The following is a 57,671-nucleotide window of genomic DNA, read 5'->3' on the forward strand; positions in this document are numbered from 1 at the left end:
GACTGCATAATCAGTCAGGCCCAGCTGGCGAATTTCCAGGGCAGGCATGGGAGGTGAAGAAGAGACTACAGCACGACCTTGACCATCGGGTGCGAGGTCAGGCTGCGATAGATATCATCCAGTTGCGGTTTAGAGGTGACATAGACCGTGCAAGTCAGGCTCAGGTATTTGCCATTGCTGCTGCCACGGATTTCGATCAGGTGCGTATCAAACTCCGGCCAGTGGGCTTGTATCACACGCGTGACTTCAGCGCTAAAGTCATCATGTGTTTCACCCATCACCTTGATAGGAAAGTCGGTAGGAAACTCAATCAGGGTTTCTTCTGTCGCTGGTGTTTCTTCTACTCCGGCGGCTTGCTCTGGCGGATTCTGATCTTGCTGGCTCATACGGTCACCTGTTTGATACGCTGTTATTGCAAGTACAAACGCACTTGGTCGATCATGCGTGAAAAAATATTACTGGCTTCCACTGCCTGCATGGTCACCAGTGGCACGCTGTGAACAACCTGGTTATTGAGCGTAAACTCAATTTTGCCTACTGTTTGTTGCGCCTTGAGTGGCGCTTCCAGCGGTTTGGCTATGCGTACATTGGCCTTCATATTGGCGTATTCGCCTTGTGGCAAGGTCAGGTATACCGGTCTGGCGACAGTCAGATCGACTTCGCTTTCTGTGCCTTTCCAGACTTTCTGGCGGGTAATCGCTTTAGCGGCCGGATAAATCAGTTTTGATTCAAAGAACTGGAAACCGAAGTTGAGCAGTTTCTGGCTTTCAGCCGCGCGCACATTGTCAGAGGCCGTGCCCAACACTACTGAAATCAAGCGGAAATCATTACGCTTGGCTGAAGAGATCAGGCAATAACCTGCTGATTCAGTGTGCCCGGTTTTCATGCCATCGACGGTAGGGTCGAGGAACAGCAAGCGGTTACGGTTAGGCTGGGTGATCTTGTTATAGGTATAAGACTTTTGCGAATACAGGCGTGCGTAGTCTTGCGGATAATCGCGGATCAGCGCATTGGCCAGGATAGACAAATCACGCGCCGTCGTCGTGTGGGTAGGGTCTGGCAAGCCGGTAGAGTTGATGAAATGGCTGTTTTTCATGCCCAGTGCCACCGCTTTTTTGTTCATCAGCGTGGCAAACAGTTCTTCACTGCCGGCAATGCCTTCTGCCAGTGTAATCGCTGCATCATTGCCAGACTGGATGATCAGCCCATGCAGCAGCTCGTCAACCGTAACTGTCATCGTGGTGTCGATAAACATTTTAGAGCCTTCGACCTTCCAGGCTTTATGGCTCACCGGCAATGTTTGCGTCAAGGATAAACGCTTTTGCTTCACGGCTTCGAAGGCGAGATATGCTGTCATCACCTTGGTCAGGGAAGCGGGTTCCACCGGCATATCCGGATTGCTGGCCGCCAGTAATCCGCCGGTATTGGCATCGCGCAATACAAAGGCTTTAGCGGCCAGTGTCGGTGACGGAACATTCAGGGTGACGGTTTCAGCCGCCAGCGTGATGATAGGTAAAGAGAGTAGAAGTGCAATGCAAGAGCGCCACATGGTTAGTCACTTAACGAGAAAAACAGTCAATGAGAAAAAACCCTAAACGGGAAACAAACTTCACGCAGGAAAATCTAGCGTGAAAAAACAATTACCGGGAAAAAATCAGTGCAGGTAACTGCAGTTGGTCACGCATCTGGCTGGCAGCCTGTGCGGCCAATGCGTGATCTGGATACGGCCCCAGCACAACCTGGAACAGCTTGCCATTATACACTTTGTTGAGCAGGGTTTGTGTCTCGGGGATGCTGTTGGAGATGCGTTTTTGCAAGCGGTCGGCATTTTCTTCCTGCCCGAAGGCGCCTACCTGTATGTAAATGCCATTGGTTTCCAGCCCACTGGCATTCATACTCGCCGGGGAGGGCGGGCTGGCAGGCGAAGGCGTACCTGCTGATACCGGCTGGACGATCTGCCTGGTCACCTGCACGGTTTCACTGGATGCTGGCGGCGTATCTGCTGCTGCTGCGAGCGTAGTGTCTATCAGTGTGATTTCTACCTGGCTGGAACCATGCTGGATAATATCCAGTTGTTTGGCTGCCGCATAAGATAAATCAATAATGCGCGGCCGCCCGAATGGCCCGCGGTCATTGACCCTGACGATCACCGATTTGCGGTTACTGAGGTTGGTCACGCGTGCGTAGCTGGGCAGAGGCAAGGTTTTGTGCGCGGCGGAAAGCTTGAACATGTCATAGACTTCGCCGCTGGCGGTTTTGCGGCCATGGAATTTCTTGCCATACCAGGAGGCATGACCGGTCTGGGTAAATGGGGTGGCAATGCTAGTCATCGGCGAAATCGTCTCGCCATTGACAATGTAAGGTTTGGTGGTGGATTTGACGATAGGGTCCAGCCTGGGTGTGACCGTGGTTTCCAGTGGCGTATTCGGGTCTATGCCATCGGTGGCATTGCCTTCGAATTCAGGTTTCGGGTCAATATTGATCACGCGCGGCCCCATGATAGTCGGTGCCGAGGGCGCTGTTGCCTGTGGTTTTGCGGCTGGCCGCTCAGCCGGCGTACTTTTGCTAGCGGGTTGTGAGGGCGTGGTCTGGCGCGGCGGCATACTGCTGCTACACGCGGCCAGCAGGCTGGTAAGCAATAGTATTCCCAGCAGATTCAAATTAAAAGACATCCTATCCTCACTCAATGACAGCACTAGTCGGTCGCCACTAATCTGTAGCAACCAGGCGTTTATGCGATTGCACACTCATTAACAAGCCCAGGCTCAGGCCCAGTGTTAAAAGTGAGGTGCCGCCATAACTGACCAATGGCAGCGGAATGCCCACCACCGGCAAAATGCCACTGACCATGCCCATGTTCACAAAGCAATAAGTGAAGAAGGTGGCAGCAATACTGCCCGCCAGCAGGCGCGAAAACGTATTTTTGGCTTGCGAGGCAATGATGAAAGCGCGGCCAATGATGATGATAAACAGCAGCAATAACAGGCAGCAGCCCACCATGCCAAATTCTTCGGCAAACACGGCAAAAATAAAGTCGGTGGTGCGTTCAGGCACAAAGTCCAGTTGTGACTGGGTGCCGTTTAACCAGCCTTTGCCTGTCATGCCGCCAGAGCCGATCGCAATCGTTGCCTGGATGATATGGTAACCCGCGCCCAGTGGATCCTGGCTGGGGTCTATCAAGATCTCGACCCGGCGCCGTTGGTAATCATGCAGCATAGACCACAAAATAGGCAGCGCGGCGCCAAACGCAATCGCGCTGCCAAAAATAAATTTCCAGCTCAGCCCGGCCAGGAAAATGACGAAAAAGCCTGAAGCAAAAACCAGTGTGGCGGTGCCCAGATCAGGCTGTTTGGCGATCAGTAACACCGGCACCAGCAAAATCACGCCTGCGACCAGGTAATCGGTGGTGCGCAACATGGTTTCGCGTTTGGAAAAATACCAGGACAGCATGATAGGCACGGCCAGTTTCATCAGCTCGGACGGCTGGATCTTTGTCACGCCCAGGTTTAACCAGCGCCGCGCGCCGTGGCTGATATCGCCTATCAGTGCGACTGCGAGTAAGAGCGTCAAGCCAAAGATATAGACAGGAAAAGCGATACGCTCGATCAATAGCGGCTGGGTATTCGCCACCACCAGCATCACCGCCATCATGATGATGATATTGATGATTTGCGCATTCACTTTGGTCAGTGACTGGCCCGAGGCGCTGTATAACACCATCAGTGCGACCACCAATACCATGAGCACGGTGGCTAGCAGGATGGAGTCTATATGCCTGATAAAGCGGACGATCAATTGTCTAATCATGAGGCTCTTCCTCTTCTGGTGCATTAGGTACAGTGACTTCTGGCACCGCAGCCGCGGCCGGGTCAACCGGCACTTTGCCGAGCAGATAATAATCCATGACCTTGCGCGCAATCGGGCCCGCAGTTGAGCCACCATGGCTACCGTTCTCAACAATCACCGCGACGGCAATTTTTGGGTCATCCGCAGGGGCATAAGAAATAAACCAGGCATGGTCGCGGTGCCGCTCGTTGATCAGTTTTTCGTTATATTTCTCATTTTGCTTGATGCCGACCACTTGCGCCGTGCCGGTTTTCGCAGCGATCAGGTAACCTGCATTGGCGCCAATCGCAGCAGCCGTGCCGCCAGGCTGGGTCACATCCATCATCCCCAGTTTGACGATTTCGAGGTTATTAGCGCCTAGATTCAACTGATCGGCAATGGCATGCGGCAGCAAGCTCACCTGGTTGGTTTTAGAGTTCACAATCGCATTCACCAGGTGCGGGCGTATCGATTTGCCGCTGTTGGCCAGCATGGCAGTGGCATGCGCCAGTTGCATGGGCGTGACCAGGGTGTAACCTTGCCCGATGCCGACAATGACGGTTTCGCCCATATACCAGGGTTGTTTGAAGCGTCTTTTTTTCCAGGCTGGCGTGGGTAGCAGGCCTGATAATTCGCCCTGGATATCGATATTGGTTTTTTCACCAAAACCAAAATGCCGCACAAAATCGGTCAGCCTGTCTATGCCCAGTTCCATTGCCAGGCCGTAGAAGAACGTGTCGCAAGACACGGTAATCGCCCGACGCATATCCACGGCACCATGGCCGGAGGGTTTCCAGTCACGGTAGCGGTGGCGGCTATTCGGCAGCATGAAATAGCCAGGGTCGCTGATAGCGAACGGCGGCTGGCGTTTGCCGGATTCTAATCCTGCCAGTGCCACAAACGGTTTAAAGGTAGAGCCTGGCGGATAAATACCTTTCAGGCTACGGTTGATCAGCGGCTTATCCAGCGAGTTATTCAGCAGGTTCCAGTTATCGTAATCAATGCCATCCACAAACAGGTTGGCATCAAATGAAGGCATGCTGGCCATCGCCAACACTTCGCCGGTTTTGGGCTGGATGGCGACCAGCGCGCCGCGTCGGCCTGCAAATTCATGTTCGGCGATTTCCTGCAATTTGGCGTCCATAGACAGCACGATATTATTGCCGGAAGTTGGTGATGCGCTGGAAAGCACGCGCACCGCGCGGCCATCCGCATCGATTTCTACCTGCTGGAAACCGGTGATGCCATGCAATTGCTCTTCGTAGGCTTGCTCCACCCCGGCTTTGCCAATGTGCTCGGTGCCTTTGTAATTTGAGAGCTGGTTGTTCTCTTTCAGCTGCTTGAGGTCATTCTCATTGATACGGCTGATGTAGCCAATGGCATGGGTCCCCAGCGTGCCATAAGGATAGTGGCGGAATAAGCGCGACTTCAGTTCTACGCCGGGAAAGCGGAAGCGGTTCACAGCAAATTTGGCCGCTTCGTATTCATTCAGGTGGGTGCGGATAGGAATGCTCTCAAACGTGTGGCTTTGCCCGCGCAGTTTTTTAAAGCGCTTTAAGTCGGTAGGCGAGATCTCGACCAGTTGGCCCAGTTCTTCTATCGTATCCTGCAGGTCGTCGGTTTTAGAGGGGGTGATTTCCAGCGTATACACAAAAAAGTTATGCGCCAGGATAATGCCGTTGCGGTCAGAGATCAGGCCGCGGTTGGGCGTGATCGGGACGATCGAGATGCGATTGTTTTCTGCCAGCGTCTGGTAGTAATCGTAGCGGTAGATCTGTAGAAAATAAAAGCGCCCGGCCAGTGCCGAAAACGCGGCAATCACCACTAATACCAGAAAAACCAGGCGAACCCTGAACTTGTGCTGTTCGTTCTGATGGTTCTTGAGTTCGGTGCTATACCCCATGCGCTTACAGCTTTTTCGGGCGCGACAGTTCGCCAAACCACATAATCATGATTTGCCAAAGAATCAGGTCGGAGATAATCGGTAAGCCATAGGTCCAGTCAGGCAATTCGCCGCCTGCAAAAAGCTTTAGCAACATAATCAATACACGTTGCATGCCAAACAGGAAGATCAGGTAAAGATACAGCTGCCAGCGGTTAAACAGCACCAGGCGGCGCTGATAGATCGTACCCAGGAAACCTGTGATCGAAAAAGTCAGTGCGTGCTGGCCCAGCAGGCTGCCGGTGGCCAGGTCTACGAGTAAGCCCGCAAACCAAACCCAGCCAATGTTGCAGTGGTAGGGGGCTTGTAACAGCCAGTACAGCGCAATCACCAGCAGAAAATCTGGCCGGATAATCACGCCGGAGTTAGACCACGGATAGAGCTGGAACACCAGCCCGACCAGCAGGGTAAAAAAGAAAGTGCTAAACTTAACCGGCTTCATGGGTGCCCCGGTATGGTCGTGGTCTGGCCATTATTAGGTGGCGTGCTGCCAGGTGTAGTACCTGCTGGCGGTGCCGTCGGCGAGATAGGTGTGGTTGGCGCAGGTTCACTGTCTGTCGTGTCCAGGCTAGGGATCTCGGTGACGGGATGCGGGTCTACGGCGGCATTATTTTTCTGCAGTACATCGACCACCGATTGGTCCAGGTGTTGTGCGTTATTACGCGGCAGCACCGGTTTATTGTCAGTCACCGGGTTGATGGCCGCAGCTTCCGGGATCTTTAAGATCAATACGTGTTTATGGTTGTTCACCCCGGCGATCGGCCGGCTGACGATTTTGGCAAACGGTGAATCCTGGCTTTGTTTAATCTGCGTCACAATAGCGACAGCCAGCCCGGCAGGGTAAACACCATCAATGCCTGAAGTCACCAGTTTATCGCCGACTTTGATATCGACGCTGGTCGGCAGGTAGGGGATATCCAAAGTGTTGCGTTTGCCTTCACCGAACGCAATCGCCCGTAACTGGTTACGTTCGATCTGGATAGGAATGGATAGTTTCTTGTCGGTGATCAGCGTCACTTCACTGGTGAACGGGTAAACGCGGGTGATCTGGCCAACCACGCCCTGTTCATCGACCACTGCTTGCCCGGGCGTGATGTCGTGGCGGCTGCCACGGTTGAGCGTGATGATATTGCTGAACGGGTCGCGGCCCATATGCATCACTTCACCTAGTGTGGCTTTGGGGATGATAGGCGCATCGCCGGCGAGCAGTGTGCGTAAGTGCACATTTTCGGCATCCACAGTCGCTAGCCGTTGCAACGCGGCATTGTCAATCAGGCCCTGTTGCTTCAGCTTGAAGTTTTCCTGGATCAGCTGATTGTGCGAAGTGAAGTAAGTGTTGATATTGCGCCCCCACTCATTCGGGGCACTGGCGACGATTTCCAGTGGATGCAGCGCAGCGCTGAACCATTGGCGGACCTGGCTCAGGTATTCAAAACGCGCGTCTATAGCCATCATGACCAGCGACACGGTGCAAAAAAACATCAGGCGTGAAAATGGCCGCGGCCCCTGGATAAAAAAGGCCGGGGATTCGTGCGGGTCAAGCTGTTGGTGTATGCCTTTGAGCATGATGAGGGTGTCGCCAGCCAGACCTTGTCTTATTCACTGGCAAATACATTGCCCAGCTTGTCCATTTCTTCCAGCGCCCGGCCACAACCACGGGCCACACAGGTGAGCGGGTCTTCAGCCACAATGACTGGCAATCCGGTTTCTTCAACCAGCAAGCGGTCCAGGTCACGCAGCAATGCGCCGCCGCCAGTCAGCACCATGCCTTTTTCTGCAATATCGGCACCCAGTTCAGGCGGTGTTTGTTCCAGGGCAGATTTCACTGCGCCAACGATAGAGTTCAGGGGCTCAGTCAGTGCTTCCAGGATTTCGTTGCTGGAAATCGTGAATTTACGTGGCAAGCCTTCTGCCAGGTTGCGGCCGGTGACTTCCATCTCCAGCACTTCAGAACCAGGGAAAGCAGAACCGATTCTTTTCTTGATCGCTTCAGCGGTGGGTTCTGAGATCTGCATGCCGTAGTTACGGCGGATGTAGTCAATAATCGCCTGGTCAAATTTGTCGCCACCGACGCGTTCGGATTTAGCGTAAACAATACCGCCCAGTGAAATCACGCCCACCTCAGTGGTACCACCACCGATATCCACCACCATGGAGCCAGTAGCTTCAGCGACCGGCATATCGGCACCGATCGCAGCTGCCATCGGTTCTTCAATCAGGAACACCTGCTTGGCACCTGCGCGCTCGGCAGATTCTTTGATGGCACGGCGTTCAACCTGGGTAGAGCCGACCGGCACACAGATGATGATGCGTGGGCTAGGGGAGAACCAACGTGATTCGTGTACTTTGCGGATGAAAAACTTGAGCATTTGCTCAGTGATGGTGAAGTCGGCAATCACGCCATCCTTCATCGGGCGTATCGCCTGGATGTTCGCTGGTGCGCGGCCCAGCATGCTTTTCGCATCGGAACCTACTGCCAGTAACACCTTTTTACCGTTAGGGCCGCCTTCGGTACGAATGGCCACTACAGACGGCTCGTCCAGCACGACACCCTTGCCGCGCACATAAATCAGCGTGTTGGCTGTGCCAAGGTCGATGGCGAGATCATTGGAGAAGTAGCTGTTGAGTGCACCGAACATGTTTTATCCTGTAAAATTCCGACTTTTGAACTGTCAGCCGAGTGTGGCTTGAAATCAAGGTATAATAGCGCAAAACGCACATGAAATTAAGATGTGATTTCGAATTCTTGAAGACTTAACCTCTATGGCACTCAATCTTGAAGACATCAAACGTATAGCTCATCTGGCTCGCATCGAAGTCAGTGACAGTGAAGCGCAAGAAACTTTAAATAAACTTTCCGGCATTTTAGGGCTCATTGAGCAAATGCAAGCGGTAAATACCACCGGAATCGCCCCCATGTCCCACTCCCAGGATGTGACTCAGCGCCTGCGTGAAGACGTGGTCACGCAAACCAATCAGCGTGAATTATTCCAGTCGATTGCGCCTGCCACGCAAGATGGTTTATATCTTGTGCCCAAGGTCATTGAATAAAAAATCGATTACATGCACTGATCGAATAACCAGTCGCTCCCTCTCATACGGTTTTAATGATGATTAACAGTAGCCTCAAACAGCTGGGTCAACAATTGGCCAGCAAACAAGTTTCCAGTGTCGAGCTCACGCAAGCCTATTTGCAGCGAGTGACGCAACTCAATCCGGCCATCAACGCCTTTATCACTCTTGATGAAGAAAAAACCCTGGCCCAGGCCAAAGCTGCGGATGCGCGCATTGCCACCGGTGATTTTGGCCCGCTGACGGGTATCCCGCTCGCACAAAAAGATATTTTCTGCGCCAAAGGCTGGCGCACCACTTGCAGCTCAAAAATGCTGGAAAAGTTCATTGCGCCGTATGACGCGCATGTCATCAGCCAGTTTGATGCCGCCGGTGCCGTGAATCTGGGCAAAACCAATATGGACGAATTCGCCATGGGCTCTTCCAACGAGACCAGCTATTTTGGTGGCGTGAAAAACCCGTGGGACTTCGACCGCGTGCCTGGTGGCAGCTCAGGCGGTTCCGCCGCCGCGGTGGCAGCGCGCTTGTGTGCCGCCGCCACCGGTACCGATACCGGCGGTTCCATTCGCCAACCGGCCTCGCTGTGTGGCTTTACTGGCCTGAAACCTACTTATGGCCTGGTTTCACGGTACGGCATGATCGCGTTTGCTTCTTCGTTAGACCAGGCAGGCCCGATGGCGAAATCGGCAGAAGACTGTGCGTTGATGCTCAACGTCATGGCCGGTTTTGACGAACGCGACTCCACCAGCGTCAACCGTGAAAAAGAAGATTACACCCGCGGCCTGGCCGCCATGACGGGCGACCAGCCGCTAAAAGGCCTGCGTATCGGCCTGCCTAAAGAGTACTTTGCAGAAGGCCTGAGTGCCGAAGTCGCCAAAGTCATTGAAACCGCGATTGCCGAGTACAAAAAACTGGGCGCAGTTATCGTGGATATCAGCCTGCCAAATAACAACCTGTCTATCCCGGTGTACTACGTGCTGGCGCCGGCCGAAGCCTCCAGTAACTTGTCGCGTTACGATGGTGTGCGCTACGGTCACCGGGCTGCCGAATATAACGATCTGCTTGAGATGTATACCAAATCCCGCGCCGAAGGCTTTGGCGCCGAGGTCAAGCGCCGTATCCTAATCGGTACCTATGTATTAAGCGCTGGTTATTACGATGCTTATTACCTGAAAGCCCAGCAGATCCGCCGCCTGATCGCGCAGGATTTTGTAGAGGCGTTCAAGCACTGTGATGTGATCATGGGCCCGGCTGCCCCTTCGACAGCCTTTAAAGCCGGGGAGAAGACCAGCGACCCGGTCGCCATGTACCTGGAAGATCTCTATACCATTGCCGTTAACCTGGCCGGTTTGCCTGGCATGAGTGTCCCGGCAGGTTTCACCCAGAATGGTGACGGCAAACCATTGCCGGTCGGCTTGCAGATTATCGGTAATTATTTTGATGAGGCGCGCATGCTGGATGTAGGCCACGCTTATCAACAAGTCACAGATTGGCATACACGCATGCCGGAGGGCATCTAACATGCAGTGGGAAGTCGTGATCGGGTTAGAAACCCACGTTCAGTTACAAACCAAGTCCAAACAGTTCAGTGGTGCTTCGACCACCTATGGCGCAGCGCCAAACACACAAGCTTGTGAAGTGAGCATCGCTTTGCCGGGTGTATTGCCGGTCTTGAACAAGCAATCGGTCGAATGTGCCATCAAATTCGGCCTGGCCATCGATGCCGAGATCGCCCCCCGCAGCATCTTCGCCCGCAAGAATTACTTTTACCCGGATCTGCCCAAAGGCTACCAGATCAGCCAGTTTGAATTACCGGTGGTGGGTAAAGGCAAAGTCACCATACAGGTGCCTGCAGGCAAAAATAGCGAAGCCTACGAAAAAGTCATCAATATCACCCGCGCCCATCTGGAAGAAGATGCTGGTAAATCGGTACATGATGCGGTGGAAGGCATGTCCGGCATCGATTTAAACCGAGCCGGGACGCCATTGCTGGAAATCGTGACCGAGCCTGATATGCGCAGTGCAGCAGAAGCCGTCGCCTATGCGAAAAAACTGCATGAACTGGTGCAATGGATAGGTATCTGTGACGGCAATATGCAGGAAGGTTCTTTCCGTTGCGATGTGAACGTCTCGGTACGCCCGAAAGGCACTGAAAAGTTAGGCACCCGCCGCGAAATCAAAAACCTGAATTCTTTCAAATTCATGTTGCAGGCGATTGAGTACGAAACCCAGTGGCAGATTGAAACACTGGAAGATGGCGGCACTATCCAGCAGGCAACGATATTGTTTAACCCGGATACCGGCGAAACCCGCGCCATGCGTTCCAAGGAAGAAGCCAACGATTACCGTTATTTCCCGGACCCGGATCTGCTGCCGCTGGAAGTGACAGAAGCTGACAAGGCACGCGTGCGCGCGGACATGCCGGAGTTGCCGCAGGCATTGCAGGCGCGGTTCACTAATGAGTATCAGCTCTCCAGTTACGATGCCAGCAACTTGACTGGTTCACGTGCAGTGGCAGATTACTTTGTGACTGTGGTGAATGCCGGTGGCGACGCTAAACAGGCTGCTAACTGGGTGATGGGCGCGCTTTCTGCCAAACTGAATGCAGATGAAAAAGCCATTGCCGAGAGCCCGGTTTCTGCCGCACAGCTGGCAGCGTTATTGCAACGTATTGCCGATAACACCATCTCTAACAACGCCGCCAAACAAGTGTTTGAAGGTTTGTGGGCCGGCGAAGGGGAAGTCGACGCAATTATTGAAGCCAAAGGCCTCAAGCAGGTATCCGACACTGGCGCGATTGAAGCCATCATCAATGAAGTATTGGCAGCCAACCAGGCCATGGTAGAGGAATATAAAGCCGGTAAGGAAAAAGCGTTTAATGCGCTGGTAGGTCAGTGTATGAAGGCTTCCAAAGGCAAAGCCAACCCGGCCCAGGTGAATGAGCTGCTGAAAACTAAATTAGGTTGATCGCTGGCTTCAACCTGTTTCCAAGGCTGGTTGAAGCGTTGAGAGGCTAACAAACAATGGCGTGAAGATTACTCTTCGCGCCATTTTTCATTAATGGCAATTAAATCTGGCAAACAGCTGAGCATGGCTTCGACGACCCGCTGGTCAAAGTGGCGGTTGATCTGGGATTTGATTTCTTCCACCGCTTTTTCTACCGGCCAGGGCTCTTTGTAAGGGCGTTTGCTCAACAGGGCATCAAATACATCGGCGACCGCCACAATGCGTGCCTCCAGGGGAATCTCTTCGCCTTTCAGCCCAAACGGATAACCGGTGCCATCCCATTTTTCATGATGATAGAGGGCCACGGTAAAGGCCAGTTTGATTAACGGCGAAGTGGATTTATCCAGGATATCGGCGCCCAGGCGAGGGTGGGTACGCATGACTGCCAGTTCTTCATCATCCAGTTTGTCAGGTTTGAGTAACACGCGGTCAGGAATGCCGATTTTGCCGATATCGTGCATGGGCGCGGCATGCACCAGTTGCTCGGCAAAGCCTATATCCAGGCCCATTTCCAGGGCGATCCTGCCCGAGACATGGCTCATGCGTATCACATGCATGCCGGTTTCATTGTCTTTAAACTCGGCTGCACGCCCGAGCCGCTGTATCAATTCCAGGTGCGTGTTTTTTAATTCGTCGATATGCACCAGTGACAGATGGGTTTTCACACGTGCACGGACTAATGCTGGTGAAATGGGTTTGTTAATATAGTCCACGCCACCCGCGTTGAAGCCTTCTGACTCATCGGCTTCATCCGCCAGCGCGGTGACAAAAATGACTGGAATCGTATGCGTTTCCGGATCATTTTTTAAATGCCTACAGACTTCAAACCCGGTCATGCCCGGCATCATGACATCGAGCAGGATCAGCCCTGGCCTTTCTTTTTTCACCAGGTCCAATGCATCCATGCCATTCTTGGCAAAACTCAGTCTATAGTCATCCTGCAACACTTGCTTGAGGACTTTCAGATTGAGCGGCTCATCGTCGACAATCAGGATCTTGGGTTGTTGGGTGATGTAATCCGTCATGAAGTCGTCCCTTGGGTTTGGGCCTCCAGTAATGTATCGATATGAATCACTGCCTGTTCAAAATCAAAGTCATTCAGGCATTGGGATACCGTATGCAATGCCTGGCGCCAGTCAGCCGGGGCATGTTGAATCAGTTGATTGGCCAGGGCATCATCCAGCTCGGCCATCGCTGCCAGCGTACGCAGTTCTCGTAACCATGCCAGCAGTTGTTCGGCATCAATATCGGATGTGGCCACATCGGTTTGAGCAGATTCAGGTTCAGCGTCGAGTAATGTAGTAATCGTTTGATGCAAGGCTTCAGTGGTGGTTTGCAAGCGCTTGACCAGCGCAGGGCATTCTTGCCAGCGCTCTTCAGTAATATGTTCCAGCGCATCGTATATGGACTGCACTTTAGGCAGTGCCAGATTGGCGCTCACGCCTTTGTTGGCGTGCGCAATCATCCTGAATGCGGCATGATCTTTAGCCTGTATGGCTGCTTGCAATGCTGCTATGTGGCGCGGCGCTTCTTCCAAGTACTGACCGACTTCAATCAGGTAAGTTTGCTGGTCGCCCCATAACTTGACGCCCTTATTCAGGTCGAATTCTTTTTGCGCCAGCGTCTGTTCGGCCACGACATCTTCTTGCGATGCGACTGAGCCAGTCAATACGCGCTGCATCTCGGCCAGTAATAAAGGTAATTCAATCGGCTTAGAGCTAAAACCATCCATATCGGCCTGTTTGGCAGCCAATCTATCCTGCTCAAGCACACTGGCGGTCAATGCAATGATCGGTGTTCTATCCCAACCCGCTTCGCGTTCCATTTCGCGAATACGCAAGCTGGCAGTCAAGCCATCGACCACTGGCATCTGCACATCCATTAAAATGATATCGAAAGAACGGGTTTGCAGGGCGTCGATGACTTCCTGCCCATTCGAGGCCAGTGTCACTCTATGCCCTTGTTTCTCCAGCATAATATTCAGTAGTTTGCGGTTCTGTTCAATGTCGTCTGCTGCTAGGATATTGAGGGATGGCAAGACGATTTGAGTGACATCTACGGCATGCTCTATGCGCATGCCTTCCTGTAACGGCAAGGTCACACTGAAGCAGCTGCCTTGACCAATCTGGCTGGTCGCCGTAATACGGCCACCCATCAGTTCAACCAATTGTTTACTGATGGTGGTGCCCAAACCGGTGCCGCCAAAACGACGGCTCATGGTGGCATCTGCCTGGGTGAACGGGTCGAATATGCTTTCCAGGCGGTCTGCGTCTATGCCTATGCCGCTATCGATCATGTCAAACTTGATCTCGCCAGTTTCGGTTGGGTATACCCTGAGCTCGACATAGCCTGTTTCAGTGAATTTCACTGCGTTGCCCAGTAAATTGGTCAATACCTGGCGGATACGGTGTTCAGCGCCTTTGAAATAACCGGCGGTTTCCGGAGCCAGGGTCAGCTTTAATTCCAGATGCTTTTTGCGCGCTTGCAGCCACAACGAAGAAATCACGCTATCCACCAGTTCACGCATGGAGAAATCCAGTATTTCCAGCTCTAACATGCCTTTTTCCAGCTTGGCACTATCCAGAATGTCATTCAGCAAATGCAATAGCGATTTGGCCGACTGGCTGATGGTGGATAAATAATTACGTTGTTCCTGCTGCATGGCGGTGTCCAGCAGCAACTCGCTAAAGCCGATAATGGAGTTCATCGGTGTGCGGATCTCGTGGCTCATATTGGCCAGGAAGGTACTTTTGGCACTGGCTGCCTGTTCCGCTTTATCCTTGGCCAGCAGCATCTCTTGTTCCATTTGTTTGCGTTCGCTGATGTCTATCATAAACATCAGCACTTTAATGACTTTGCCATCCATGTCGCGGATCGGGCTGTAAGAGGCATGGATCCAGATTTTTTTGCCATTCTTGCCATGGCGCAAAAATTCGCCATGCACAAACTCACCTTTTCTGAGGGATACCCACTTCTGCCGGTAACGATCAGTAGTGATGAATTCAGGTGGGCAAAGGATGGAATGGTGTCGCCCCAGGATGTCTGGCAGTTCATAGCCGAGCAGGTCCAGAAAGCTCTGGTTAGCAGTCAGCACGAAGCCGTCAATGGTAAATTCAGCCATGCAGGTGGAGTTGTTGATGGCATTGGCGATGCCCTCAAACTCGGCATTTTTCTGTTTGGATTCAGTCACGTCCAGCATGACGCCATCCAATGCTTCGGCCTCGCCATCATTGCTGTAAATGGCGGAAGCGAATTCTGAGATCCACTTTTCATTGCCTTTGCGGTCTGTAATCCGGTATTCAATCGCATAGTTGGTGCGGTGGGCGACAGCAGCCTCGACGATCGGTTGTATCCTCAGTCCATCGTCGGCATAAATCAGCTGCGAGAAATGAATGCTGCCGGTCAGGAAGTCTTCTACTGTCCAGCCGGTCAATTCCAGCACCGCATCACTAATCAGGCGCATGCTCCAGTTTTCATCCAGGTTGCAGCGGAAAGTCACGCCCGGAATATTGCTCATCATGGAGCGAATCTGCTGATCTTTTTCGCGGATGGCTTTTTCAATCGCTTTGCGCTGGGAGAGGTCGGTAATAAAGCCGACAAACAGTTTTTCGCCCGGCAGTTTGACCTCGCCAATCGCCAGTCGTATGGGAAACTGCGTGCCATCTTTTTTAACGGCTTCAAGATCGCGGCCTTCGCCAAGAATTTGTGCCTGTCCACCAGCCTGGTAGTTTTTAAGGTAGTAGAGATGGTTGGAGCGGTCCGGTTCCGGCATCAACATTGAAATATTGTTGCCTTCCATCTCGTTTTTGCGCCAGTCGAATAACCGCTCTACGGCTTCGTTGCAGGAGATGATCTGGCCGCTGGCATTGATGGTAACAATGCCATCCACTGCGGTATTTAAAATCGTCGATAAACGGGTTTCGCTGGCCTTGATGTTAGCAAGCGCCTGTCGGTAGCTGATCAGCACATTGATTGCGGCTGCAATGATGCCTATCAGTATCGTCACCAGCGTGATGCCAAGTGCCAGCGAGATGGATTGGTTATCTTCGGGGTTGAAGCCGGATTGCGCCTGCCCGAGAAAGCGTGCCGATGCCATGCCGGTGTAATGCATGGCGGTGATGGCGCTTCCCATCAATATACCGCCCAATGTGATGCTCACTTTGGGCGGTAGCTTGCCTTTCTGGTTAAGGAAAATACCTGTCCATAATGCCAGTGTTGCCAGGCTGACCACGACGACTACAGAAATTAGTACCCAAACAAGGTCAAATTTGAGCACGGGCTCCATGCTCATGGCCAGCATGCCGGTGTAATGCATGGCGCCAATGCCGGTGCCTACCGAAAGGCCACCTTTGATCAGCTTGCCATAATCAAGCTGGTTCTCCGTCATCAGGTTGAGCGCATAAAAAGACGCCAGAATGCCTGGCATCATAGAGATCATGGTGACTTCAGGGTTGTAAGTGACTTTGGTACAGATTTCGTAGGCCAGCATGCCGATGAAGTGCATGGCCCAGATGCCTGCCCCGAGTGAAATGGAGCTGGCGATAATGGAAAACTTTTGCGAAACCAGGGAGGTTTGCTTTTGCGAAAGACGTGTTAATTGCAGCGCGAGCACCGAGGTACCGATGGCCACCAGTGCAGACAGGATGACTAGCCATGGGTTATAAGTACCATAGAGCAGGGCGGTGGGAGTCCCTTCCCTGAAAAAGAATATGCTGTACCAATCCATGCGCTCAGTGCCTTAAAAAGAAAAGTTTGATCATTCTTGCTAACGATATTCTAGCTGTCGTTTGCAATAATTTATATTGAGAACAATGCTGTTTTAAAAGGCTATTTCGGTGTTTAACTGATAGCTTGGCCGGGTAATTTAGTTGGGTCTGGCAAACAAAAAACCCTGCGCATGCAGGGTTTCATTAGACGGTTGCGTGGCAGCTAAGCCGATCAATGACACAGCACGTGGCATATCAGCTGGTAGCAGATCGTCATAAAACCGATAGTGGTCAGCACAAAACTGATGGCGGAAAATACTTTCCATTTCATTTTGCTCCAGAAATCAGTGTCAAACGCAGCAATTGTGAAAATGGTCGGGTTAGTAAAACCGCCAATCGCGACACAGACGCAGGCAAAGTGATGCAGCTCAATGCCAGCTGCTCTGGATGCTGCAAAAAATCCCAGTTGAAACAGTGCCATCAAGGCGTAATCAACGTGGGCACGGATCATGGTTTTGTAATCGATCAGAAATCCGCCATCTATCCCCGGGATGGGAAACCAGCGGGCAAATGTCATCAACCATGCAGATAAAATTAAAGCGGTGGTACAGGCAACTGCGCCTATCAATAAGACTTCCATGTTTTTCTCCTGAGCTCTGATTTGAAGGTAACCCGTATTTTTTATTAGGTGGGTAACGTGATTGTAGACAGATCTGTCTGTCTGTCAATATGCGGCAGATCAAATACCGAGTAACTTGCGTTATCTGTGGTTTTCCCGCACAATCCGTCCCTTGCTAGGGGTCTGTAAACCCTTCATTCAGTGAAGATTTTACAGTGAGAGTTACCCTTCGAACCTGACGCGGTTGATACCGCCGTAGGGAATGCAAAGGTGCGCATCCTTACGTCTTTATATTTTAAGGATGCCTAATGAACGCTATTGATAAAAATATCAAGTTCGTCAACGCGGATGCCAAAGTTGACGAAGCTACTACCAAACCGTTTGCCAAATCGCGCAAAATTTACGTTCAAGGCTCCCGCCCTGATATTCAGGTACCTTTCCGTGAAATTTCCCTGAGTGATACACCTTCCAGCTTTGGCGGTGATATCAACCCGCCAGTGGTGGTGTATGACACTTCCGGCCCCTATACTGACCCAACAATAGATATTGATATCCGTAATGGTTTGCCAGCTTTGCGCGCGACTTGGATCATGGAACGTGGTGATGTAGAGCAGCTGGATGGCCCGACTTCTGAGTTCGGTCACCAGCGATTGGTCGATCCGGCATTATCCGAGATGCGTTTTAACCTGCACCGCAATCCTTTGCGGGCCAAGGCCGGCCAGAACGTGAGCCAGATGCACTATGCGCGCCAGGGTATCATCACCCCGGAGATGGAGTTCATTGCCATCCGTGAAAACCAGCGCCGCGAAAATATGAGCGAGTTGCTGCAAACCCAGCATCCTGGCCAGCATTTTGGCGCCAGCATTCCGCAAGTCATTACGCCAGAGTTTGTGCGTGATGAAGTGGCGCGTGGCCGTGCGATTATTCCTGCCAACATCAACCACCCTGAAATCGAGCCTATGATCATTGGCCGTAATTTCCTGGTCAAGATCAACGCCAACATTGGTAACTCAGCACTGGGTTCTTCTATTTCTGAAGAAGTGGAAAAAATGGTGTGGGGCACACGCTGGGGCGGTGATACTGTGATGGATCTGTCCACCGGTAAAAACATCCACGAAACGCGGGAATGGATCATCCGCAATTCACCGGTGCCTATCGGTACCGTGCCTATCTACCAGGCGCTGGAAAAAGTGAACGGCAAAGCCGAAGACCTGACCTGGGAAATCTTCCGCGACACGCTGATCGAGCAGGCCGAGCAAGGGGTGGATTACTTTACGATACACGCCGGTGTGCGCCTGGCGTATATCCCGATGACGGCCAAACGCATGACCGGCATCGTGTCACGTGGTGGCTCCATCATGGCGAAATGGTGTCTGGCGCATCATAAAGAATCTTTCCTGTATGAGCATTTTGAAGACATTTGCCAGATCATGAAGCAATATGATGTGAGCTTCTCACTCGGTGATGGCCTGCGCCCCGGCTCTATCTACGACGCTAACGATGCAGCACAGTTTGCTGAGCTGAGGACTCTGGGTGAACTGACGCAAATTGCCTGGAAACACGATGTACAGTGCATGATCGAAGGCCCTGGCCACGTACCCATGCACCTGATCAAAGAGAATATGGACTTGCAACTGGAGCACTGTGGTGAAGCGCCTTTCTACACCCTGGGCCCGTTAACAACAGATATCGCTCCTGGTTATGACCATATCACTTCCGGTATTGGCGCCGCCATGATCGGCTGGTATGGCTGTGCGATGTTATGTTATGTGACGCCGAAAGAGCATCTGGGCTTGCCGGACAAGGAAGACGTGCGCGTAGGTATCATCACCTACAAGATCGCAGCCCATGCTGCCGATCTGGCTAAAGGCCATCCTGGCGCGCAGATTCGTGACAATGCTTTATCCAAGGCGCGTTTCGAGTTCCGATGGGAAGACCAGTTCAATCTTGGCCTGGATCCTGAGAAAGCCAAAGAATTCCATGACGAAACCTTGCCACAGGAAGGCGCAAAACAGGCACATTTCTGCTCCATGTGCGGCCCACATTTCTGCTCTATGAAGATCACGCAGGATGTCCGCGATTACGCTGACAAAATGGGCGTAGATGAAAAAGAGGCGCTACAGAAAGGCATGCAGGAAAAAGCGATCGAATTCGTCAAAAAAGGCAGTGAGGTTTATCAAAAAGTGTAGTAAAACTTCTGTGCCTCAATGAGTAGTAGTGCCGATTAAAAGCCAGCAGCAATGCTGGCTTTTTTATTGCGGTTTGCACGCGCTAGCGATGAAAGATGTAAAGAATTGAATTTAAATAAATATATTTTTTCTAAACTTTATCGGATTAAAGTGCTTTATGAGGAGAACGTGATGAGACGCATGCTCTATTTTGTTTTGCCTGATATTAAAAGTGCACGTAAATTGATGGATGAATTGTTGCTGGAAAGCATTGAAGAGGACGATATCCATTTCCATGCTCATCCGCCACAGTCTTTAGGCAATCTACCCAAGGCAGAGGCAATGGAAAAATCTGATGTCGTATACAGCGCCATGGGCGGCTTTTTGTTTGGCGCCATATTCGGGTTGCTGGGTGGTATTTTGGCCTATATGGTGCCCTGGTGGTTTGGCGAAGTGTCGCTGAGCGTGATTCCATACTGCATGGTCCTGGGTGCCATTTTGTGTGCGGTTTGGGCGGCGGCCGTGGCAACCGCAACCCCCAGTTACCGTATTAAATCGTATTCAAACGCGATTGAGCAAGGCAATATCCTGATGATGGTCTCTGTTCCATTACGCAGGCTGAATGAAATCCGCTTAAACCTGGTCACCAAACACCCGGAGGCGACTTACCGCGGTGTCTGGCCTGCCGAACATATGTTGATCCCCTAACTAAAAAAGCCAGCGATTGCTGGCTTTTTTAATGCGTGCTGGTGCAGGCTACTCAATGTCTTTCAATCGGATGGCCTCAATCTCAAAACTGCCACCTTCGTGGCTCACCAGTATCTGCTGATCCTGTATGGTGAAACTGATAGACAAGCCGCGTGCCGCTGCGGCGGCTAGTTGCTCTGTGTCAGGCAGGTTGATGATGGTGACGTTATCCAGCTTGAGCATGGCTTTGCTGTTCTGCGCCCACCACATGTCAGCCGTCCTGCCGCCATACAATACCTGCACCACGTGCTTTGATCTGCCACAGGCTTTGCGGATGTCGCGCTCTTCAGGCAGGCCTACGCATATCCAGCGCTGAATCGCACCGGTTAAATCCTTTTGCCACAGGTCGGGTTCGTCGTCATCGCTCAAACCGTTGCCAAATTGCAGGTTCTCATCAGCGTAAAGCACGAATGCCAGCAAACGGACCATCAGGCGCTCGTCTGTTTCGGAAGGATGTTTGGCCAGCGTCAAGTTGTGCTGCTGGTAATAATGCCTGTCCATATCCGCAATATTGAGGTCGATTTTATAAATGGTGGATTTCAGCGCCATGCGTGAATATCTCTTGTGTATGAAAGTGTGGCGAGTATAGCAAACATGCGCTCCAGGCTGGTAAAACAAGTCAATTGGCGCATGCAAGCTGATATACGCGTATCGGGCTCGATACAAGAAATCACTTGCGTCTTTTGGCTTTAGGCATAAAATGAAAAAGAAACGTTTTATTTTTATTTTATGCAGACTTTGATATCTTCATCGACCATGGAAATTTCTCCCCATAAAGTTAAGGCCGGACGCCCCAGAGCAGGCACTGAGCAGGATAGACATGCGCTGTTGCTGGAACAGGCGCTGGAAATATTCATGCTGGAAGGTGTGGCGCAAACCAGCATAGGCCGCATTGCGGCTGCTTGCGGTGTGTCTACACGGACTATTTATGAGCGATTTGAAAATAAATATGCCTTGCTGATTGCGGCTATCAAACACATGGTCGAAAAAGATGTCTCTGCCATGGTGCAAGTCGATCATTTATCCAACCAGACGCTACACCAGGTACTCACAGAGATAGGTCGCTTTATGCTCAAGCGCGTGCTGGAACCGCGCATGTTGTCATTCTTTAAGATCGGTGTGGCCGAAGCCTCTCATTTGCCTGAGCTATCCCGCGCCATGAAAGCCGTGGGACCGGAGCGTATCCATCAGATGCTGGCGGATATCTTCAGTTTTTATGCGGCAAAAAACCTATTGCCTGCACAGGATTTCAAACGTGCGGCCGAGTCTTATTGCGAGTTGCTGATCGCCGCTCCGCGTCTGAAAGCGTTATTCGGTGTGCTGGAGCCGGACTGGGATGCCGAGGCGCATCTCGCATTTGTGGTGAATTTATTTTTGCACGGATTACAGGGAATGGAGCCAACCAATGCAGTTAAGTAAACATTGGCACTGGCTACTGATACTGCCTCTGACAGGCTGTTCGGTGATAGACGAATATATCCGCCCAACCCCGGTGACGGTTGAACAATGGCAGGCACCGTTACCACACAATGGCAACCTGGGTTCATTGACCAACTGGTGGGCGCAATTCAAAGATTCGGTACTGGACCAGCTATTGGCACAGGCGCAAAAAGAAAGCCCTTCACTGGAAATCGCACTGGCCAATATCCGCACCGCACGCGCGAATGTGCTTTCGGCACGGGCACAGGGTATTCCTGATTTAACCAGCACTGGCAGCATGAACCGCAGCAAAGGTGGCGGTGGCGGCGGCGCGTTTCCGGCCACCACCATTGAAATTGACTCGATATCACTGGATGCGAGCTGGGAAGTCGATTTGTTTGGCAAGATCAAGGCCACCAAACAGGCAGCCAAAGCCCAGCTGGAAGCAAAGAAAATCGCCTGGCATGATGCACGCCTGACGGTGGCGGCGGAAGTCGCCAATAACTATGTGAATTATCGTGCATGCCAGGCTTCAGTCGATGCTTTGCAAGGCGCGTTTAACTCGCGTAAGGAAACCGCACGTTTGACAGGCATTTCAGCCAAAGCTGGCTTCACTGCCCCGTCTGACCTGGCGCTGGCAGAGGCAGCCACTCATGCCAGTGAGTCTACACTGGATGGCCAGCAGGCAGAATGCGATGGTTTGGTGAAAGCCATCGTCGAGCTGACTAACCTGCCGGAAACAGAATTACGCACGTTGCTGGCCAAGCGTAAAGGCGTGCCGCAACCTGCCATGTTTGAAGTGAACGCGCTACCGGCAAACCTGCTCACCCGCAGGCCAGACCTGGCGATTGATGAGCGCAACCTGGCCGAAGCCAGCGCCAATGTCGGCGTAGCCAAGGCCCAGCTTTATCCTAGCCTGACATTGAGTGGCTCAATAGGGTATCGCCGCACCAGTTTTGGTGGCGCAGTCACGCGTACCGATTCATGGTCTTACGGGCCGTCAATAAAATTGCCTATTTTTGATGGTGGTACTTTACGCGCGGATTTAGCTGAATCCCGCGCCAATTTTGACAGCCTGATGGCGACTTACAAACAAGATGTGCGCAAAGCGCTCAAGGAAGTGGAGCAGGCGTTGGTCAATCTGGACAGTGCCAACCGGCGCTCACAATCCGAACAGGCGAGTGCACAACAATATGCGCGCTATTTCCAGGCGGCTGAACTGAACTGGAAATCTGGCGGTATCGATTTGCTGTCACTGGAAGATGCGCGTCGCCAAAAGATCAATGCCGAGTTGAATGTAGTCACCCAGCAAAAGAACCGGGTTTTACAGTGGATCGCACTCTATAAAGCCTTTGGTGGCGATTGGTATGAATTGCAGCAGCAGGCGACTCAAAATAAGCAGGCTGTACAAAGTAATAAAACGATAGAAAAGGGTAAATAAACATGGCGAGAGGACTCTCAAAAAAAGCAAAATTCCTGATCATTGCAGCCGTATTGGTCGGAGTGAGTTTATGGTTTATTCAACACCCGCTGCATAAAGCAGAATTGGCAGAAAAACGCGGCAATCGTCCAACTGCCACTGGTGACGCCGAAGCTAGTAAAGCCACCTTGAGTGTAGAAGCGACCAGCCCGGGCAATGTGCAGTGGCCGATGACGCTGGTAATGAATGGCAGTATTTACCCATGGCAGGAGGCGCTGGTCAGCGCTGAAATCTCCGGTTTGCGTATCCAGCAGGTGCTGGTAGAGGTCGGTGCGCAGGTGAGCAAAGGCCAGCCTTTAGTGTTGCTGGCAGATGAAACGGTAAAAGCAGACTTGCAAAAGCAGCTGGCGACAGTGGAAAAAGACAAGGCAGGCCTGGCTGAAGCCAAAAGCAATGCCGACCGCGCCAATGAGATCAAGGACAGCGGTGCTTTATCCGCGCAGAAAATTAATGAGTATGTGATTGCGCTGCAAACTGCGAGGGCCAATCTTGCCTTGTCTGAAGCGGAGCTGGAAAACCAGAGAATCCGTATTCGCCAGACCAAGGTCGTCGCGCCTGATGACGGTGTGGTTTCTGAACGGTCAGCCAATCTGGGGAATGTCGTGTCATCCGGCACTGAGTTATTCAAACTGATCCGTCAGGGCCGTATCGAGTGGCGGGGTGAAGTCAATTCTGACCAGCAGGCTGCCTTGCACACCGGTCAAACTGTGAGCCTGAATTTGCCTGGTGGTAAAGTCGTGGCCGGTAAAGTGCGCCTGATTTCGCCGGTGGTGGATAGCAACACCCGCAATGCGCTGGTGTATGTGGATATCCCCAAAAATAGTGCGAAACCCGGCATGTATGTGCAGGGCAAGATCGATATTGGGCAACAGCGCGGCCTGGCGATTCCGCTCAGTGCCGTGACTTACAGGGATGGTTTTGCCTATGTGTTTGTGCTGGGCGCAAGCAACGCCGAGGGCATGAGTAAAATTATCCAGCGCAAAGTGCAGACAGGCCGCACGCTGGAGCAGCAGATCGAAGTACTGAGTGGCATAGAAGCCGGCACCCGGCTGGTGCTGAGCGGTGGTGCCTTCCTGAATGATGGCGACACAGTCAAAGTAGTCACCGCGACTAAAGCCGGAGCTTAAGCATTATGAATTTTTCGGCGTGGTCTATCCGTAATCCGGTGCCGGCAATCCTGCTGTTTGTCGTGCTGACGTTTCTGGGTGTCAGATCCCTGAACCAGTTAGGCAAACAAAACTTCCCCGACATCGAACTGCCGGTGATTATGGTCAGCGCGACGCTGGAAGGCGCGGCACCCCCGCAACTGGAAACCGAGGTTGCGCGCAAGCTTGAGGATAAAATTGCCACCATAGGCGGCATTGAGCATATGTCCAGCGTCATCACCGATGGCGGCGTCAGCATCAGCGTGCAATTCACCATTGATACCAACAGTGAAGAAGCACTCAACCTGGTGCGCAATGCGGTAGACAGTGCTCGCTCGGAACTACCGGCTGCGGTCACCACGCCCACCGTCTCCAAGCTAACCACCACTGGTAGCGCTATCCTCACCTATGTGGTGTCGGCAGATAATATGGACGAGGGCGAGCTGTCCTGGTTTGTCGATAACGAGATCAGCAAGGCCATGCTGTCAGTGACTGGCGTGGGTAAGATCACCCGCACCGGTGGCGTAGACCGCGAAGTACAGGTCAATCTGGACCCGACGCTGATGTCAGGGCTGGACGTCAATGTCAGCGATGTCTCGGCACAACTCAAGCGTGTGCAGCAAGATGCTTCAGGCGGACGCGGCGACATTGGCGACAATATCCAGTCAGTACGCACCCTGGGCGCGCTGCATAGTGCCGATGAAGTACGTAACCTCGATATCCCGCTAGGCGACGGGCGCCATATCAAGTTGTCACAAGTGGCTAAGGTGCTGGACACCTATGCCGAGCGCAGTACCTATGCGAGCTATGATGGCAAAGAGGTGATCCGCTTTGAAATCACGCGCAGCAAAGGTACCAGTGAAGTCACTGTCGCCAAGCACGTGCGCGAGGCGTTGGCGAAGTTCGAGCAATTGCACCCGCAGGTCAAAATCGTCGAAGCCTTCAATATGGTCAAGCCGGTGGAGGATAACTACAACGGCTCCATGCAGTTATTGTACGAAGGCGCGTTGCTGGCAGTACTGGTGGTCTGGTGGTTTCTGCGCGACTGGCGGGCGACCATCATCGCTTCGGTGGCGTTGCCGCTGTCTATGATTCCCACCTTTGCCTTTATGCAGTATTTCGGCTTTTCACTCAACCTGCTGACCCTGCTGGCGCTGGCGCTGGTAGTCGGGATACTGGTGGATGATGCCATCGTAGAAATCGAGAATATTGTGCGTCATCTGCGTATGGGCAAAACGCCTTACCAGGCCGCCATGGAAGCCGCTGACGAAATTGGCTTTGCCGTGATCGCCACAACGTTTACGCTGGTGGCGATCTTCCTGCCAACTGCGTTTATGAGCGGTATCCCCGGTAAGTTTTTCAAGCAATTTGGCATCACTGCAGCGATTGCCATTACCTGCTCACTGATCGTGGCGCGTTTGCTAACGCCCATGATGTCAGCCTACCTGCTCAAGCCGCATCCGGTCAAAGAAGAGCAAACCTCAGGCACCATGCGTGCTTATCTGCGCTGGGTGACCTGGTGTCTGGGCCACCGTAAAACCGTAGTGCTAGGTTTTGTGTTGTTTATTGTTGGTTCCATGAGCCTGATGCCATTGCTGCCCAAAGGTTTTGTGCCTTCTTCTGACAGTAGCCAGACCAAAGTCAATATTGAGCTGCAACCCGGCACGCCACTGGCACAAACGCGCCATCTGGTGGAGCAGGCTGAGCATATCGTTAAACAGCACCCTGAGGTAAAAGCCGTGTTTAGTGCCGCCGGCGCAGCCAGCACTGGCGGTGGCGGCCCGCACGCGGCTGAAAGTACCACCGATGTGCGTAAAGGTAGCCTGATCATCAGCCTGACCGAGCGCAGTGACCGCAAACAGAAGCAATCGGAGATCGAAGCGGATTTGCGGGAGCGACTGAAAAGCCTGCCGGGTGCACGCATTTCGGTTGGCTCAGGCGAATCTGGAGAGCGCTTGCAAGTCACGCTGGCCAGTGATGATCCGGTGGCCTTGCTCAGTGCCAGCCAGCAAGTGGGTCAGCAATTAAGAGGCATCAACGGCCTGGGTAACATCACCTCCAGCGCCAGCCTGCAGCGGCCAGAAGTGCAGATTATCCCCGATGTGGATAAAGCGGCCGAACTTGGCGTCACTGTAGAAGCAATTGCGCAGGTGATCCGTGTCGCGACTTCAGGCGACTTCTCTAACAGCATGCCTAAACTCAACTTGCCACAGCGCCAGGTGCCTATCCGTGTGCGGCTGGGGCCTAGTGTACGCAGCAGCCTGCAGGAAATCGCGCAGTTAAGAGTGCCAGCCCGCAACGGCAGTGTGAGCCTGGAAACCGTCGCTACGGTACGCATGGGCAGCGGGCCGCAGCAGATAGACCGCATGGACCGCATGCGCAACGTCACCTTTGATATCGAGTTGAATAAGCGCCAGATCGGTGAAGTCATGCGTGACGTGCAGCAACTTTCCGCCATGCAGAATCTGCCACCAAGCGTGAAACAGCTTGAAGCCGGCGATGCCAAGCGCATGAACGAATTGTTCAGCAGTTTTGGCGGCGCCATGATCATAGGCATCATGTGCATTTATGTGGTGCTGGTGTTGCTGTTCGGCGACTTTCTGCAACCGATTACCATCCTTGGTGCCTTGCCGTTATCGCTGGGCGGCGCATTTTTTGCGCTGCTGGTGACGCATAACAGCTTCTCCATGCCTAGCGTGATTGGCCTGTTGATGCTGATGGGCGTGGTGACGAAAAACTCGATTTTGCTGGTGGAATACACCATCATGGCGCGCAAGCAATCCAAAATCAGCCGCTTTGACGCGATTATTGATGGTTGCCATAAACGGGCAAGGCCAATTGTGATGACGACCATTGCAATGGCGGCAGGCATGATGCCGATTGCGTTGGGCTGGAGTGCAGACCCGAGCTTCCGCGCGCCGATGGCGATTACCGTGATTGGCGGGTTGATTACTTCAACGGTGTTGAGTCTGCTGGTGATCCCGGTGTTGTATACCTATGTGGATGATTTGCTGGGATGGTTGCGGGGCGTGGGCAGGTTGGCTAGGAAGCATTCCTAATGCGTTATTTGATTGGATGTTTCTAGCGGCTTGGTGGAAGTGCAAAGCTTCTATGTGATGTGATCCGTGGTGTTGGGCGTAAGGTTTTATGCAGCTGTTGTGTGCTTACGTAACGGTTGGCTTGCGCAAAAGCTGCCTGAGTACTGCGCAAGCTCGTCATTCTGGCGAAGGGTGTCGCAGGGTTTCAAAGAGCATGCTCTTTGCCTGCGAAACGACTGGCTTATATAGAAGCCAGTGCGCCCTGCAAGGGAGAATCCAGGCAGGGTTCATGCTTAGCTTGATGACAATCAAAGAATAAGCCTCACACTTGCTGGTAGGTGTAATCGGTATTTCTTTGGATGGTTAAGCATTCGATGTTGGTGCTTTATTGCACCATTCTTTTTCGCCCCTAGGCGAGTGACTTTTCTTTGCTTGCCCAAAGAATAAGTCACCAAAAGAAAGGGCACCCTAGCTTCCGCTTTATTCCTGCGTTGCTCGTCAAAATAAGCGGTCACGAAACTCAACCTAGCGGCCTGCACACTACGCAGGCCACCGCGGGATTCGGACAGTCGCTCCCTTCTTCCTTATTTTGCCTGCGCTACTCGGCGCATCAGATAGGGGCCCGTTTAAAACCACCACGATGAAACGTTATTTGAATATATTGCATTAAGGGCGCTAAGGGATTTCTTTAATTTCCAAAGCTAACCCCCACCAAACCAATTCAATTGTTTTGGTGGGTTTTCTTGTTTTTTTTATTGCTGTGTTTTATTTCAATGATGGAGCGGTAATGAATGTGGCGAGTCTTAGCTTAACTGAATGCGTGTGCTTTTCGGGTCCCCTATCTGACGCGCCGAGTAGCGCAGTCAGCGTGGGTGGTGTCGGCCAGCGCCTGTTTGAGCTCCGCGGTGGCTTGCGTCTTTTGCAAGCCGCTAGGGCGAGTTCCGTTGGACGCCCACGTTGATGAGCAACGCAGGGAACAAGCGGAAGCTAGGGTGTCTTGTTCTTTGCCTTCTTTCTTATGGACAAGCATAAGAAAGAGGGTCGCCTAGGGGCGAAAAAGAATCTATCAAATTGAAATTAAGTTTGTAAATAAGCAATCAAGACTCAAGCGCACATTCCACCCGCTCAGCCACCACTTTCTGCAATTGATCCCTCACCGCCTGACTCAGCAGCTGCGCCTCGGAGTCCCTTGTCGCTTCTGCCCAGTGGCTATTCGGAAAGTGCTTGTCACTCTCAAACCGTGGAATCACATGCCAGTGCATATGTGGTGTTTTATTCCCCAAACTGGCCAGGTTGATCTTATCCGGCTGTATCGTTTCCCGCAGTGCTGCTTCCACAGCAAATACGACTTTCATGGTGCGTGAACGGTCAGCGGGAGGCAGGTCTGTCATTTCCTTGATATGTGCCAATAATTCAATCCGGCAATAGGCCGGATAATCAGCATCATTCAGCAGCACTACGCGGCAAAAGTCATCCTGCCATAGGATATCTTGCGATGACAGCTCACACAGCGCACAGCCTGTCATTAAGAGACCGCCAGCATTCTGTCCAGCGTCAATTTGGCTAACTTGGCTTCATGTTCAGGTACTTTGATCTGGTTGACGACATTGCCTTCTGCCAGGTTTTCCAGGCACCAGGCCAGATGCTGCGGATCAATACGTGCCATGGTGGAGCATTCGCACACCACGTGGCTCATAAACTGCACCAGCTTGTTTTGCGGTTTCATTTCTTCGGCCAGGCGGGTGACCAGGTTCAGCTCGGTACCTACCAGCCATTTGGTGCCGGGTTCAGCTTCGCTGACGGTGCGCAGAATGTACTCGGTGGAACCAACGTAATCGGAGTTGATACATACCTCAAACGCGGTTTCCGGGTGGGAGATCACTTTGCCATCCGGGTGCTGGGCGCGGAATTGTTCGATGTTCTGTTTGCGGAACATCTGGTGCACTGAGCAGTGGCCTTTCCATAGCAGGATTTTCGCATCTTTAATCTGCTGTTCAGTCAGTCCGCCCATAGGCAGGTCAGGGTCCCACACCGGCATTTGTTCCAGCGGGATACCCATTTTGTAACCACTCCAGCGGCCCAGATGCTGGTCGGGGAAGAACAGGATTTTTTCGCGTTGGCTAAAACCCCATTCCAAGATTTTTGGCGCATTGGTGCTGGTGCAGACAATGCCACCATGCTCACCGCAGAACGCCTTCAGGTCAGCTGCGGAATTGATGTAGGTGACCGGGGTGATGGTTTCATCAAAGTTGAGTACTTTGCTTAATTCGCGATAGCTACGTTCAACTTTCGCCAGGTTGGCCATGTCTGCCATAGAGCAGCCGGCAGCCAGGTCAGGCAACACTACGATTTGCTCCGGGCGGCTCAAAATGTCAGCCACCTCGGCCATAAAGTGTACGCCTAGGAAAACGATGTATTCGGCATCCAGGCTTTCGCAATACTTGGAAAGCTTGAGTGAGTCACCTGAGAAATCGGCATGGCGGTATACGCTTTCATGCTGGTAGTGGTGGCCCAGAATCACCAGGCGCTTGCCCAGCTTCTTGCGGGCAGCCAGGATGCGCGCCTGACAATCGTCGTCTTGCGCGGTTTGGAATTTCTCAAATTGAATAGTGGCAGTTTGCATGCTTTTCAGATGTCGGGCCAAGCCCGGCTTTCATAAAAATAGTATTTTACAGCCGATCGGGATTTATCCCAATCATATAAGGTGTTGCAAAGGCCAACAAGATGTTTACAAAACCGGGCCTCATCACAATAGATGGTGGCGCTCCCCCAGCTTTTTCAAGGCGTCTACGTTCGTCCAGCTAAATACTTTTTTTGCGGCTTCGCGCCAGTCTACCCATTCGTAGCGTGTATGTTCATCAGGCGCTAGTGTCACCGGCATTGTGGCTGGCAAGCACAGCCCGAATAGATGCTCGGTATTTTCAATGACGCCGGGTGCATAGCGATGGCGCCAGTGCGGGTAAATCTCGTAAATATTACTGGTATGCCAATCCTGGAAATCATAGCTTAGCGCATTGAGTCCTGTTTCTTCCTGCACCTCGCGGATGGCCGCTTGAGCGGGTGTTTCAGTGCCTTCTATACTGCCGGTCACTGATTGCCAGTAACCTGCTTTGTCTGCCCGTTCCAGCAGTAGCACCTGCAGATCAGGCGTGTGAATCAGGACGAGGGCAGAAACCGGGGTTTTGTAAGGCTGTGTCATCCGCACATTGTCCTTGAAATGGGCAGTGACTGTCTATGGTGGCTATCGTCCCCGTTGCCATGGCAAACACCGTTTTTTTGAAAGATTGTCGTAAGCGATACACGGTATTATGATTGCAAAATAACGGCTAGCACATAAAGGGAATCTTCAATGCTGTGGCGTCAATCAAGAGTTGTTTGCTTTGTGCTGTTAGCTGTCTGGATGCTACCCCTTTATGCAGAGAATGCAGCAGTAGCCGATCTGCAAACTATCCCACTTGATCATTTGACGCTCCCGCAGGCCGAGCAGTTATTTGCCGGCTACAGCCGCGAGCTGCTGGCCGCCAAACGCTCGTTGCAATCTGCCGAAGCCGATACCCTGATCGCCGGGCAGCGACCTAACCCGGTCTTGTCTGTAGGTGTTTCCAGTCTGAACCTCAACCGTGGCCAGGGCAATAACAACCAGAATGGCAGCAACGGCTTATGGGACAAAACCTACAACTCGACACTGCAGGTCAGCCAATTATATGAGCGCGGCAATAAACGCGAGTTGCGCACTTCAGTGGCTGAAAGTGCCGTCAAAGCCTCTGAATTCGATTTGAAAGAGACGTATCGTCGGCAGGCGCTGGCAATGGCCACTGCCTATTATGACCTCAAGCTGGCGCAGGAGGCGGTGCAGATTCAGCAGCTGAATGTCGGGCTGTATGACAAAACCTTGCAGGCGGCTGAGTTTCGCCTGAAAGCAGGGGATGTGGCTTCAGCCGATGTGGCGCGGATCCGGGTGGATGCCTTGCGCGGCAAGAATGATTTGCGGCAAGCAGAAGCGACCTTGCAAAAAGCACAGGCACAACTGGCTTATTTGATCGGTAAAGATCAGGATGCTGCGACGCTTTATGTGGCCGACCCATGGCCCACACCGGGAGCGGAATCCGGGGTGCAGGCAGGGGATGCATGGTTGACGGATCGTTCAGATATCAGGGCGGCCGAGGTGCGCATGCAGCAGGCGCAAGAGGCAAGAAAGCTGGCAGAATCCCTCAAAACCAGGGATTTGACCTGGTCATTGGCTTATCAGCATTTCCCCGGGCAAGAGCCTGGGTCCGGGCCGGACACTGTGGGCGCAATGGTCAGTATTCCTTTATTTACTAATTACAATTATGAAGGCGAAGCTGCGCGTGCCGAAGTGGATTACAACGCCGCGACTGATGCAAAAGAGCAGGTGAGGGCAGCTGCGCTGGCTGAAATGCGTAGTGCCAAAGCCGATCTCGAGGCGGCCATCGACAAAAACCATCGCTTTGACCAGAGTATTTTGACCGAGGCGCAAAAGGCATCTGATGCTGCTGAATTCGCCTATCAACATGGCGCCATGAGCGTGATGGACCTGCTGGACGCCAGGCGTATCCTACGCGCGCTGCAGCTCGAATCTGCCAGTGTCAAAGCGGATTATGCCAAATCGCTGTTTGCCTGGCTGGCGGCCACCCATCAAGTGTTTAATACACCTTAATCATGAAAACGACCCTCTACCACATGCGCATATCCTTTATTTTGAATGCTTATCACAGGCAACTGGCTGGCTGGCTGGTACTACTGGCCGGATTGGCGTGTTCTACCCATACGCTACATGCCGCTGAGAAAAATGCAGCCGCACCGCGGTTGGCAAACGAGATTGTGCTCACCGCCGGATCGCCACAGGTCGCCAGTTTGAAAGTAGAGGCAGTGACTGAGATCCCGGTGCCGGTGACCGAGCCGCTCAATGGCAAAATCATTCTGGATGAAAACCGCACTGCACGCGTCTTTTCACCGGTTGCCGGCCGGGCGATGGCGATTAAGGCGCAAGTGGGCGATCAGGTAAAAGCCGGACAGGCCTTGCTGGTGATGGATTCACCGGATGTAGGTGGAGCGGTGGCTGATGCCCGTAAAGCACAAGTCGATTTGCAGCGTAAGCAACAAGTGCTTGAGCGTAACCGCATGTTGATGGAAGGCGGCGTGCTTGCCAAAAAAGAAGTAGAGACATCGCAGGCGGACTTTTCACTGGCACGTGCAGAATCTGACCGTGCTTCGGCGCGCCTCAAAAACTTGGGCGTTTCGACGGCCGCCAATGATAATTATGCCTTGCGCTCGCCTATCAGTGGCACGGTGGTGGACCGCAAAATAAACCCGGGCAGTGAAATCAGGCCTGATGCCGCTGACCCCTTGTTTATTGTGACTGACCCCACCAATTTGTGGGCCAGTATTGATTTGCCGGAGCGGGATTTAAGCCGCATTACGCAAGGGCAAAAAGTCAGTGTGCAGGTCGATGCCTATCCAGACGAAGTGTTTAGCGGTGAGGTGAAAACCATAGGTGTCATGGTGGACACGACCACCAGGCGCATCCCGGTGCGCTGCGTGATCGAGAGCAAAGGCAAGCTCAAGCCTGAGATGTACGCACGCATTACGCCGCTGGATAACAGTCAGCATAAAGTCATACGCTTGCCTAACAGTGCCCTGATTACAGAAGGCTTATACAGCTATGTGTTTGTGGAAGAGCAGCCACTGCATTTCAGAAAGCGCGTGGTGACGCTGGATGTACAGCGCAGGGAATACGCAACGGTGAAGCAAGGCTTGAAGGCCGGTGAGCGCGTAGTCACTGGCGGCGCGATTTTGCTGAATTCTGATCTATCCGTGAATAAATAATGTTGGCGATCAGCCTGCAGTCAATCATTCACCGGTTTGCCATGCGCCGGGTTATCGAAAGCCAAACATGTTAAAAGGGTTAATCACTTTTTCTCTACAACAGCGCGTGTTTCTGCTGATAGGCGCAGTCGTATTGATGATCTTTGGCTGGTTTGCCGTGCAAAACCTGCCGATAGAATCCTTCCCTGATGTGGAAGATGTACACGTCGTGATTGTGACGCAATCACCAGGCATGGCGCCTGAAGAAGTCGAGCGCGTGGTCTCGTTGCCGATTGAACATGGTATGAGCGGCGTGCCGGGATTAACGCAAATCCGGTCCGTGTCTATCACCGGCTTGTCAGTGGTGACACTGACTTTTGCTGAAAACACCGCAGATTATTTCGCCAGGCAACAAGTGTTGGAGCGTTTGCAGGGCGTGAGTCTGCCCAACAGTTTGCAACCCACGTTGGCGCCGTTAACCACCGCGGTAGGTGAGATTTACCGCTATCTGGTAGAAGCGCCAGCAGATATGCCGCAGCGCGAGGTGCGCGCCATCCAGGACTGGAAAATCATTCCCCAGTTACGCATGGTGCCAGGCGTGGCGGACATCACTAGCTTTGGCGGTGCGGTCAAAGAGTATCAGATCAAACTGGACCCGCATTTGCTCAAAAAATTTGCAGTGAGCATAGACCAGGTCAACCAGGCGGTCAGCCATAACAGCAGTAATGCCGGTGGCGGCCTGATGCACAGGGGCGATGAATCGCTGGTGGTGCGCGGCATTGGTTTATATCGCAATGTGGACGACATTGCGCAATCGGTGGTCGATACCCGCGATGGCAAGCCTATCCTGGTCGGTGATTTGGGTGAAGTAAAAATCGGCGACCGGCCTCGCTCTGGCATCGTGTCATTCAACCAGCAGGATGACATTATCGAAGGCATCATCCTCATGACCAAAGGCCAGAATGCGGCCAAGGTGATTGAAGCATTGCGCGAGAAAGTCGTGCAAGTCAACCAGACGCTGCCACCCGGCGTGAAGATTGTACCGTTCTATGACCGTACCGGGCTGGTGGACCATACTGTACACACGGTCTCGGAAAACCTGATCGTGGGCGCCTTGCTGGTGGTGGCCATCCTGATCATCTTTTTGCGCAACTGGCGTGCGGCTTTGATCGTCGCTTCGGTGATCCCCTTGTCGCTGTTGTTTGCATTTATTGTGATGGATTTACGCGGCGTGTCTGCCAACCTGATCTCGCTGGGCGCGGTCGACTTTGGCATCATCATAGATAGTGCCGTGGTGCTGGTTGAAGCGTTGATGGTGCGGCTGGCGGTGGCGCAAACAGATAATAATCCGGCACATTCTGGCCTGGCCTGGCGCATGCAAACGCTGAAAAATACCGCGATTGATATGGGGCACCCGATATTGTTCTCCAAAGCCATCATCATCACCGCTTTCCTACCTATCTTTACCTTCCAGCGTGTGGAAGGCAAGATTTTCTCGCCTATGGCGTTTACCCTGAGTTTTGCCCTGCTAGGTGCAATTTTGCTTACCTTGACGCTGGTGCCAGCCTTGCTCTCATACACCATGAAGCGTGAGGACATGGCGGAAAAACATAGCAGCTGGATGCAGAATATCCAGGATGCCTACCGTAAAGTATTGCTCAAGAGCACCCAGGTCAGAAAGCTGGTGGTCCTCGCGTCGGTGGCGGTGTTAGTGCTGGCGATGCTATGCGCGCCTATGCTGGGTTCTGAGTTTTTACCCAAGCTGGATGAGGGCAATATCTGGCTGACGGTTGATTTACCACCCTCCGCCAGCCTGGAAAAAACCAAGGAAGTTGAACGGCATATCCGAAAAATCCTGAACAGTTACCAGGAGGTCAGGCTGGTAGTGGCGCACGTAGGCCGGCCGGATGATGGCACCGATCCTAAAGGGCCATACCATATGGAGATCCTGGCCGACCTTAAGCCGCATAGCGAATGGCATTTCGCCGATAAAGAAAGCCTGATCAAAGATATTTCGCGGCGTATCCATGAAATTCCCGGCATCCCGACCAATTTTTCACAGGTGATCCAGGACAGTGTGGAAGAAGCCTTGTCCGGCGTGAAGGGCGAGATCGCGGTCAAGATTTTTGGCCGTGACCTGACTATCCTGGAGCAAAAAGCCGCTGAAGTAGTGGATGCCATCAATGGTGTACGCGGGGCGACCGACGTTGCTGCCGTGAGGATCTCGGGTAATTCGGAGCTGGATATCACCTTGAGCCGCGGCCAGCTGGCCCGCTATGGTTTACTGGTCGACGATGTGAACAATACCGTGCAAACGGCACTGGCTGGCGATGCTGCCAATACCTTTTACGATGGCGACCGCCATTTTGATGTCACCTTGCGCCTGGAAAGATCTTATCGCGATTCGGTGGATGACATTGATGAGTTGCCGATTGCGCTGCCGAATGGCGCGGGTAGTATTCCGCTCAGTGAAGTGGCTGAGGTGACTATCAAACAGGGCGCATCACGCGTCAGCCGTGAAGCAGGTTCGCGCATTGTGTCTATCAAGGCCAATATTACCGACAGGGACCAGGGTAGCTTTGTGCAGGAAGCCATGCAAAGGGTGAAAGCGCAAGTCAAGTTGCCGCCTGGTTACACCATGACCTGGGGTGGGCAGTTTGAGAACCAGCAACGGGCGATGAAGCGCCTGATGGTGATTGTGCCGCTCTCTGTGCTGCTGATTTTCATCCTGTTGTTCTGGGCATTCAAGTCAGTGAAAAATGCCTTGCTGGTGTTGCTGATGATTCCATTTGCGCTGGTGGGCGGCTTGGCAGGTCTGGCTGTCGCAGGCTTGCACTTATCTGTGTCTGCGGCGGTGGGCTTTATCGCGCTGGCCGGGATCTCTGTGCAAAACGGGGTGATCATGGTGGAGCAGATCAAGCATTTGATGCGTGAAGGCAAACGAGGCAGTGAAGCGGTGATTGAAGGTGCGGTGGCGCGCTTGCGTCCTATCCTGATGACGGCGTTGATGGCGGGCATAGGCTTGATGCCTGCCGCCTTGTCACACGGAATTGGTTCTGAAACGCAAAGGCCATTTGCAGTCGTGATTGTGGGCGGCTTGATCACAGCCACGCTTTTCACCCTGCTGCTACTGCCATTATTGTTCCCGATGTTTACTGATGAGCGCCGCCAGAGGAGCTGAGTATTCACCGGGGTGGTTTTTTTAAGCCAAACTGGTGGTTTAAATCAACCGGGCATTTGAAGGGTATTTTGTTTTTATAATAATTTAATTATTATAATCAATGACTTATTTGGATTTAAGGTTTGGCATATTAAATGCTATATGATTTATATAGTATTTAATTGCGCGCATATAGTAACTGCCGCAGCTGTCTCCAGAGTATGAGAGTCATTGAATTGTTGCATAACAACAATGAGCAATGTTTTCCCCTATTATCCTTTCCCGAGGATATTGCTTGAGCCCAGGCCTAGCGCTTGGGTTTTTTTTGCCTGAAGATTCCGTGACTGAAATAAACTGAATTGAATGTCAGGCTGGTGTCAGCGGCAGCTGCGTCTTGTTGATTGGCTAGTGATTAAGGAGCTACCTGGTTTTGCGTACGTTTTTCTGCATTCACCAGATTTTTAGGTAGTTGGAAAACCACATTCTCAACCACTCCTTGCAGTTCCTCCACGTGGGAGATGCCCATGGTATGCAAGGCTTGAATGACTTCCTTTACCAAGACTTCCGGCGCGGAAGCACCGGCTGAAATGCCTATTTTTGTTTTACCTTTTAGCCATGCCGGGTCAAGCAGGCTTGCGTTATCCACCATATAGGCTTCAACGCCCTGGTTTTTAGCTACTTCGCGTAAGCGGTTGGAGTTTGAGCTGTTCGGCGAGCCGACAATGATCACCAGGTCGCAATCTTTGGCCATGATTTTGACTGCATCCTGGCGGTTTTGCGTGGCATAGCAAATATCATCGCTTTTAGGCGCTTTGATACTCGGAAAGCGGGTTTTCAATGCGTTGATCACTTGCGTGGCATCGTCCACCGACAGTGTGGTTTGCGTGACATAGGCCAGCTTTTCGGCATCGGATACTTGTAAAGCAGCCACATCTTCCGGCGTTTCAACCAGATACATGCCGCCCGCTTCAGATTGCCCCATGGTGCCCTCGACTTCCGGGTGGCCTTTATGGCCTATCATAATTATTTCCAGGCCTTCTTTACGCATTTTGGCCACTTCGATATGCACCTTGGTGACCAGCGGGCAGGTGGCATCGAAAGCTGTGAGGCCACGTGACTCTGCCTCTGCGCGCACCGCTTTGGAAACGCCATGCGCACTGAAGATGACAATGTTGCCTGCTGGGATCTTTTCCAGCTCATCGACAAAAATGGCGCCTTTTTCGCGTAGTTGGCCCACTACAAATTTGTTATGCACGACTTCGTTGCGCACGTAAATGGGCGCCCCGAATTTTTCCAGTGCCTGTTCGACAATAATAATGGCGCGGTCCACCCCGGCGCAAAATCCGCGTGGGTTAGCCAGCACAATATTCGGTGAGTCATTTGTTTGCATAAATCAATTCCGTGAAGGAGGCTGCTGCATTGCGTCCGCTAATCCTTAAGGTTAAGCACATGGTCAGTCACAAGGTCAGGCATGCATCAGGTATAATCGGCGTTTTGTTGCCAGTTACCCGCCAAATGTTATGAAAAACACTGCTACTTTGCTGATTACCTGCCCGGATACCAAAGGGATTGTGGCGGCGATTGCGCAATTTTTATATGAGCACAATGCCAATATTTTACACGCAGACCAGCATCAGGATGCGGAAAATAATCTGTTTTTAATGCGGGTCGAGTGGGACCTGAGTGATTTCAATGTGGCGGTGGGTGATTTTGAGCAGGCATTCAGCCCTGTCGCCCAGCGCTTTGCCATGACCTGGCAATTGAAACTTTCCGAGCAAAAAACACGCATGGCCATTATGGTCTCGCAGTATGACCATTGCCTGGCAGACTTGTTGCAGCGGCATCATAGCGGCGAACTGGCCTGTGACATTCCGCTGATTATCAGTAATCACCGCGATACGGAAAAACTGGCCGCCTTCTATGGCATCGATTTCCATTATCTGCCCATGACCAAGGAAACCAAGGCCGAGGTTGAAGCGCAACAGTTTGCGCTGTTCGACCAATACCAGATTGATTTGATTGTGCTGGCGCGGTACATGCAGATATTGTCACCAGCGTTTGTGGCCCGTTATCCGCAAAGAATCATTAATATCCACCATTCTTTCCTGCCCGCATTTATTGGTGCGCGCCCGTACCACAGAGCGTTTGAGCGTGGCGTGAAACTGATAGGCGCCACCAGCCATTACGTGACTGAAGTGCTGGACGAAGGGCCTATCATCGAGCAGGACCTGGCGCGTATTTCGCATCGCGACCAGGTGGAAGATCTGATCCAGAAAGGCCGCGACCTGGAGCGTATCGTGCTGTCGAAAGCCGTACGCTGGCATATTGACCACCGTATTTTGCTGTATGCGAACAAGACCGTCATTTTCGATTAAACGCATGCCGTCAGGGGCGGCATGGATGAATTGCCGGCTTGTGCGCTAACACCCAATAAAAAAACCGAAGCTCAATGCTTCGGTTTTTTTACATCGACATTGTCACTTTAGGGCAAGGTGCGTTCCAGTTTAAACAGGTCGGCAATCTGCTCGCGTTCGCGAATCACATGTACCTGGTCGCCATCTACCAGCACTTCTGCTGCCCGCGCCCGCGTGTTGTAGTTGCTGGCCATGCTCATGCCATAAGCACCGGCGGAGTGGATCGCCAGGTAGTCGCCTTCTGCAATCGCCAGGGTACGGTCATGGCCAAGAAAATCACCGCTCTCACACACCGGGCCGACCACTTCATAGAGTTGTGCTTGCGCTGACGAGGCGGCAATGGTGGTGATGTTGTGATAGGCATCGTACAGCGCCGGGCGCATCAGGTCGTTCATGGCGGCATCGACAATCGCAAAGTTTTTGCTCTCACCTGGTTTCAGATATTCAACTTTGGTCAGCAATACACCGGCATTACCTACTAATGCACGTCCAGGTTCAAATAGTACTTTCACGCCACGGCCAGCCAGCTTTTGCATGATGGCTGCGGTGTAGGTCGCAAAATCCGGTGGGGTTTCGTCGCTGTAAGTAATCCCTACGCCACCGCCAACATCGATATGCTGGATATGGATATTTCTTTCTGATAAGGCATCCACCAGGCCCAGTACTTTATCCAGCGCATCGAGAAAAGGCGACAGTTCAGTGATCTGTGAGCCTATGTGGCAATCCACACCATGCACTGCGATATTCGGCATGCTGGCGGCTTGCTGGTACAGATCCAGTGCATCTTCAAATGCCACGCCAAATTTGTTGTTCTTGAGGCCGGTGGAAATGTACGGGTGGGTTTTAGCATCCACATTCGGGTTCACCCGCAATGAAACCGGTGCAATGTTGCCCATGTCGGCAGCGACTTGCTGAATACGGTGTAATTCATTAATGGATTCAACGTTAAAGCACAGAATGCCCGCTTCGAGTGCAGCGCGGATTTCACTATGTGATTTACCCACCCCTGAGAACACCACTTTTTTCGGATCACCGCCTGCGGCAATCACGCGTGCCAGTTCGCCACCGGAGACGATGTCAAACCCGGCGCCCAGGCGGGCAAACAGGTTGAGGATAGCCAGGCTGGGGTTGGCTTTCACCGCAAAACAGATCAGGTGCTCATGTCCTAGCAGGCCAGCCTGAAAGCGTTTGAATGTCTCAGTCAATGCATTACGGGAATACACATAAGTCGGTGTCTGATGTTGTTGGGCAATATCGCGCAAAGCTACATTTTCGGCATGTAGCAGGCCATTTTTAGTATTGAAAGCAGTCACTGGGCAGGCGTTTTTGGTTGAGGTTGAGGATACTGGCGTTCGGGAATATATAAATCACCCTTGAGCCCGCAGGCGCTTAATTGTGCCAATAACAGGCCAAGCGCTAATAGTCGCGTCCAGAAGGAAAGCATAATCTACAGTCCGATTTAAATAGACCTGCATTTTATCACTAAACCGCCAGTGTCTGATGGCGTGCCTGGTTGACCGCTTATCGGCTAAACATTGCCGTTGGTCAGCCCACGCTGGACATCCCCCTGGGCAATTCGCATGATGGGCACATCGTAAAAAAGGTCTCACTATGATGCGTCGCTCCATGCACCACGGGTTTAGTTTGATTGAAATCATGATTGTCGTTGCCATCATGGGCATCTTGGCCAGTATCGCCGTGCCTGGTTACCAGGATTACATCAAAAGCGGTAACTCGGTAGAGGCGCCTGCTAACCTGGCTAATTGCCGGGTGCAGGCAGAGCAGTTTTACCAGGATAACTATACTTACGTCGGCTTTACTTGTAATCCGACGGATGCCAAATTCTTTGATTATTCAGTAGATAGTCTAACGGCCACCACTTACACCTTGAAGGCGGCAGGAAAATCGACCCGAAACATGGGTAATTTCGAATTCACAGTGAACCAGGACAACGTCAAGACTTCAAAATATGACGGCACCACTGGCAGCTCATGCTGGTTAACGACTTCATCAGGCACTTGCTAGCCATGCAGCAACAGGGATTCACGCTGGTTGAACTGGTGGTCACTGTCGTGGTGCTGATGGCAGTTTCTATGCTGGCTATCCCAGCCTTCCAGTCTTCCATTGGTAACTCGCAGATCAGGACCGTGGCGGAATCTATCAAAAACGGCTTGCAACAGGCGAGGGCGGAGGCGATCAAACGCAATGCCAATATCAAGTTCACGTTAAAAAGTAATTCAAGCTGGCAATTAGGCTGTCAAACAGTGACTGCCAATTGCCCGGCTAACATTAGTTCTAAAAGCGCCGCAGAAGGATCATCAACCAATATTCAGGTGACTACAGATAACAACACGGCGGTTTTCACCAGTTTTGGCACCAGGGATCCGGCGATACCGGCTGCGCTGTCACGCGTGGATATCACTAATCTACAGGTCAACAGTAGCGAGCGCAGGGCCTTACGTATTTTATTGGCCGCCGGTGGCTACACTAAATTATGTGATCCATCTGTGACCACCACAGGAGACGCGAGAAAATGCTAAAACCTGTGCCTAAACAACTAGCGGCCTCTCGCTTGCCAGCGCAGCGTGGATCGGTGCTCATTGAAGCCATGGTGGCGGTGGTGATTTTCAGCATGGGCGTGCTGGCGCTGGTGGGTTTGCAAACAGCCATGCTGAAAAACAGCAATGACAATCGCTACCGTGCCGAAGCACAGTTGATTGCCCAGACGCATCTGGCAAATATGATGGCTTATGGTGGAGGGGCTTCAGGCTATGTCAGCAAAATAGATGGCGAGAAAATCAAAGCGCAACTCCCCAATGGTACGCTGAGCTTTTCTGCCCTGACCAATAGCATGGTGACTGTGACAGTGGGGTGGCAAGTACCAGGTGGCAGCCAGCATCATGTCAATGCTTCAAGTTATTTGTTTGACGTGCTGCCATGAAACCGCAAGCTTTTGACATGCCAGCTAAGCGAGTGCCGTTTTTGCGCCATCAGGCAGGCATGAGCCTGATCGAGTTGTTAATTGGCCTGTTAATCGGCCTGGTGGCTACATTGGCGATCACTAATCTGTTTAGCGGTTTTGAAGCACGGAAACGCATGATTTCCGGTGGCTCGGATGCGCAATCCAGCGGTGTACTTGCACTTTATTATATACAGCGCGATGCACAGAATGCGGGCTATGGTTTACCGCTTTATAACAGTTCAGACCCTTCGCCATTGTTGTGCCCGATTGATACCTCGATAAATCAGGCCGGCGTGGTGATCAATTTGTCGCCTGTGGTGATTGTGGATGGTGGCACTGGCAATGACATCGTGCGCATCCGATACGGGAATCCTGCCAGTGGTGGCGCTTCTCTGCGCTCGACCGGCCTCATGTCCGGACCCTCCCTGGATGGCCGCCTGATTGGCTGCCAGGAAAATGACATTGTGCTTTTTCATCAAACACCCGCCACGCCTAACTGCACTTTAGCGCGCATTCAAAAGCTGAATGCAGACCGCACGATCAATACCTTAACCGAGCTCAATACCGCGCCGACCGCCAGCCCGGTCACCAATCTGAACGGGTCTGACTGGGTGCGTTTCTCTTGCCTGGGCGCATGGAACCAGTACGAATTCACCGTCAATGACAAGCAGGAGTTGACGCGCACTGGCGGCACGCCTAGCTCCACACCGTTCCCCAATAGCATTGCCGTGCCAGTTGCCAGCGATATTGTTGCCTTGCAAGCGCAATATGGGATTGCAAGCACTGAGGACTCAGCTTCTACTTCAGTCACGGCGGCAAAGTATTTGAATCGCGTGGATACGTGGGCGAATGCAACCGGCACTTATGGCACAAGTATTAGCTTGCTGGACAGAAATCGTATTCGCGCCATCAGGATCGCTGTGGTTGCCAGAGATGGCAATTTACAAAAAAACATCGTCAGCCAGGAATGCAATGGCACAGCGGCAGGGGTCAACAAGGTGTGTATCTGGAAAAGTGACGCGACACCCGCCAATGTCAATTTAAGCGCGAATGCTGACTGGCAGCGCTATCGTTACCGGACGTTTGAAGTCACCATCCCGCTCAGAAATGTGATCTGGAACCGCGATGCTTTATAGCCGATTATCATCAAACACCCAATGCCATCACCCTGCCCATCAGGCGGGGCTGGTACTGTTTTTTGCGTTATTAGCCCTGGCAGTCATGTCGATTGCTGCGGTTTCACTGATTCGCAGTGTCGATACCAACGCCCTGTTATCCGGCAATATGGTGTTTCGTCAGTCCGCCAGCGCGACCTCAAATGTGGCGCTCGAAGGCGTGGCCGAGAATATCACCAAGAAAGTGTTATTGATTGATAGCGTGAAACATAATGCGCAACTTGGCTATTACGCGAACTGCAGCCAGTTTGATGCGCAGCCAAGCGCCTTGATCTGCGATGCGAAATTGTTAACCACCATGGCCTGGAACAATGCAAACAGCAGTCTAGTGCCAAGCCAAACCGATGGTAATGATGAGATCCGTGATGGCATAGACCGTCAGGGTAACGAGATCCGCTATGTGATCGAACGGATGTGCAATTACAGCGATGCAGAAATCAATGCAGGCACCGCAAAAAGTGAAGCGGCGCGTTGCATGATGGCCAGTTCGCCCAGCAACGGGGAAAACTGCTCGCACAATGTGACCAATATCGAATTATTCAAACAATGTATTGCCAGTTCGGATTCGCCTTTATACCGGGTGACGCTGCGCATTGCGGGGCCCAAAAATACATTAACTTTTATGCAATCCTTTATTTCCAACTAAACGGGTGGAATCATGAAAAACACACTCTGGGCACGCCTATTTATTTGTTTGGGATTATTGCTGCCAGCGATGTCACAGGCTGAATTCCTGGATCTGGCAACCATGCCATTGCAAACTTCCGGCACCTCAGATGTGAAGCCTAATCTGATGTTTATTCTGGATAACTCCGGGAGTATGGGCTGGGAATATACCCCGGACTGGGCGGATAGTGGTTCCGCCTGGTTATACGATAACGCCTCCTACAACACTCAGTATTACAACCCGGGGTTCACCTATATTCCTGCTGTCACTTCACAGAATGTGTCTATGGGTAGCCAGACGAATTTTCGTGCTGTCAAAAATGATGTGACCGCAAGTGGGGCTGCCAAAGGGGGCACCGTTAATATTTCTAACAGTGCCGAATATTTTGCATTTGTCGCAGGAGAGTATTGCACAACGGCCGCGCTCACTAGTTGTATCCGGAGTACGCAGCAAACCACCACTAACCAGTTCCCTGCAGATATCCGCTGGTGTAATTCGGATGCCGCCTCAAAAGCAGCCACCTTGACTGGTAACAATGTGTGCCAGGGAGTCAATGATCAGGGCACTTTTACTTTTCTGAGGCAACCCAGGGCGACTTACAGGCTCAGAATCACCGTATTGAGTGGAACGCCTTCGATTACCAGCATTAAAGTAAACAATATTGAACTGCTTGCAGGGACAGTTTCTGACAATACCAGCAATAACCTGGCAGCAAGAGTACGCACGTCCGCAACAAACTTTACGAATGGCATTTGTACCACAACCCTTTATAGAAACTGTCAGGTGACTGGAAATACGATTTTAAGTACCACTGGTAATGTGGTGGAATTTAGAACGATTGCGGGAGACCCGATCAATACGGCCAGCCCTGTGCAGGTGACCTCTACCGGGAATGTCAGTATTGCGGTAGAAAAACTGACATCCACAAACGCTGATATCCCCGGTAGCCTGGTGTATGTGAAGCTCGTGGATGGTTCTGCACGGTATGCATTGCCTGGTAGTACGGAAAAAGGCCCGGAACGTACTGATTGCCTCGAGACAACGTGTACCTATACCGAAGAAATGACCAATTATGCGAATTGGTATACCTATTACCGAAGCAGGATGCAGGCCATGAAAACGGCTGCCAGTCTGGCATTCAGTAATATGGATTCAAGATACCGGGTGGGCTTCGTCACCATTAATAATTCTACTTCTAACTATTTAGCCATCGCGCCTTTTGATAAGGCGCAAAAAAACAGTTGGTATGACAAGCTGTTTGCGACATCAGGTGATGGGTCTACGCCGCTGCGTAAAACACTCTCTATGGTGGGGCGGCATTTCGGCGGTAAACAAACGCTAGGTAAAGATGATCCCATGCAATATGCCTGCCAGCAAAACTTTGCTTTGCTGACAACTGATGGTTACTGGAATGAGGATGCCAGTGATGCCAATAACATTGTTGATTTAAAGGGAAAGGCGATTGGCAACCTTGATGGTGACGGGACTTTGCCGCCGCAGTTTGATAGTGCAAATGCCTTTAAAACGTTAGCAGATGTAGCCAAGTATTTTTATGATACGGATATGCGGGATAGTTCACTATCGAATTGCAATGGCGCGCGCTCATCGTCGGTATGCGGTACGGCAAATGATTATCTCACGCAAAATATGGTCACACTCACGTTGGGTTTGGGCATAGATGGTACCTTGGTTTATACCGATGGCTATGAAAAGCAAGATATTGGCGATTTCAGAGATATTAAAAATGGAAATAAGAATTGGCCAGACCCCACCAAAGCGGCCAATGGCACCCGTATCGATGATCTTTGGCACGCTGCAGTGAATGCGGGTGGCACTTATTACAGCGCAAAAAACCCTAAACTGTTACGAGAGTCATTAGCAAAAGGGCTGTCTGAGATTAAGTCGATACAGGGCGCAAGTGCGGCAGCTGCAGCGAGCAGCCTTGCGCCTACCAATGGCGATAATTCTCAATATGTGGCCAGTTACCAAACTGTGAAGTGGACTGGTAATCTTGAGGCGCGCAAGGTCAATGTAGACACATTGGTGACTTCAGAAACGGCCGTTTGGTGCGTGGAGAGTATTGCAGCAGAGAAGTGCCCAAGCACCGCGACACAATATACTGGGCCAGATGGGAGACTCTATTGTAAAACAACCAGCGCAAACCAATCGGACTGCGCTAATGCTAACTTAGGCTCTACATTGGGGTTTAGCGAATCTGCCTCTTGTTATGTTGAAATTTCGAAAAGCTGCACAGGACGTTTGCAGGCGCAAGTGACCTCATCTAAAGGTCGCACAATCTACTTCAATTCAAATAATAATTTGACGCCATTTCTTGCGGGCAATTTGCCACTGACACATAGAGATGCACTCACCCAGGGATATAAAGACCTCAGCCAAATGCGAGGGCTACTGGACACTGATCCGAAAATGAAGGAAACCGATAAAGCTGGCAAGTTGGTAGATTACTTACGCGGTAATAAAACTTATGAAGACATTAGCTCTAATACCAAAGCAGAAAACAGGCTATTCCGTGAGCGGCAGGCCACGTTAGGTGATATCTCACAATCACGCCCTGCCTACTTTAAGGTCTCAAATGCAGGCTATCTGGACCAAGGTTATAAAAAATATAAAACCGATATGGCCGGCCGCACACCAGCTGTTTATGTCGGCGCAAACGACGGCATGTTGCATGCGTTTAATGCTGACACCGGAGATGAGTTATGGGCATTTATCCCAACACCGGCCATCGCTAATCTGGCGAATCTGGCAGATAAGGAATATGGTGCGAATTTTCACACCAATTATGTGAATGGCAGCCCGGTTGTAGCCGATATTTGTATTTCCGCCTGCAGTGGAGCGAATCCTGTCTGGCGCACTATTTTAGTCTCTGGTTTGAATGGCGGTGGTCGTGGCTACTTTGCGATTGATGTGACAAAACCTGAATTGCCGGTATTGCTATGGGAATTTGGCACACAATCTTCTATAGATAGCATAAACTTAGGCTATAGCTTCGGTAATCCCGTTGTCACTAAAATGAAAGACGGCCGCTGGGTGGTTTTAGTCACTTCGGGATATAACAACGGCAATGATGCAAGAAAGCTAAACAGTACCACTTTTGCAAAAAATAGCCCGGCAGGGGATGGCGCAGGCCATTTGTATGTACTGGACGCGAATACAGGTGCGCAAGTGAAGCATATCTCCACTGGCAGTGGCAGCGGGGCTGAACCTAGCGGACTGGCTAAAATCTCTGCTTATGCGGATCAGATGTTTGAAAACAATTCGGCCTTAAAGGTCTATGGCGGCGACCTCAATGGCAACATCTGGCGCTTTGATATTAATACTGGTTCTGTCAACAGCATTGCTATCTTGAAAGGTAGTGACAACAGTATACAAAAAATCACTACTCAGCCTGAATTAGGCAAGGTGGATAAAAATTTGGTGGTGATGGTGGGGACTGGCAAGTTTCTGGAGCCGGCTGATTTGACTAACACCCCATTGAATTCGGTCTACGCATTTAAAGACAACGGCCAGACTTCGCCGATAGATGCTCGCAAATTAGAACCCCGGAAACTGGAAGATGATCGTAGGATTTCCTCCACCGTAGACGTGAGTTTTGACAATACTTATGGTTGGCTTCTGGATTTCCCGCCTGGCGAGCGTGTGAATCTGGATCCTTTGCTATTGAACGGCGTGTTGTTAATGCCAACCATGGTGCCTACCAGCCAGGCATGCAGTGGTGCTGGTTTTGGGTGGTTTAATTACTTTGACTATAAAAAAGGGCGCTCAATACTGCCTAGTGGCCTCGTTTCAGAGCGTATGACTTCACCTGCCGTAGGTTTTAATATCGTCTATGATGGCAAGGGCGTACCTCATGTGGTGGTGACGGGTAGTAACGATCCGACGCCACAGCAACTCAGTCTGGATGACCAGGTATTCGGTATCTCCGGCACGGGTAAGACCGGTAACATATTCAAGCAAAAAACCAACGGTAGTTATGGCACCAAGCAAAGCTGGCGTGAGTTGATCCAATAGGCAATAAAAAGCCCCTGGTTGAAATGCCCGAAATATCAGACGTCATGTCTGGGAGCGGGCAGTTCATTGAGGGGCTTTTTACAGGGCTGTGTTATTTCACTATTTTTGCAAGCGCATACAAGATCACACAAATCACTACAACAATACCAATCAGCGCATAGATTCCAATCGCTCCTTGAAACATACCTGCCTCCTGTCGTATAGGTGAGGGAAGGTTTATTCTAGGGAAACATCTGGAGACTGTCTAGGCGTATATCGCCTACAAAAAGAGGGGTGTGAGGGAGGAGTGGATATGCCACTACCACAGGCAAAGCATGCATGGCTGCATCTTTGCGCTTTTAAAACCTTAAACGACTTCGAGTGACAGTTCAGCAGGTTTGTAGATTGCCAGTATATTGTTGTCAGCCACGATATCTTCCGCCAGGTACATAATGTCCTGCGCCGTCATCAGTTCAGGCATGCTAGCGGTGTAGGTCAGGGGTTCTTCCAGCCAGTTGTTCATGATTTTTCCTTTATATGTGATCTGTATAAATCTATAACGTCATAGCGGATGAATTCTTGATGGCAGGCACCGCATCATTCACGGTTATTTACATCTGCTATTCATCCTGTTAATCAATAGCTTACAGTCCATGTATGAAGATTTAATGAAGTAAATGTGGAAAGCATGTGTCACAGGCTTGCCTGCTGGTACAAAGAGAAAAATACGCGCAAAATGACTTGAAGCTTATGGCGCTACTAACTCTATGAAAGCGGCTTACGATGAAAACTTTTCAGGTGGTCGGCATCCTAGCCGTGGCATTCATCACAGGTGTAGGTGTACTCTACTGGCAGAATCTGGCGGATGACCCATTAGACCAGCCGCTCAGTGAGTTGGCGCAGACGATGAATCAATGTGACCTGATTGCCAGCAAGGCGGCTGCAGAGTTGCCTGAAGCGCTGCCTTTCCAGAAGCTGGAAAAAATGGCCAGGCAGTCGCGGGTGCTGGATAGGTGTATGCAGGATCGTGGCTATCAGCAAAATCCGGCTTGGGTGGCCAAAGCGAATGCACGCGCGAGTGAAATCGCCCAGGCACAAAGTATCTCGCAGGACGAGGCCTACGAAACCCTGCGCAGGCAGGCGATGTTAAAGGATGATGTGGCGGGCACCAATTACTGGCGCGCGCGTAAGTAAACGATTAGCGCTTTTGCCCCAGGTAATCGGTTTTGCCTAAAGGCACGCCAATGTGGCGCAGGATGTTGTACGCGGTGGTGCTGTGAAAGTAGACATTTGGCATTACCCATTTTTCCAGGTAATCAATGCCGCTAAACGTCAAGTCGGCTTTGCGTATGGTGAGCACCACTTCTTTGTGCTCAGCGCCTTCTAATTGCGCGGGCTGGATCTGTGATAAAAAATCCAGGGTCTTGGCTATACGCGCATACAGCATCTCAAAACTGGTTTCATCATCTGCATATTGCGGGATCTCCAGCCCGGCCAGCCTGGCACCAGCACCTTTGCTCATGTCGCTCACTAGTTGTACCTGGCGGGTCAATGGATACATATCGATAGACAGCCGGCTATTGAGTATCGCCGCTGGCTCGACTTTTTTCTGCTCGGCATATAGTTCGCCTTGTTGCAGGATATGTTTCAGGTTGTGAAGGTTGCGCACCAGTGGCGCGATACTGACATCATATAAATGCATGGCTGACACTCTCAATATTCATAACGACGATATTGTAACGCCTCCGCGATATGCGCATCATTAATCGTTTGGCTCCCCGCTAAATCTGCAATCGTCCGTGCCAGTTTCAGGATGCGGTGATAGCTGCGCGCAGAGAGCGAGAATTTTTTCATGGCCGCCTGTAGCAGCGCATTGCTTTTGTCATCCAGCTGGCAGTGTGCTTCAATTTCTAGCGGTCCCAGTGCGGCATTCGGTTTGTTCTGGCGCTGCATCTGCCGCTGCCTGGCCATCATCACACGCTCGCGGATAGTGGCACTGGCTTCGCCAACCTGGCTATGGCTTAACTCTTCCGGTTTGAGCGCAGGTACTTCAATATTCATATCAATGCGATCCAGCAACGGGCCGGAAAGCTTGTTTTTGTAACGCGCAATCTGCTCCGGCGTACAGCGACAGCGCTGGTTATAGTGGCCGTAATAGCCGCATGGGCAGGGGTTCATGGCCGCAAGCAGCTGGAATTGTGCCGGGAAAGTCGCTTGCCTGGCCGCGCGGGAAATGGTGATCATGCCGCTTTCCAGCGGCTCACGCAGGACTTCCAATACTTTTCTGTCAAACTCAGGCAATTCATCAAGAAATAGCACACCATGATGCGCAAGGCTGATTTCACCCGGGCGTGGCACGCTGCCACCGCCCACCAGTGCCACGGCTGACGCTGTGTGGTGCGGCGAGCGAAACGAGCGCTGTTTCCAGCTAGCTGCGGGAAACTGGCTATTGAGCGACAAAATCGCTGCGCTTTCTAGCGCTTTCTGTGTCGTCATGGCGGGCAAGATGCTCATAAACCGATGCGCCAGCATGCTTTTCCCTGTGCCTGGTGGACCGCTCATCAGCACGCTGTGTTGCCCGGCGGCGGCTAGCTCCAGCGCACGCTTGGCGCGCAATTGCCCTTTCACTTCACGGTAATCCGACAGCACTGGCGGCTCACTATGCGTCATGGCCGGCTGCTGCGGTAAAACCTGTTTCTCCGATAAATGTGCGCACACTGCCAGCAGGCTGTCAGCGGCATAAATCGTTGAACCTTCAACCAGGCTGGCTTCGTATGCACTCTCTTGGGGCAGAATTGCCGCCCGCATATTTTCGGTATCCTGACGGAGCTGATAAGTCATCGCCAGTGCGCCGCGTATAGGACGCAGTCCACCCGTGAGGGCCAGTTCGCCGGCAATCACATAATTGGCCAGATGCTTTTTAGGAAGTTGGCCAGAGGCGGCCAGAATGCCAAGGGCGATGGGTAAATCATAGCGACCCCCTTCTTTGGGTAAATCCGCAGGTGCGAGGTTGACGGTGATCCGTCTGGCCGGGAACTCGAATTGCGCAGTCTGAATCGCGGCGCGAACGCGGTCCTTGCTCTCTTTGACCTCGGTTTCAGGCAATCCGACAATGGTAAAGCTAGGCAAGCCATTTGCTAAATGTACTTCTACAACTACTTCCGGTGCTTCCATACCGCTTAACGCGCGGCTATACAAAACTGCCAGACTCATGCTGCACCCCTGCTTAACGGAATGCTAACAATTGTAAATTAATTTTTACTTTCTGTTGTGTGAGCCTGTTCCAACGCAGTGATTTTTTCTTCCAGCGCACGCAATTGTTGCTGGGTGCGGGCTAGTAAAGCCGATTGAATATCAAATTCCTCACGCGAAACAAGTTCCATTTTGGTGAGCACGCCCTGAATTAGTGCATGAATATTTGATTCAAGCTCTGAAATTGGGCTTGAATCAATTAATTGTTTGATTTTAAAAGATAATTCTTTAATTCTCTCGTTTGAAAATAGCATGATTGAGTGCTCCTTTTTCTCGAATTTTAACATGCAAAGCGGTTGGGGATATAGGTTTATAGCGCTGTTTATTTATATAAATCAATAAAAATCAATTACTTATAAAAGTATTTTTATTATTAATTTATATTAAATTCCATAAGATATTGATTATAAACGATTATATATATTGGCACATGCTTTGCTTAGTCGTCAATGTTGTTTCATTATCGTTTACAACAATTCGATCAAGACTTTTATAGAGAGAGGACTCATAAATGCGTCAATCTATTTTGATTACAGCAGTGTTAGGCACCTTGTCATTGGCACAAGTTTCTTATGCAGCTGAAGAAGCAAAAGAGGAAGCGAAATCTCCTTGGGCAGCGACAGCCAACATTGGCTTCGTGTCTGATTACTACGCGCGCGGTATTTCACAAAACTGGCACAAACCTTCTGTGCAAGGTGGCCTGGATATTACGCATGACAGCGGCTTTTACGTCGGTGCCTGGGGTTCTAACGTCACGCCAAACACATTTCCTGATGCTACGGCTGAAGTAGATGTTTACGGTGGTTATAATGGTGCCGTACCTGGCATTGAAGGTTTAGGTTACAGTGTCGGCTTGATCGGTTACTTGTATCCAGGTGGTTCATGGAAAAAATACAGAGGTTCTGCTTCTGTTGGACCAGATGGTGCAAATACAGTATTGACGCCACGTGGCGGCCGCTGGGATACCGCTGAAGTTAACTTTGGCCTGGCTTATGGTTGGGTGAGTGCCAAGCTTTCTGTGACATTGACTGACTGGTTTGGCGCTGAACGTGCTACCGGCTGGGATGGCAGCACTAAAGGCAGTACCTATTTTGAAGTGAATGCGAACTATCCATTGCCATGGTGGGATCTGACATTGGTTGGTCACGTGGGCCAATTGAATGTGAATGGTAAACTGGATACAACATTCTCAAGCGATGGCGGCACAAACCTGCCAAGTACAAGCTGGTCAGGTGCTTCCAGCCCTGATTACACTGACTACAAAATCGGTTTGAGCAAAGCGTTCAAGATCGGTGCTTCTGAAGGTTGGAACGGTGGTATCTACTACGTAGGTGCCAGCAACAAGCAGTACTGGGGCGAAAACGGTTACGGCGGCACAAGCTTTAACGGTAAAGGCGACAGTGTGCGTGCACAAAGTAAAGACTTGAACGAAGGTCGTTTGGTATTGACCCTGACTCGTACGTTCTAAGTACAGTCAACACGATTGCTGTAAACACATCTGGCAGGCACGGTGCCTGCCAGAGTTAACAACAGGAGAAGCAAATGAAATTTGTGTCCGCAATAATCAAGCCATTCAAGCTTGATGAAGTGCGTGAAGCTTTGTCCAATATTGGGGTACAAGGCATCACTGTCACTGAAGTTAAGGGGTTTGGACGCCAAAAGGGGCATACCGAGTTGTATCGTGGCGCTGAATACGTCGTAGACTTTTTACCAAAGGTAAAACTCGAAGTCGCCATCAAAGACGACATGCTAGATCAGGTGGTGGATGCCATCGAAAAAGCAGCGGCGACAGGCAAGATTGGCGATGGCAAAGTATTTGTCTTCGATTTGGAACAAGTTTATCGTATCCGCACCGGTGAAACCGGTCCGGATGCGTTATAGGAGAGGGCTTCAGTTATGAAGAAAATTCTTTCTGTATTATCGCTGGTCGCCCTGATGGGTTTGGCAGCAACGCCTGTCGCATACGCTGAAGAAACTGTGACAGAGACTGTGACAGTGACGGAAACAGTCACGCCTGATGCTGCACCTGCCGCGGAAGCGCCAGCAGCAGAAGCTGCGCCCGCTGAAGCCGCTGAAGCACCTGCGACACTGGATGTAGGCAATACCGCATTCATGATCATCGCGACGGTGCTGGTGATCCTGATGACGATTCCTGGTTTGGCGCTTTTCTACGGCGGCCTGGTACGCCAGAAAAATATGCTTTCAGTATTGATGCAGGTTTTCGTGGTGTTCTCGCTGATCTCTGTGTTGTGGGCGGCTTATGGCTACAGCCTGACATTTACTGAAGGCAATATGATTGTCGGTGGCTTAAGCAAGGCGTTCCTGTCTGGCATCACTACTGACAGCCTGACGGGCACGATTCCTGAATACGTGTTCCTGACCTTCCAGATGATTTTTGCTGCGTTAACGCCTGGCCTGATCGTTGGTGGTTTTGCAGAGCGTATCAAGTTCTCTGCAGTGCTGCTGTTTACCGCTTTATGGGTGACATTCGCTTATATCCCGATCGCGCACATGGTGTGGGGTGGTGGTTACCTGGCTGAACTGGGTGCCAAAGACTTTGCTGGTGGTACTGTGGTGCACATCAACGCTGGTGTAGCGGCATTGGTAGGTGCATTGATGTTGGGCAAACGTATCGGTTACGGTAAAGAAGCCATGCCTCCGCATAACCTTGTGATGACGATGATCGGTGCTTCATTACTGTGGGTGGGTTGGTTCGGTTTCAACGTAGGTAGCGAATTGGCTGCAGATGCTACTGCTGGTATGGTGCTGGTGAATACACAATTGGCAACGGCTGCTGCGGTATTGGGCTGGATCCTTGCTGAATGGTTGTTCAGAGGCAAGCCTAGCATGTTGGGTGCGGCTTCAGGTGCGGTTGCTGGCCTGGTAGCGATTACGCCGGCATGTGGTTTCATCGGCCCTATGGGTTCTATCATCCTCGGTTTCACTGCCAGCTTCGTCAGCTTGTGGGGCGTGACCAAACTGAAAGGTGCACTGGGTTACGACGATTCTCTGGATGTGTTCGGCGTGCATGGCCTGGCTGGTATCTGGGGTGCGGTAGGTACTGGCGTGCTGATGGCGCCTGGCTTGGGCGGTGTGGGCTACGCTGAAGGCGTGACCATGGGTGGCCAAGTAACTACGCAGATTATCGCGGTGGTTGTAACGCTGATCTGGACCGGTGTTGTGAGCGTGATCCTGTACAAAATTGTCGATGTCGTGGTTGGTCTGCGTGTCAGCGAAGAGTACGAGCGCGAAGGCCTGGATACGACAGAGCATGGCGAACGTGCCTATAGCTTGTAATGGATAGCACTCTCAAAATGATTAGCAGTCTGTGACCACAGATCTGCTGGGAAAAACGGCTCTTTCAGAGCCGTTTTTTTTGAACTAAATCCAGTGCAGGGTTACCAACGCACTGGGCCTGAATTACAATAACTTCATTATGGCAAATGCACAGTCGGATTTAACGCCTCTTCAACGAGTTTCCCAACTAATCAGTTTTGAAAAGCAGGACATCCTGCTATTGGTTTACCTTACCATGGGCTACGGCCTGTTGGGCATCGCAACGCCTGTTGCCGTGCAAACCATGGTCAATCTCGTCACCATGGGTGGCGTGCTGCAACCTCTTTACGTCGTCGGCTTTATCCTCTTTTGCCTGCTGGCGCTTTCCGGGGCGATCTATGCGATTGAAAGTTTCCTGGTGGAACTGATCCAGCGCCGGATTTTTATACGCAGCAGTTTGCTGATCGCCCAGAACACCCAGCAGATCCATATCTCGGTGTATGACAAAAACAACCCGGTAGAACTGGTGAATCGCTATTTCGATATCCAGACTGTACAGAAATCGGTTGCGACACTGCTGACCATTGGCCTGACGGCTTTGCTACAAGGCCTGATAGGCAGCATTGTGCTGCTGTTTTACAGCCTGTATTTCGGCATCCTGGTCATCATCATGCTGGTGGTGCTGTGGGCAGTCATTTTCTGGCTGGGCAAGCAGGCTGAGCAAACGGCTCTACATGAATCCAAGGCCAAATACACGATGGCGGCCTGGCTGGAAAATATCGCCAGGAACAAATGGCTATCTAAATTCTATGGTGCCAAGCAACGCACGCTGGATAAGACAGAGCACCTGGCACAGTATTATCTGAGCGCCAGGAGTGATCACTTTAAAGTATTAATGACGCAACTTATCAGCGCGGTCAGTATGTATGCGGTGATAGGCACTGGCATGCTGGTGTTGGGCGGTACGCTGGTGATCAAGGGGCAGATCAACCTCGGGCAATTTGTCGCCGCAGAGCTGATTATTTTTGGCGTGTTGTCGGCTTTCGTGCGCTTTATCACCAAGCTGGAGTATTTTTACGACCTGCTGGCCGCGGTGGATAAGTTAGGCGTACTGGAAACATTGCCGGTGGAGGCTTCAGGCCAGCATCAATCGAATGGCGAGGGCTATCACCAGTTGCAGGCCATAGACCTGAGCTTTAACCATCATCATCAAACCGCCTTGGTCAACAAGCTCAACTTTAGCGTACAGCGCGGGCAAAGCCTGGCCATACTCGGCGCCCTGGGCACAGGTAAAAGCACGCTCCTGGAGCTGATTGCCGGTTTGCGGCAGCCGGAGCAAGGGCATTTGACCTATAACGGTATAGATTTGCGGCAACTGAATTTAAACCACCTGCGCGATCGCATCGGTGTGGCGAACAAGGTAGAGTGGCAACAAGGCACGATTCTGGAGAATCTGCGACTGACCAGAAACGGCATTGAGATAGATGTGATTATCGATGTCTTGCAAGCGTTGGGCTTGTGGGAGGACATCAGCAAACTGGAACGCGGCATCGAAACCGAACTGACGGATTACGGTGCGCCCATGTCTTACACCCAGCTGCAACGCCTGATGCTGGCACGAGCCATCATAGGGGCACCGGATTTGATGATTGTCGATGGGTTACTCGATGGCCTGGCCCAGCATGAACTGGAGCAGGTGTTGACCGTGCTCAAGCGCTACGAAGCAAACTGGATGTTGATTGTGACCACGCGCTTCAAGCATATTGCACAACAGTTCCAGCAGGTGATCACGCTGGATAGCACAAACGGTAAGTCAGGGGCTGAACATGCATAATAAAGTGCAAACAAGCCTGATGCGTGGCGTTGAAACTCCGGACCGGCTGCGGATATGGATCAAGCGTATGGCCTGGCTACTGCTGGTGTTGCCGACCATTTTCATGTTTTTACCCTGGCAGCAAAATGTGACCGCCTTGGGCAAAGTCACTGCCTATTCGCCTTCAGAGCGTGTGCAAACTATTGATGCACCAGTGAGTGGCTTGATCAATCGCTGGCATGTACAAGAAGGCACGCAGGTGAAAGAAGGTGATCTGCTGCTGGAAATCAGCGATACCGATCCTAACTTCAAGCAACGGCTGGAAGCGCAGCGCGATAACCTGCAAAGCAAATTCACCGCCAAACAGGATGAATTAAGTGCCTATGAGCTACAAAAGCAAAGCCTGACCGCAGCCAGGGACGCCAAAATTTCGGCTGCCCAATATAAGCTCGATGTGGCCAACCAGAAGATACGCAGCAGCCAGGAAGCTGTGAACTCCGCCCAGGCAACCCTGGATGCAGCCAGCTTGCAGGTGGCACGTCTGCAACGTTTGTTTGGTGATGGCCTGGTTTCCAAACGTGACCTGGAAGTAGCCGAGCGCGACCATATTATCGCCAGCCGTAACCTAAGTGCTGCGCAGGCGCAATGGCAATCCGCCAAGGCGGAAAACAGTTCTGCCGGGGCCGATATCCAGCAGATCCGCTCGGATACACAGGCTTATCTGGATTCTACTTCGGCGACCATCAATAAGATCAAGGGCGAAATGGCTGATAGTGAAAACAGCCTGCATAGCTCCGAAATATCCTTGGCGCGGCAAAACATGCAAAAAATCGTTGCGCCACGTGACGGTACTATTTTCCGCCTGCCGGTGAACTCGCAATCGCAAATCATCAAGCAGGGAGACCCTTTGCTGGTGATCGTGCCGCACACCACGCAACGCGCTGTCGAGTTATGGGTCGATGGCCGTGACGCGCCGCTCATCACCCAGCGCAGTGTGGTACGGCTGGAATTCGAGGGCTGGCCGGCCATCCAGGTGCCAGGCTGGGCACAAGTCGGGGTAGGCACATTTGAAGGCGAGATTTCTTTTGTGGACCCGACTGATAATGGCAGTGGGCATTTCCGTATCATGGTCATACACAAACCCGGTTCGCCAGAATGGCCTTCACCGCGATTCCTGCGGCAGGGCATCAGCGCCAAAGGCTGGGTATTGCTGGAGCGCGTGACCATAGGTTACGAGATATGGCGCTTGCTGAACGGGTTCCCACCGCGTATTCCACACGAGCTGTCACCGTTGAACACTGGCGCGAGCAAACCAGCATGAGGCGGATAAACGGCCTATGGCAGTGTGCCAGCTTATACATGCTGATCTGCCTGGGCAATATGGCGTGCGCTGAAGAAGTCAGTGATACGCGCACCCGGCAGCGATTGGAAAAACCGGAAGGCCGCGCCCTGCAAAACTACAGCCAGCAGCCGGCACAGCCATTGCACGACGCGATCAAACAGCAGCAACGCAAGCCGTCAGTCGCAGTTGATCTCAAGCGCGCGCTGCAGCCGTTTGATAATCCCGAAGACGATAGCATGCTGCCCGAAGCACAAGGTCAGCAGGTGACGATCACCGATATCCGCCAGCGTGCATTGCAAAACAATTTGCAGGTGAGAGTCGCGCGTATGGACCCGGAACTGGCCAGGCAGTCATTGCGCGAAGAGCAAGCCAAGTTTGACCAGGTGATTTTTGCTTATGCCAAGTACGCCGAAAAAGATACGCCAGCCATGTCGGGCGATAAAGTGATTATCAAATCTGATAATCCGCTGCTGGATGGCGAATTGGCAAAGTTGAACACTGATGCGCAGAAAAAACAATACTGGGATGTTGAAGCCGGCATCAAGGTGCCGTTGCGTACCGGTGGTACGGTGACCTTAAGTGCTCCGCTGGAAAACCGGCAAAGCC

49 protein-coding genes and 1 riboswitch (2 of these 50 running past the window's edge) are annotated in these 57,671 nt (G+C 51.8%); of the genes, 26 read left to right on the forward strand and 23 right to left on the reverse strand.

Features of this window, described 5'->3' with window-relative positions; all coding sequences use genetic code 11:
- From lipB to ACSSVF_RS04715, 9 genes are all read right to left on the reverse strand, one after another.
- A protein-coding gene (gene lipB, locus ACSSVF_RS04675; RefSeq protein ID WP_492405803.1) for a lipoyl(octanoyl) transferase LipB crosses the window boundary here: on the reverse strand, positions 1 to 48 show its beginning. Its footprint begins 567 nt before the window's first position; 48 of the gene's 615 nt are visible here — the first part of the coding sequence; it begins with the start codon at positions 46 to 48; its stop codon lies off the left edge, out of view.
- Positions 49 to 65: 17 nt separating this feature from the next.
- Positions 66 to 386, reverse strand: coding sequence for an HP0495 family protein (locus ACSSVF_RS04680; RefSeq protein ID WP_492405804.1), 321 nt, complete (start codon positions 384 to 386; stop codon positions 66 to 68).
- 23 nt (positions 387 to 409) lie between these two features.
- Positions 410 to 1,549, reverse strand: coding sequence for a D-alanyl-D-alanine carboxypeptidase family protein (locus ACSSVF_RS04685; protein WP_492405805.1), 1,140 nt, complete (start codon positions 1,547 to 1,549; stop codon positions 410 to 412).
- A gap of 91 nt (positions 1,550 to 1,640) precedes the next feature.
- The gene (locus tag ACSSVF_RS04690) at positions 1,641 to 2,672 is read right to left on the reverse strand and encodes a septal ring lytic transglycosylase RlpA family protein (protein ID WP_492405806.1); all 1,032 of its coding nucleotides are present in this window, start codon (positions 2,670 to 2,672) and stop codon (positions 1,641 to 1,643) included.
- Positions 2,673 to 2,709: 37 nt separating this feature from the next.
- The gene (gene rodA / locus ACSSVF_RS04695) at positions 2,710 to 3,807 is read right to left on the reverse strand and encodes a rod shape-determining protein RodA (protein ID WP_492405807.1); all 1,098 of its coding nucleotides are present in this window, start codon (positions 3,805 to 3,807) and stop codon (positions 2,710 to 2,712) included.
- A complete protein-coding gene (gene mrdA / locus ACSSVF_RS04700) occupies positions 3,800 to 5,728 on the reverse strand; it encodes a penicillin-binding protein 2 (protein WP_492405808.1) in 1,929 nt (642 codons plus the stop codon). Before mrdA ends, rodA begins: the two co-directional genes overlap by 8 nt.
- 4 nt (positions 5,729 to 5,732) lie before the next feature.
- Positions 5,733 to 6,209, reverse strand: a complete 477-nt coding sequence (mreD, locus tag ACSSVF_RS04705; protein ID WP_492405809.1) for a rod shape-determining protein MreD — start codon at positions 6,207 to 6,209, stop codon at positions 5,733 to 5,735.
- Complete coding sequence (gene mreC, locus ACSSVF_RS04710; RefSeq protein ID WP_492405810.1) at positions 6,206 to 7,333, reverse strand: rod shape-determining protein MreC; 1,128 nt, start codon at positions 7,331 to 7,333, stop codon at positions 6,206 to 6,208. Before mreC ends, mreD begins: the two co-directional genes overlap by 4 nt.
- A gap of 29 nt (positions 7,334 to 7,362) precedes the next feature.
- A complete protein-coding gene (locus tag ACSSVF_RS04715) occupies positions 7,363 to 8,406 on the reverse strand; it encodes a rod shape-determining protein (protein ID WP_055830500.1) in 1,044 nt (347 codons plus the stop codon).
- A gap of 124 nt (positions 8,407 to 8,530) precedes the next feature.
- On the opposite strand from ACSSVF_RS04715, the gene gatC reads away from it, so the two are divergent.
- Genes gatC through gatB form a run of 3 tightly spaced genes read left to right on the forward strand, consistent with a single transcriptional unit; the run spans position 8,531 to position 11,806 of the window.
- The gene (gene gatC, locus ACSSVF_RS04720; protein ID WP_492405811.1) at positions 8,531 to 8,818 is read left to right on the forward strand and encodes an Asp-tRNA(Asn)/Glu-tRNA(Gln) amidotransferase subunit GatC; all 288 of its coding nucleotides are present in this window, start codon (positions 8,531 to 8,533) and stop codon (positions 8,816 to 8,818) included.
- Between the two features lie 59 nt (positions 8,819 to 8,877).
- Complete coding sequence (gatA, locus tag ACSSVF_RS04725) at positions 8,878 to 10,359, forward strand: Asp-tRNA(Asn)/Glu-tRNA(Gln) amidotransferase subunit GatA (protein ID WP_492406306.1); 1,482 nt, start codon at positions 8,878 to 8,880, stop codon at positions 10,357 to 10,359.
- 1 nt (position 10,360) lies between these two features.
- Positions 10,361 to 11,806: an Asp-tRNA(Asn)/Glu-tRNA(Gln) amidotransferase subunit GatB gene (gene gatB, locus ACSSVF_RS04730; protein ID WP_492405812.1), complete on the forward strand. Its 1,446-nt coding sequence runs from the start codon at positions 10,361 to 10,363 to the stop codon at positions 11,804 to 11,806.
- Between the two features lie 68 nt (positions 11,807 to 11,874).
- Here gatB and ACSSVF_RS04735 read toward each other — a convergent pair whose 3' ends face one another.
- The 3 genes from ACSSVF_RS04735 to ACSSVF_RS04745 all read right to left on the reverse strand — a co-directional run bounded on the left by ACSSVF_RS04735 (position 11,875) and on the right by ACSSVF_RS04745 (position 17,191).
- The gene (locus ACSSVF_RS04735) at positions 11,875 to 12,870 is read right to left on the reverse strand and encodes an HD domain-containing phosphohydrolase (protein ID WP_492405813.1); all 996 of its coding nucleotides are present in this window, start codon (positions 12,868 to 12,870) and stop codon (positions 11,875 to 11,877) included.
- Complete coding sequence (locus tag ACSSVF_RS04740) at positions 12,867 to 16,571, reverse strand: PAS domain S-box protein (RefSeq protein ID WP_492405814.1); 3,705 nt, start codon at positions 16,569 to 16,571, stop codon at positions 12,867 to 12,869. Before ACSSVF_RS04740 ends, ACSSVF_RS04735 begins: the two co-directional genes overlap by 4 nt.
- A 212-nt stretch (positions 16,572 to 16,783) precedes the next feature.
- On the reverse strand, positions 16,784 to 17,191 hold the full coding sequence (locus tag ACSSVF_RS04745) for a hypothetical protein (RefSeq protein ID WP_492405815.1): 408 nt from the start codon (positions 17,189 to 17,191) through the stop codon (positions 16,784 to 16,786).
- 146 nt (positions 17,192 to 17,337) lie between these two features.
- A riboswitch (TPP riboswitch) is annotated at positions 17,338 to 17,450 on the forward strand.
- A 28-nt stretch (positions 17,451 to 17,478) separates the two neighbouring features.
- Between ACSSVF_RS04745 and thiC the strand changes: the two genes are divergently transcribed.
- Positions 17,479 to 19,359, forward strand: a complete 1,881-nt coding sequence (thiC, locus tag ACSSVF_RS04750) for a phosphomethylpyrimidine synthase ThiC (RefSeq protein WP_492405816.1) — start codon at positions 17,479 to 17,481, stop codon at positions 19,357 to 19,359.
- Between the two features lie 171 nt (positions 19,360 to 19,530).
- Positions 19,531 to 20,046 (forward strand): hypothetical protein, encoded by a 516-nt coding sequence (locus ACSSVF_RS04755; RefSeq protein WP_492405817.1) that lies wholly within the window; start codon positions 19,531 to 19,533, stop codon positions 20,044 to 20,046.
- Between the two features lie 48 nt (positions 20,047 to 20,094).
- Here the strand turns inward: ACSSVF_RS04755 and ACSSVF_RS04760 are convergent, their stop codons facing one another.
- Positions 20,095 to 20,634 (reverse strand): YaeQ family protein, encoded by a 540-nt coding sequence (locus ACSSVF_RS04760; RefSeq protein ID WP_492405818.1) that lies wholly within the window; start codon positions 20,632 to 20,634, stop codon positions 20,095 to 20,097.
- A 207-nt stretch (positions 20,635 to 20,841) separates the two neighbouring features.
- On the opposite strand from ACSSVF_RS04760, the gene ACSSVF_RS04765 reads away from it, so the two are divergent.
- Genes ACSSVF_RS04765 through ACSSVF_RS04780 form a run of 4 tightly spaced genes read left to right on the forward strand, consistent with a single transcriptional unit; the run spans position 20,842 to position 27,188 of the window.
- Complete coding sequence (locus ACSSVF_RS04765; protein ID WP_492405819.1) at positions 20,842 to 21,504, forward strand: TetR/AcrR family transcriptional regulator; 663 nt, start codon at positions 20,842 to 20,844, stop codon at positions 21,502 to 21,504.
- Positions 21,491 to 22,945, forward strand: a complete 1,455-nt coding sequence (locus tag ACSSVF_RS04770) for an efflux transporter outer membrane subunit (RefSeq protein ID WP_492405820.1) — start codon at positions 21,491 to 21,493, stop codon at positions 22,943 to 22,945. The genes ACSSVF_RS04765 and ACSSVF_RS04770 overlap by 14 nt, the downstream gene beginning before the upstream one ends.
- A 2-nt stretch (positions 22,946 to 22,947) precedes the next feature.
- Positions 22,948 to 24,111: an efflux RND transporter periplasmic adaptor subunit gene (locus tag ACSSVF_RS04775; protein WP_492405821.1), complete on the forward strand. Its 1,164-nt coding sequence runs from the start codon at positions 22,948 to 22,950 to the stop codon at positions 24,109 to 24,111.
- Positions 24,112 to 24,116: 5 nt separating this feature from the next.
- The gene (locus tag ACSSVF_RS04780) at positions 24,117 to 27,188 is read left to right on the forward strand and encodes an efflux RND transporter permease subunit (protein WP_492405822.1); all 3,072 of its coding nucleotides are present in this window, start codon (positions 24,117 to 24,119) and stop codon (positions 27,186 to 27,188) included.
- Positions 27,189 to 28,264: 1,076 nt separating this feature from the next.
- Here ACSSVF_RS04780 and ACSSVF_RS04785 read toward each other — a convergent pair.
- The 3 genes from ACSSVF_RS04785 to nudB all read right to left on the reverse strand — a co-directional run bounded on the left by ACSSVF_RS04785 (position 28,265) and on the right by nudB (position 30,366).
- Positions 28,265 to 28,693: an HIT family protein gene (locus tag ACSSVF_RS04785; RefSeq protein ID WP_492405823.1), complete on the reverse strand. Its 429-nt coding sequence runs from the start codon at positions 28,691 to 28,693 to the stop codon at positions 28,265 to 28,267.
- Positions 28,693 to 29,790 carry a quinolinate synthase NadA gene (gene nadA / locus ACSSVF_RS04790; protein ID WP_492405824.1) on the reverse strand — a complete coding sequence of 366 codons (1,098 nt, stop codon included), beginning with the start codon at positions 29,788 to 29,790 and terminating at the stop codon, positions 28,693 to 28,695. The genes ACSSVF_RS04785 and nadA overlap by 1 nt, the downstream gene beginning before the upstream one ends.
- Positions 29,791 to 29,913: 123 nt before the next feature.
- The gene (gene nudB, locus ACSSVF_RS04795) at positions 29,914 to 30,366 is read right to left on the reverse strand and encodes a dihydroneopterin triphosphate diphosphatase (protein ID WP_492405825.1); all 453 of its coding nucleotides are present in this window, start codon (positions 30,364 to 30,366) and stop codon (positions 29,914 to 29,916) included.
- Positions 30,367 to 30,567: 201 nt separating this feature from the next.
- On the opposite strand from nudB, the gene ACSSVF_RS04800 reads away from it, so the two are divergent.
- The 3 genes from ACSSVF_RS04800 (at position 30,568) to ACSSVF_RS04810 (ending at position 36,174) form a co-directional block, all read left to right on the forward strand.
- Positions 30,568 to 31,845 (forward strand): TolC family protein, encoded by a 1,278-nt coding sequence (locus ACSSVF_RS04800; RefSeq protein WP_492405826.1) that lies wholly within the window; start codon positions 30,568 to 30,570, stop codon positions 31,843 to 31,845.
- Positions 31,846 to 31,847: 2 nt separating this feature from the next.
- On the forward strand, positions 31,848 to 33,014 hold the full coding sequence (locus ACSSVF_RS04805) for an efflux RND transporter periplasmic adaptor subunit (RefSeq protein ID WP_492405827.1): 1,167 nt from the start codon (positions 31,848 to 31,850) through the stop codon (positions 33,012 to 33,014).
- Between the two features lie 67 nt (positions 33,015 to 33,081).
- A complete protein-coding gene (locus ACSSVF_RS04810) occupies positions 33,082 to 36,174 on the forward strand; it encodes an efflux RND transporter permease subunit (protein ID WP_492405828.1) in 3,093 nt (1,030 codons plus the stop codon).
- A gap of 391 nt (positions 36,175 to 36,565) precedes the next feature.
- On the opposite strand, the gene ispH is transcribed toward ACSSVF_RS04810, so the two are convergent.
- Complete coding sequence (ispH, locus tag ACSSVF_RS04815; RefSeq protein WP_492405829.1) at positions 36,566 to 37,543, reverse strand: 4-hydroxy-3-methylbut-2-enyl diphosphate reductase; 978 nt, start codon at positions 37,541 to 37,543, stop codon at positions 36,566 to 36,568.
- A 130-nt stretch (positions 37,544 to 37,673) separates the two neighbouring features.
- Between ispH and purU the strand changes: the two genes are divergently transcribed.
- Complete coding sequence (purU, locus tag ACSSVF_RS04820; protein ID WP_492405830.1) at positions 37,674 to 38,528, forward strand: formyltetrahydrofolate deformylase; 855 nt, start codon at positions 37,674 to 37,676, stop codon at positions 38,526 to 38,528.
- 107 nt (positions 38,529 to 38,635) lie between these two features.
- Here purU and lysA read toward each other — a convergent pair whose 3' ends face one another.
- Positions 38,636 to 39,880 carry a diaminopimelate decarboxylase gene (gene lysA, locus ACSSVF_RS04825; protein ID WP_492405831.1) on the reverse strand — a complete coding sequence of 415 codons (1,245 nt, stop codon included), beginning with the start codon at positions 39,878 to 39,880 and terminating at the stop codon, positions 38,636 to 38,638.
- Complete coding sequence (gene lptM / locus ACSSVF_RS04830; RefSeq protein ID WP_492405832.1) at positions 39,877 to 40,011, reverse strand: LPS translocon maturation chaperone LptM; 135 nt, start codon at positions 40,009 to 40,011, stop codon at positions 39,877 to 39,879. The genes lysA and lptM overlap by 4 nt, the downstream gene beginning before the upstream one ends.
- A gap of 167 nt (positions 40,012 to 40,178) precedes the next feature.
- Between lptM and ACSSVF_RS04835 the strand changes: the two genes are divergently transcribed.
- From ACSSVF_RS04835 to ACSSVF_RS04860, 6 genes are read left to right on the forward strand one after another with little or no spacing between them, the layout of a single operon-like run.
- Positions 40,179 to 40,592 (forward strand): type IV pilin protein, encoded by a 414-nt coding sequence (locus ACSSVF_RS04835; protein ID WP_492405833.1) that lies wholly within the window; start codon positions 40,179 to 40,181, stop codon positions 40,590 to 40,592.
- A complete protein-coding gene (locus ACSSVF_RS04840; protein ID WP_492405834.1) occupies positions 40,559 to 41,107 on the forward strand; it encodes a GspH/FimT family pseudopilin in 549 nt (182 codons plus the stop codon). The genes ACSSVF_RS04835 and ACSSVF_RS04840 overlap by 34 nt, the downstream gene beginning before the upstream one ends.
- On the forward strand, positions 41,101 to 41,508 hold the full coding sequence (locus ACSSVF_RS04845) for a type IV pilus modification PilV family protein (protein ID WP_492405835.1): 408 nt from the start codon (positions 41,101 to 41,103) through the stop codon (positions 41,506 to 41,508). The genes ACSSVF_RS04840 and ACSSVF_RS04845 overlap by 7 nt, the downstream gene beginning before the upstream one ends.
- Positions 41,509 to 41,525: 17 nt before the next feature.
- A complete protein-coding gene (locus tag ACSSVF_RS04850) occupies positions 41,526 to 42,665 on the forward strand; it encodes a PilW family protein (protein ID WP_492405836.1) in 1,140 nt (379 codons plus the stop codon).
- The gene (locus tag ACSSVF_RS04855) at positions 42,655 to 43,350 is read left to right on the forward strand and encodes a pilus assembly PilX family protein (protein ID WP_492405837.1); all 696 of its coding nucleotides are present in this window, start codon (positions 42,655 to 42,657) and stop codon (positions 43,348 to 43,350) included. The genes ACSSVF_RS04850 and ACSSVF_RS04855 overlap by 11 nt, the downstream gene beginning before the upstream one ends.
- Before the next feature lie 12 nt (positions 43,351 to 43,362).
- Positions 43,363 to 47,403: a pilus assembly protein gene (locus ACSSVF_RS04860; RefSeq protein WP_492405838.1), complete on the forward strand. Its 4,041-nt coding sequence runs from the start codon at positions 43,363 to 43,365 to the stop codon at positions 47,401 to 47,403.
- A 346-nt stretch (positions 47,404 to 47,749) separates the two neighbouring features.
- Here the strand turns inward: ACSSVF_RS04860 and ACSSVF_RS04865 are convergent, their stop codons facing one another.
- Positions 47,750 to 47,905 (reverse strand): hypothetical protein, encoded by a 156-nt coding sequence (locus tag ACSSVF_RS04865; protein ID WP_379033177.1) that lies wholly within the window; start codon positions 47,903 to 47,905, stop codon positions 47,750 to 47,752.
- Between the two features lie 260 nt (positions 47,906 to 48,165).
- On the opposite strand from ACSSVF_RS04865, the gene ACSSVF_RS04870 reads away from it, so the two are divergent.
- Entirely contained in the window at positions 48,166 to 48,576 is a 411-nt protein-coding gene (locus ACSSVF_RS04870; RefSeq protein ID WP_492405839.1) for a hypothetical protein, read from the forward strand.
- A gap of 4 nt (positions 48,577 to 48,580) precedes the next feature.
- Here the strand turns inward: ACSSVF_RS04870 and ACSSVF_RS04875 are convergent, their stop codons facing one another.
- The 3 genes from ACSSVF_RS04875 to ACSSVF_RS04885 are packed head-to-tail and all read right to left on the reverse strand — an operon-like array spanning position 48,581 to position 50,888.
- Complete coding sequence (locus tag ACSSVF_RS04875) at positions 48,581 to 49,084, reverse strand: DUF1993 domain-containing protein (protein WP_492405840.1); 504 nt, start codon at positions 49,082 to 49,084, stop codon at positions 48,581 to 48,583.
- Between the two features lie 11 nt (positions 49,085 to 49,095).
- Positions 49,096 to 50,595, reverse strand: coding sequence for a YifB family Mg chelatase-like AAA ATPase (locus ACSSVF_RS04880; RefSeq protein WP_492405841.1), 1,500 nt, complete (start codon positions 50,593 to 50,595; stop codon positions 49,096 to 49,098).
- Positions 50,596 to 50,633: 38 nt separating this feature from the next.
- Entirely contained in the window at positions 50,634 to 50,888 is a 255-nt protein-coding gene (locus tag ACSSVF_RS04885; RefSeq protein ID WP_492405842.1) for an accessory factor UbiK family protein, read from the reverse strand.
- 257 nt (positions 50,889 to 51,145) lie between these two features.
- Between ACSSVF_RS04885 and ACSSVF_RS04890 the strand changes: the two genes are divergently transcribed.
- The 6 genes from ACSSVF_RS04890 to ACSSVF_RS04915 form a co-directional block, all read left to right on the forward strand.
- On the forward strand, positions 51,146 to 52,102 hold the full coding sequence (locus ACSSVF_RS04890) for a TorF family putative porin (protein ID WP_492405843.1): 957 nt from the start codon (positions 51,146 to 51,148) through the stop codon (positions 52,100 to 52,102).
- 74 nt (positions 52,103 to 52,176) lie between these two features.
- The gene (gene glnK, locus ACSSVF_RS04895) at positions 52,177 to 52,515 is read left to right on the forward strand and encodes a P-II family nitrogen regulator (RefSeq protein ID WP_018986930.1); all 339 of its coding nucleotides are present in this window, start codon (positions 52,177 to 52,179) and stop codon (positions 52,513 to 52,515) included.
- 15 nt (positions 52,516 to 52,530) lie between these two features.
- The gene (locus ACSSVF_RS04900; protein WP_492405844.1) at positions 52,531 to 53,931 is read left to right on the forward strand and encodes an ammonium transporter; all 1,401 of its coding nucleotides are present in this window, start codon (positions 52,531 to 52,533) and stop codon (positions 53,929 to 53,931) included.
- Positions 53,932 to 54,070: 139 nt separating this feature from the next.
- Entirely contained in the window at positions 54,071 to 55,744 is a 1,674-nt protein-coding gene (locus ACSSVF_RS04905; RefSeq protein ID WP_492405845.1) for a peptidase domain-containing ABC transporter, read from the forward strand.
- Complete coding sequence (locus ACSSVF_RS04910) at positions 55,737 to 57,044, forward strand: HlyD family secretion protein (RefSeq protein WP_492405846.1); 1,308 nt, start codon at positions 55,737 to 55,739, stop codon at positions 57,042 to 57,044. The genes ACSSVF_RS04905 and ACSSVF_RS04910 overlap by 8 nt, the downstream gene beginning before the upstream one ends.
- A 38-nt stretch (positions 57,045 to 57,082) precedes the next feature.
- Positions 57,083 to 57,671: the start of a TolC family protein gene (locus ACSSVF_RS04915; RefSeq protein ID WP_492405847.1), read on the forward strand. 1,103 nt of this gene lie beyond the right edge of the window; the window shows 589 of its 1,692 coding nt (coding positions 1-589); the start codon lies at positions 57,083 to 57,085; its stop codon lies beyond the right edge, outside the window.

Source organism: Methylophilus sp. E2MeOHC9, from assembly GCF_058744375.1.

What these genes read in the sequence shown, in the direction of transcription:
- ACSSVF_RS04850 (WP_492405836.1), top strand. Translation starts at nt 41,526, where the DNA reads ATGCCAGCTAAGCGAGTGCCGTTTTTGCGCCATCAGGCAGGCATGAGC.
- ACSSVF_RS04845 (WP_492405835.1), top strand. Translation starts at nt 41,101, where the DNA reads ATGCTAAAACCTGTGCCTAAACAACTAGCGGCCTCTCGCTTGCCAGCG.
- ispH (WP_492405829.1), bottom strand. Translation starts at nt 37,543, where the DNA reads ATGCAAACAAATGACTCACCGAATATTGTGCTGGCTAACCCACGCGGA.
- ACSSVF_RS04835 (WP_492405833.1), top strand. Translation starts at nt 40,179, where the DNA reads ATGATGCGTCGCTCCATGCACCACGGGTTTAGTTTGATTGAAATCATG.
- nudB (WP_492405825.1), bottom strand. Translation starts at nt 30,366, where the DNA reads ATGACACAGCCTTACAAAACCCCGGTTTCTGCCCTCGTCCTGATTCAC.
- ACSSVF_RS04805 (WP_492405827.1), top strand. Translation starts at nt 31,848, where the DNA reads ATGAAAACGACCCTCTACCACATGCGCATATCCTTTATTTTGAATGCT.
- lptM (WP_492405832.1), bottom strand. Translation starts at nt 40,011, where the DNA reads ATGCTTTCCTTCTGGACGCGACTATTAGCGCTTGGCCTGTTATTGGCA.
- ACSSVF_RS04735 (WP_492405813.1), bottom strand. Translation starts at nt 12,870, where the DNA reads ATGACGGATTACATCACCCAACAACCCAAGATCCTGATTGTCGACGAT.
- ACSSVF_RS04880 (WP_492405841.1), bottom strand. Translation starts at nt 50,595, where the DNA reads ATGAGTCTGGCAGTTTTGTATAGCCGCGCGTTAAGCGGTATGGAAGCA.
- ACSSVF_RS04900 (WP_492405844.1), top strand. Translation starts at nt 52,531, where the DNA reads ATGAAGAAAATTCTTTCTGTATTATCGCTGGTCGCCCTGATGGGTTTG.
- ACSSVF_RS04800 (WP_492405826.1), top strand. Translation starts at nt 30,568, where the DNA reads ATGCTACCCCTTTATGCAGAGAATGCAGCAGTAGCCGATCTGCAAACT.
- thiC (WP_492405816.1), top strand. Translation starts at nt 17,479, where the DNA reads ATGAACGCTATTGATAAAAATATCAAGTTCGTCAACGCGGATGCCAAA.
- ACSSVF_RS04905 (WP_492405845.1), top strand. Translation starts at nt 54,071, where the DNA reads ATGGCAAATGCACAGTCGGATTTAACGCCTCTTCAACGAGTTTCCCAA.
- ACSSVF_RS04690 (WP_492405806.1), bottom strand. Translation starts at nt 2,672, where the DNA reads ATGTCTTTTAATTTGAATCTGCTGGGAATACTATTGCTTACCAGCCTG.
- ACSSVF_RS04910 (WP_492405846.1), top strand. Translation starts at nt 55,737, where the DNA reads ATGCATAATAAAGTGCAAACAAGCCTGATGCGTGGCGTTGAAACTCCG.
- ACSSVF_RS04840 (WP_492405834.1), top strand. Translation starts at nt 40,559, where the DNA reads ATGCTGGTTAACGACTTCATCAGGCACTTGCTAGCCATGCAGCAACAG.
- ACSSVF_RS04745 (WP_492405815.1), bottom strand. Translation starts at nt 17,191, where the DNA reads ATGGAAGTCTTATTGATAGGCGCAGTTGCCTGTACCACCGCTTTAATT.
- ACSSVF_RS04785 (WP_492405823.1), bottom strand. Translation starts at nt 28,693, where the DNA reads ATGACAGGCTGTGCGCTGTGTGAGCTGTCATCGCAAGATATCCTATGG.
- mreD (WP_492405809.1), bottom strand. Translation starts at nt 6,209, where the DNA reads ATGAAGCCGGTTAAGTTTAGCACTTTCTTTTTTACCCTGCTGGTCGGG.
- mreC (WP_492405810.1), bottom strand. Translation starts at nt 7,333, where the DNA reads ATGCTCAAAGGCATACACCAACAGCTTGACCCGCACGAATCCCCGGCC.
- gatA (WP_492406306.1), top strand. Translation starts at nt 8,878, where the DNA reads ATGATTAACAGTAGCCTCAAACAGCTGGGTCAACAATTGGCCAGCAAA.
- ACSSVF_RS04810 (WP_492405828.1), top strand. Translation starts at nt 33,082, where the DNA reads ATGTTAAAAGGGTTAATCACTTTTTCTCTACAACAGCGCGTGTTTCTG.
- mrdA (WP_492405808.1), bottom strand. Translation starts at nt 5,728, where the DNA reads ATGGGGTATAGCACCGAACTCAAGAACCATCAGAACGAACAGCACAAG.
- ACSSVF_RS04680 (WP_492405804.1), bottom strand. Translation starts at nt 386, where the DNA reads ATGAGCCAGCAAGATCAGAATCCGCCAGAGCAAGCCGCCGGAGTAGAA.
- ACSSVF_RS04875 (WP_492405840.1), bottom strand. Translation starts at nt 49,084, where the DNA reads ATGCATTTATATGATGTCAGTATCGCGCCACTGGTGCGCAACCTTCAC.
- ACSSVF_RS04870 (WP_492405839.1), top strand. Translation starts at nt 48,166, where the DNA reads ATGAAAACTTTTCAGGTGGTCGGCATCCTAGCCGTGGCATTCATCACA.
- purU (WP_492405830.1), top strand. Translation starts at nt 37,674, where the DNA reads ATGAAAAACACTGCTACTTTGCTGATTACCTGCCCGGATACCAAAGGG.
- ACSSVF_RS04775 (WP_492405821.1), top strand. Translation starts at nt 22,948, where the DNA reads ATGGCGAGAGGACTCTCAAAAAAAGCAAAATTCCTGATCATTGCAGCC.
- ACSSVF_RS04865 (WP_379033177.1), bottom strand. Translation starts at nt 47,905, where the DNA reads ATGAACAACTGGCTGGAAGAACCCCTGACCTACACCGCTAGCATGCCT.
- ACSSVF_RS04755 (WP_492405817.1), top strand. Translation starts at nt 19,531, where the DNA reads ATGAGACGCATGCTCTATTTTGTTTTGCCTGATATTAAAAGTGCACGT.
- ACSSVF_RS04855 (WP_492405837.1), top strand. Translation starts at nt 42,655, where the DNA reads ATGCTTTATAGCCGATTATCATCAAACACCCAATGCCATCACCCTGCC.
- ACSSVF_RS04780 (WP_492405822.1), top strand. Translation starts at nt 24,117, where the DNA reads ATGAATTTTTCGGCGTGGTCTATCCGTAATCCGGTGCCGGCAATCCTG.
- ACSSVF_RS04770 (WP_492405820.1), top strand. Translation starts at nt 21,491, where the DNA reads ATGCAGTTAAGTAAACATTGGCACTGGCTACTGATACTGCCTCTGACA.
- glnK (WP_018986930.1), top strand. Translation starts at nt 52,177, where the DNA reads ATGAAATTTGTGTCCGCAATAATCAAGCCATTCAAGCTTGATGAAGTG.
- nadA (WP_492405824.1), bottom strand. Translation starts at nt 29,790, where the DNA reads ATGCAAACTGCCACTATTCAATTTGAGAAATTCCAAACCGCGCAAGAC.
- ACSSVF_RS04715 (WP_055830500.1), bottom strand. Translation starts at nt 8,406, where the DNA reads ATGTTCGGTGCACTCAACAGCTACTTCTCCAATGATCTCGCCATCGAC.
- ACSSVF_RS04860 (WP_492405838.1), top strand. Translation starts at nt 43,363, where the DNA reads ATGAAAAACACACTCTGGGCACGCCTATTTATTTGTTTGGGATTATTG.
- gatC (WP_492405811.1), top strand. Translation starts at nt 8,531, where the DNA reads ATGGCACTCAATCTTGAAGACATCAAACGTATAGCTCATCTGGCTCGC.
- ACSSVF_RS04740 (WP_492405814.1), bottom strand. Translation starts at nt 16,571, where the DNA reads ATGGATTGGTACAGCATATTCTTTTTCAGGGAAGGGACTCCCACCGCC.
- ACSSVF_RS04765 (WP_492405819.1), top strand. Translation starts at nt 20,842, where the DNA reads ATGGAAATTTCTCCCCATAAAGTTAAGGCCGGACGCCCCAGAGCAGGC.
- ACSSVF_RS04885 (WP_492405842.1), bottom strand. Translation starts at nt 50,888, where the DNA reads ATGCTATTTTCAAACGAGAGAATTAAAGAATTATCTTTTAAAATCAAA.
- ACSSVF_RS04890 (WP_492405843.1), top strand. Translation starts at nt 51,146, where the DNA reads ATGCGTCAATCTATTTTGATTACAGCAGTGTTAGGCACCTTGTCATTG.
- rodA (WP_492405807.1), bottom strand. Translation starts at nt 3,807, where the DNA reads ATGATTAGACAATTGATCGTCCGCTTTATCAGGCATATAGACTCCATC.
- gatB (WP_492405812.1), top strand. Translation starts at nt 10,361, where the DNA reads ATGCAGTGGGAAGTCGTGATCGGGTTAGAAACCCACGTTCAGTTACAA.
- ACSSVF_RS04760 (WP_492405818.1), bottom strand. Translation starts at nt 20,634, where the DNA reads ATGGCGCTGAAATCCACCATTTATAAAATCGACCTCAATATTGCGGAT.
- ACSSVF_RS04685 (WP_492405805.1), bottom strand. Translation starts at nt 1,549, where the DNA reads ATGTGGCGCTCTTGCATTGCACTTCTACTCTCTTTACCTATCATCACG.